The organism is Helicobacter suis, assembly GCF_902196125.1.
In the GTDB taxonomy this organism is placed as follows: Bacteria; Campylobacterota; Campylobacteria; order Campylobacterales; family Helicobacteraceae; genus Helicobacter; species Helicobacter suis_B.
In genome coordinates, this window is record NZ_CABIKG010000001.1 from 115344 (window position 1) to 156509 (window position 41166).

Genomic DNA, 41166 nt, shown 5'->3' on the forward strand with positions numbered 1-41166 from the left:
AAGAGTAGGGGAAGTAGCTATAATGGGTGTGCAGGTTTTGGATAAACCATCCGCCAAATACGAAAGATTGTCGTTTGGTAAATTGCAAACCTATAGTAGGGATAATCCTATTTTTGAAGTTATCCAAACTATTCCACATAGGGTTATTTTTGCCCGCCAAGTTATAAGTAAAGCTCATATACTTGAGGTCCCAGACAAAACTAACCGCGTCTAGCCCCGTGCCAAGGCCAGCAGAACACAGCGCGCCAAAAGCCCCGCATTTTAGCATCTTAAGCATTTGCACAACAAGACTCCTTGATTATTGGTTTTGGACTTTGTTTTGATTAGTTCAGCAACCTAATCGCTTGTCCGAAGCAGCAAGAGTATTCTAGGACTTTAAGATAAAAAAAAACTTAAAAAGTTTAGTTTATAATGTTTTTTATCTATTTTAATATCTATTAATCCTACTTTTTGGTTAGTTTTGGAACAATGAAGGAATTATAAGGAATTATAAGGAATTATAAGGAATTATAAGGAATTATAAGGAATTATTGCGCGCCCGCGCTGTTTTTATGGTTTTGTATAGATTAACTTCTAGTTGGAGAGTGTGTTTTGGGTGATTTTTATTCCAAAATTGTAGAAAACTGCGCAGATATAGGGCTTGAGTTAGAAAAAGTGGCACAAGCCTATAATCTTGATGTGGGCGAGTTGTGGTTTGACTTACTTAAAGTACACACTTTAGTACGCCTAGACCCTAAGGGTGAGTTTAAAATTTTAAGTCCTGAGGTGGCTAAGCGCATTGATGAGGATTCTTTTTATGAAAATAAAAATTTAGAGGTGATTCAGCGCTATGACATCTGTGTTAAAAAGAGGCTCTTTAAATATTTTTTAGATATAGAATTATCCGCTGATGAGGATAAGCTTTATGTGGTACTTGAACACCCCTTTATGATCATTAATGATAAATGGCTGTTTGACGAGTTATGCGATCATATAGAGGCTTGCATGGCTCTTAAACGAATTATCTTGCGCCAAATGCCAGCCCAGCACACTTTATTTAAACAAGAACTTGCCCGTTATGCTACACAAGATACCTACCCGGATCGCTTTTGCATTAAATGCACTAATTATAGACCTAGTAGACATGGCTACTTTGAATTTTCTTTAAAAAAAGCTTGGAAACACAAGAATAACGAGGAAGCCCCCGTTAATGCCGTTTATGGAGCTTGTAAAGGGAGCACTGTTTTAAAGTATATTAAACCTATGCAGGGAGTGAGTGGGCGCAATTTAAAGGGGAAAATGTGCGTGGTTGAAACGCTAGAAAATGTACCCGTTGAGTTAGAATATAGCGCGGAGGCGTTTGAATCTAGTGATTCAATCCATGAAATTAGTTATATTTCTAAAACAATCCAGTATGTGGCCTTTGTGGGCAATGCGCTTAAGAGTTTTACTAAAAGCCAGTACATGGAAATGAAAAGCACTAATATGCCCATGTTTTTAGGGGGGATTGAGGGGGGCATGGTGCTTAAGATTAGCGCTAAAGATGAAATTGAAGATGCCATTGATGATAATTTACGGGTAGAGGCTAAAGAAATTTATATTCAGGGCAATGTAGGTAAGAATGTAAAATTAGTGGCTAAGAAAATTTCTATTGAGGGGCAATTACATGCTGAGAGTAGCGCTATAGCTGATGAAATTGCCATTACTAATAATAAAGGTCTGTGCAAGGGTAAAATTGTGCGCTGTAAATATGCCGATCGCGGGACAATTTTTGCTGAAACTTGCGAGATTGAGGCCTGCACCGGAACTTTAATCCATGCAAAAGAGATCACACTCAAACAAGTTAAGTCTAATAACACCTTTTATTTTTCCTCTAGTTGTATTTTAGATAGAGTAGATGGGAATGAAAACGCCTTTCGCTTTTCTGCCTTTGCCACCCCTGAAAATAAAGAAGTTTTAGAACACATCAGAGTAGCGATGGACACTTATAAAGATAAGGCACAAAGAATTATGGTTGAGTATCAAAAGTTAAATGTTTATATGCAAAAAAACCAACCCGTTATTGATAAAATCCGTAACGCCGATGTTACCACGAGAAAAACTCTCATTGAACAAGATTCAATCAAGCGTATTTATTATGATTTTATGGATTGCTTAAAAAGGGTTAAAATTTTACACATGTATCTTTCTAGGATTCAAGACCTCAACCGCTCTTTTGTAGAACGGTTAACCCAAATTGAATCAGAAATGAAACAGGCTAAAATCCACACAGATGGCCCTTGGACAGCCTTTAACACCGTCACTTATGTAAAAATCTATACAAAAGGCTCTCAAAATATCTTAACAGAAAAGGGCGAAACGGCAGATTATGTTTTAGAGGGCGGAGAGGTGAATAAAGTTGCGCGCTACCAACATGCTACTTAAATGATTGTCGGGTTAAGGGGCATTATTTTACAGGTTTTGCCTACCTTTATTGAATTAGAAACTAATGGGGTGGTTTATGGGGTGCATGTCAAGGCGGGGGAGAGTTTTGAGCTAAAACAAGAAATCTATTTACACACCACCCAGATCATTAAAGAGGATAGCCATAGCCTTTATGGTTTTTTGCAGCGCACAGAAAAAGAGCTTTTTGAAAGATTATTAAAGGTTAATGGAGTGGGCCCGCGCGTGGCTTTGGCTATTTTATCTACCTATAGCTGTGCTGATTTTAGTGTGTGTATTCAAAATAAAGATCTAAAGGCCTTACAAAGAGTACCGGGTGTGGGGGCTAAAATGGCAGGTAAGATTATGCTAGATTTAGCCGGTTTAATCTTACATGAGCAACAAGAAATAAAAGATACAAGTATAGAGCAAGCGCTACTAGGTTTACAAAGTCTAGGGTTTAAAAGAGCAGAGGCGCTTAAAGTTTGTTCTAGCCTACCCAAAGGGCTAGATACACCTACTTTAATTAAACTAGCCCTCCAACAACTCAAATGAGAAATCAAATGCAAAAAACATGGCAAGCTACTAGTTGGCGTACTTTTCCCATTTTGCAACAACCCCACTACAGCGATCCTTTAGCCTTGAAGAGAGCTGAAAAAACCCTAAAAACCTACCCACCCCTTGTTTTTGCTAAAGAAATCAATAGCCTTAAAAGCGCTCTTAAAGAGGCCGCACATGGGCGAGCGTTTTTATTACAGGGGGGGGATTGTGCAGAGAGCTTTGCTAGTTTTAGCGCGGATAGTATCCGCGATCTCTTCAAAGTTATTTTACAAATGAGTGTGGTTTTAGCCTTTAGTGGGGGTTGTCCTGTGATTAAAGTAGGCCGTGTGGCCGGGCAGTTTGCTAAACCCAGAAGTGCAGAGAGTGAAATTGTTAATGGGGTGGAAGTACCCATTTACCGGGGGGATATGATTAATGGGCTAGAAATTACAGAGCGAGAGCCTAATCCAGCTAGGCTACTCCAAGCCTACCACCAAAGCGCGGCGACTTTAAATTTATTGCGCGCCTTTGCTAAGGGAGGATTAGCCGACTTAGCCGAAGTACAGCGCTGGAATTTAGATTTTGTGAAAAATAATAGCTTTGGGCAAAAATACGAGGCTTTAGCCTTGCAGATTACAAAAGCCCTTGAATTCATGCAAGCCTGCGGGGTGGCTAACATGCCAGCTTTGCAAGAAACAGATTTTTATACAAGCCATGAAGCGTTATTGCTTAATTATGAAGAGCCTTTAGTGCGCCAAGATAGTTTAAGCGGGCGTTATTTTGCCTGCTCAGCGCATATGCTTTGGATTGGGGAGCGTACAAGGGGGCTAGATCAAGCCCATGTTGAATTTTTAAGAGGGGTGGGTAATCCTATTGGGGTTAAAATAGGGGCTAAAACAAAATTAGAGGATTTATTAGGTTTATGTGAGGCGCTTAATCCAAATAATGAGCCGGGAAAATTAAGTTTTATTGTGCGCATGGGGGTTAAAGAATTACCCCGTGTTTTTCCTGAGTTATTAAAAGGGGTTTTAGCGCATAAAAAAGAAGTGGTGTGGGTGTGTGATCCTATGCATGGCAACACCACTAAAACCCCTAGCGGGATTAAAACAAGATCTTTTGCCCATATCCTAGAGGAAGTACAACGCTTTTTTGAAATCCACCGCGCTTTTAGTAGCTGTGTAGGTGGGATTCATTTAGAGATGACGGGGCAAAATGTAACCGAATGTGTGGGCGGATCGCAAGGTGTAAGCGAGGAAAGCTTAAAAGAGCATTACCACACGCAGTGTGATCCACGGCTTAATGCCACGCAGTCTTTAGAATTAGCCTTTTTATTAGCCGATAAACTTAAAAGCCGCATCGTGCGTTAAAAATAACTACTTAAGCGCGTTTTTTTGGGTGTGCTTGAGGGCTTCTTTGCGTCTGATCGCGCGTTCGTAGCGTTCTTTTTCTTTCTCTGTGCGGGGAGTAAAAGAAGGCATAGGTACGGTTTTGCCATCTTTAACCGCTACCATTGTAAAATAACAGCTATTAGTGTGTGTAGCGGTTTTGTTTCTAAAATCCTCACAAACCACTTTAATCCCCACCTCACAGCTTTTAGTCCCTACATAATTCACGCAGGCATAACAGGTTACTAAAGTCCCAATAGGGATAGGGTGTTTAAATAACACGCGATCTACACTTAGAGTAACAGTAGGGCAACCACAATAACGCGTAGAGCACACATAGGCCACTTTATCTAAAAGGTTTAACAACTCCCCGCCATGCATCACATCATTAAAATTAACCATTGTAGGGGTTACTAGAAAGGACATGACTAATTGTCTTGAATCCCCGATACTAGACATTGTATCAGCTACTAGATCTGTTGTATTGCTCATAACAGCTCCTTAGAAAAAAATAGCTTTATTTTAGTAAATTTTGGATAATGTCAGTCAAATTTTATCTAAGGTTATTGATGTTACTTTTTACCGGTGCTTGTGGGTATATTGGTTCAAGTGTGGCGCGTTATTTTTTAGAATATACAGATTATCAAATCTGGATTATTGACAATCTAAGTACCGGTTTTTCTATCCATGCAGAGATTTTAAAAAAGCTTTACCCGGATCGTGTGTATTTTGATCAGATAGATTTAAAAGAAAGCGCTAAGCTTGAGCTTGCCTTGCAAGAAAAAAAGGCACAAGGGCATCAGATTATAGGGGTACTACACTTTGCGGCTAAAATTTTAGTTGAAGAATCCACCCATAAGCCTTTAGAGTACTATGAAAACAACACCCTTAACACCCTTAAACTAGCGCAGTTTTGCCTCCAGCATGGGATAAAATATTTTCTATTCTCCTCTAGTGCGGCTATTTATAAGGCTAGTGTAGAACCTGTACAAGAAAGCGCCCCTCTTGATCCGCTTAATCCTTATGGGGCTTCTAAAATGATGAGTGAGCGCATGCTTTTAGATATTAGCCTAACCTCAACGCTTAAGTGTATCATTTTGCGCTATTTTAATGTGGCTGGGGCTTTGCATTTTAATGATTATACAAACTCCCTTGCTTTAGGCCAGCGTACACAAAACGCCACACATTTAATTAAAATTGCCTGCGAGTGTGCGGTGGGTAAACGCCCCTCTATGGCTATTTTTGGCTCAGATTATCCCACTCCAGATGGGACATGTATTCGTGATTATATCCACATAGATGATCTAGCCCTTGCCCATTTGGAAGGCTTTAAAACCTTGCTACATACAAAACAAAGCGAGGTTTATAATGTAGGCTATGGTAGGGGTTATAGTGTGGCTGAGGTCATAAATAAAGTTAAAGAGATTTCAGGGGTCAATTTTTTAGTGCAAAATCAAGGCAGGCGCGCAGGCGATCCGAGTTCTTTAATTGCTAATCCGCGTAAAATCCTCACACAAACCGCCTTTAGACCCCGTTTTTGTAGTTTGGATTTGATCATACAAAGCGCCTATGAATGGGAGAAATATTTAAATAAATGCTAGAGGTGGTACTCACAGGGGCAAGCAGTGGCATAGGTTTAGAAAGCGCGCACCTGCTACTTAACAAAGGTTATAAAGTGTACGCTCTCTCTAGGAAAAGTACCTCTATGCTAGAATTAGATCACCCAAATTGTACCCGTATTAATTGTGATTTGCAAGATCAAGCACAGATAGAGCAGGCCGCCTATCTTATTCTTAAGCAAAGCGATACACTTTTTGCTTTAATCAATAATGCTGGCTATGGCCTCTTTGGCGCACTAGAGCAACAAGAAATACAGCAGGCTAAAGCCCTTTTTCAAACTAATCTTTTTGGGCTAGCTAGACTTAGCGCGCTATTATTGCCTAAACTACGCGCTAATGTTGCCCTTAAACCTAGAATTATCAATGTCACCTCTAGTGCGGGTAGATCAACCACACTTTTTTTAGGCTGGTATCATGCGAGTAAATACGCCTTAGAAGGCTATAGCGATTGTTTGCGCGCTGAACTTTTGCCTTTGGGAGTTTTTGTAATACTCATTGAACCCGGGGCCATTAAAACTAAATGGGATAAGGGTTTAATAGAGCCTACTTTTAAAGGGGCTTATGCTAGAGAATTAGAAAAAACCCATGCTTTTTTTAAGCGCATTTATATAAATGCTAGCCCCGCAAATAAGGTAGCCGCTACTCTTTTAAAAGCTTTAGAATCGCCTAACCCTAAAACGCGCTATCTAGTGGGAAAATACGCGCATTTATTAGTCTATGGCAAGAAATTTTTACCGGATAAAGTTTATGATCGTTTTATGCGTTGGTTTATTTTAAGGTGAGTGGTACGGAAGAGAGGAATCGAACCTCCACGCCTTGCGGCGTCAGATCCTAAGTCTGGTGCGTCTACCAATTTCGCCACTTCCGCTTAAAAAGCGATCATTGTAATTTCTACCCCTTTAAAATACGCTTAAAAGTGTTTTTAAACCTTAAAAAACTTAAATTTATAGAAAAAGTGGGGGTGATTTTGATAAAAGCTTTCCTTTTTCTAGGGAGGGGAATTAAACGCTTTAAAAACGCCCCCACACTTATAAAAACACTAGTAGAAAAAAAGAAAGGTGTGGGCTTAAAAGTTTTCTAGTGAAAAATTTGATTATACTAGATCCTTTTTAGGAGGAAATGATGGATCATCTGAGCCGCAAGAAAATTTATAACCCGCAGAGCCAAGAGCAGGTGAGTGATCGCCAGATTTTTGGGGGTAATCCTACTAGCATGTTTGATTTAAATAAAATTAAGTACCCTTGGGCCTCTAAACTTTGGAAAACCATGCTCACTAATACTTGGTTTCCTGAGGAGGTGAGCATGCATGGGGATAAAAACCACTATTTACACCTTAGCCCCCAAGAAAAAATAGGCTACGATCGCGCCCTAGCCCAGCTTATTTTCATGGATAGTTTGCAAACTAATAATTTAATTGATAATATCAACCCCTTTATCACTAGCCCTGAGATTAATTTATGTTTGGTGCGCCAAGCTTATGAGGAGGCTTTACATAGCCATAGTTATGCGGTGATGGTGGAGAGCATTTCAGCTAATAGCGATAGCATTTATGAGATGTGGCGTACCGATGTGGCTTTAAAGAATAAAAATGATTGCATCGCCCAAATTTATATGGATTTATCTAATAACCCCACCGAATATAACTTACTTAAAGCGCTTTTTGCTAACCAGATTTTAGAGGGGATTTATTTTTATAGCGGCTTTAGCTTTTTTTATGCTTTAGCGCGCAGTGGTAGAATGCTTGGCAGTGCTCAAATGATTCGCTTTATCCAGCGCGATGAGCTCACCCATTTACACCTATTCCAAAACATGATCAACACTTTACGCAAGGAAAGAAGCGATCTTTTTAGCCCGGAACTCATTGCTGAGGTTAATGAGATGTTTAAACAGGCGGTGGATTTAGAAAGCGCTTGGGGGGCTTATATTACACAAGGGCAAATGCTAGATTTAAGCCCACAAATTTTAAGAACCTACACAGAATACCTAGCCGATACCCGTTTAGCTGTTGTAGGATTGCCCAAACTTTATAACAGCGCAAACCCTATTAAATGGGTTGATCAATTCGCTAACTTCAATAGCCACCGCTCTAACTTCTTTGAGGCTAAAGTGAGCAACTACTCTAAGGGTAGCTTAAATTTTGAGGGGTTTTAAGTGCACCACATTAAAAACGCCCACATGTGCGAGGCGATTGCTAAGCATTTTCCACTAGAAGAGTCTATTAAAAAGGCTATGTGTGCTATTGATCGCGAGGAATTTGTCTCCCCTAAACATTTAGCCTATAGCCTTAATGCCTTGCCTATGGGAGGGGATCAATTTGTCAGCTCCCCACTCACTGTAGCTAAAATGACTCAGTATTTAGAACACAATGGGGCTGATAGCGTGCTAGAAATTGGCTGTGGGAGTGGCTATCAGGCAATGGTACTCTCTAAGCTTTTTCGCCGTGTTTTTAGTATAGAACGCATAGAAAAACTCCTTATTCAGGCCAAAGAGCGCTTTAGAAAATTACAAGTTACCAATATCCACACTAAACTTGGCGATGGACAAGAAGGCTGGAAAGAATTTGCCCCCTATGATCGCATTCTCTTTTCAGCCTGCGCCAGACATATCCCACAAACTCTTTTTGATCAGTTATTAGAGGGGGGGATTTTAGTTGCGCCCATGCATACAGAAAAGGGGCAAATTATCACGCGCTTTAAAAAGCACAATAACCGTTTATTCTCAGAGAGCTTAGAAGCTTGTCAGTTTGTACCTATTTTAGATGGAATAGAGCGGGGCACTTAGTTGTTATGGATTTAGCTAAAACCTGCATGTTTAATGCTATCTCTCAGATTTTCTTTTCTTTCTTTTTAGTGCTCTTTTTCATCGCCTCTATGGTAATGCTTATTGGCATTGCTAGCGTTACCCTTGTGGTTAAGCTTAGCTTTTTAGATTTAGCCCAACTCTATATCTATTCTCTACCCGGCACGGTTTTTTTCATCATTCCCATTACCTTTTTTGGGGCATGCGCTATTGGTTTAGCTAGACTCTCCTATGATCATGAATTACTCGTCTTTTTCTCACTAGGCATTGCGCCTAAACAGATTGTTAAGGCCTTTTTACCTCTTTGTGTTTTTGTAAGTCTAGTACTTTTAATCTTTTCTCTTATTTTAATCCCAGCCTCTAAAAGTGCTTATTATTCTTTTTTGCGGGCTAAAAAAGATCGCGTAGATGTGAATATCCAAGCGGGCGAATTTGGCCAAAAACTAGGCGATTGGCTAGTGTATGTGGGGCATAAAAAGAGAGATATTTTTAGTGATTTGGTGCTTTTTTCACATAAAGGTCTTGCCTTTGAAAGCTTTATGATTGCACAATCCGGGCAAATTAAAAATCAAGGGGGAGTTTTTGGGATAGAACTTAAAGAAGGAGATGCTTATTTTGCAGATAAAAACCAGTTGCGCAAAGTCCACTTTGAAACGCTTAATTTACGCAATAAACTCGCTTTTTCTGCTAAAAAAGACGCCGCTTATTTACACTCCCATGACTATATCTCTTACTGGAAAAAAGCCTTTGGCCCCCATCCGGATAAAAACCAACAACGCCGTTTTACACAGGCTATTTTAGTCTCTCTTTTTCCACTTGCTAGCCTCTTTCTTATCCCTCTTTTTGGCATTGCTAACCCGCGCTTTTCTAAAAACCTCTCTTATGTTTATGTACTTTTAGCAGTGGGGCTATACTTCTTAGGCATGCATGTAGCTAGCCAAGATGCCCCCATTAGTGGGACTATCCTTTTGCCCATTGTGTGGATGCTTGGTGCTTATGGGCTTTATAGACGCATTATTGTGCGCTTTTATTGATGCGGCGTTTTAAACTTGTGCTAGCCTATGATGGTAGCGCCTTTTATGGTTTTGCTAAACAAGCAGGTTTGTACACTGTAGAGGGCACACTTATAAGCGCTTTACAAAGCCTACAAATACAAAGCAAGATTTTAGCCGCTGGACGCACCGATAAGGGTGTACATGCCATGTACCAAGTAATCGCCTTTGATGCTTGTGATATTTGGAGTCCCTCTAAACTGCTCAAACACCTAGCCCCTAAACTAGGGTATTTTATTGCCTGTAAGAGTATAGAAGAAGTGCCGCTTTCTTTTCACCCTAGATTTGAAGCCACAAAGAGGCGTTATCGCTATTTTTTAAGCTTAACTAAGCCAAGTCCTTTTTTAAGCCGCTTTGTAGGCTATCACCCTTGCGGGGATAGGGGTATTTTAAAACAGGCTTTAGAGCTTTTTAAAGGCATGCATGATTTTAAATTTTTTAGCAAAAGTGGGAGCGATCCAAATAGCACGATTCGTACAATCTACAAAGCCTTTTGCTACCCCTACACACTTTATAACTTGCCTTGTTTGGTATTAGTCTTTGAGGCTAACTCTTTTTTGCGATCCCAAGTACGGCTGATGTTAGGCGCAGCCCTAGCTTGTTCTTTAAAACAAATCTCTTTAGAGGATTTAAAAAAACAAATTGCACTTGATAAGCGCTTTTTAGTGCGATTAGTATCACCCGCCGGACTTTATTTAAGTTCTGTGTTTTATTAAGCCTAGTAAAACTCTATCCTCTAAAGTGAAAATATAAGTATTTTTTAACACACTCCCCGCGCTTAAAAATTAGAGCACAAAACCCTTAGTCTAGTTTCTTAATCTGCTTGGCTAAAATTGGGGCTGTGAGTGGTAACTTATCCTACTTTAAAGCAGTGTCCACTTAGGTGGGTTTTGCAAAAATTAATTGAAGTTTTTGGCGGACTAGATTATGGGATTAGAAATAAGATTTTGAGTCAAAAGAGGGGAATAAATCTTTTATATTACAGAAGGAAAGGGTTAGCGGGGGTTGGTTGGCTTAAGTTTGTGGCATTAAAAAAGGTAAGGGCTGGTTTGGTAAGATTTATAAAATCTGATTAATAAACCCTTATTCTAAGGTAAGTAAAAAGTTTTTGTAAAAATTAACACACTCCCCGCACTCAATAGCCTAGTAGCTTTCTTTCTAAAAATAAATACCCCCAAACTAACGACCCTTAGCCTAGTTTCCTAATCTGCTAGCTTAAGCTTATAAGTTTTATGAAGTGAATAAACCCATAAAATAGTATTTTTGGAAGCTTTGGTTTTACTTTAATTACTAGAATTTACAGATTTTTAAAGCGATCTAATTACCCTACCACACCAAACCTTTTAACTTCTCTTAACAGATCAAATTTTATAATCCTGCTATGGCATACCTCATTTTTTATAGTGTCTTCATCACTTTTTTGGGTCTAACTAACTTGTATGTGTATAAAAAATTGCTCCAAAAAATGGTTTTACTCCAATGTGTAGGCGGATTAGCCGGGTTTATGATATTAGGGCTTTTTATTGCACAACTAGTGTTTTTATTTGCCAGTACCTCAAGCCGTCTACATTTAAGTACATCTGCTTATAAAATTCTTTCTCTCTCCTACGCGCCTACCTATGTTTTATTTGGTATAACTTTGCTATTTGAGTGTTTAAACATTGCCCTAGCTTTCAAACCCCACAAAAGCCACTCCCCCTATCTCTCTTTTCTTTACACCTATAGCATTGTATGCATCATTATCTTTTTGCTTTTTATAGGCATTTGTAAGGCTACATTCAAGGCTGAGCAATTAAATAACGCTGATATTTCTTTATTTGATTGCTTAAATGTCTTGGCATTTGCTATGCTTGTTAGCATTGCTTTAATAAATCAACGAGAAATTAAAAACCAATTTTATCCCCTCTTTGATCTAATCTTTTTGGTTTTAGTGATCTATTTTAGTGCTATCATTGCCCATAACGCCCTTGAAATCCCCGCCATTAAAAAAGTCCAAGTTGAAATACCCGGGCTAAAACAAGACCTTAAAATTGCCATGCTAACAGATGTACATTTAGGCCCTAATTTGCATGAAAAATTTCTCAATGGGATTATAAAAAAGGTCAATGATCAAAAAGTAGATATGGTTGTGATTGTGGGGGATTTGGTAGATACTAACCCTAAAAACTTAGAAGGCTATATCTCTAAACTAGATGATTTAAAATCCACTTACGGGACATTTTATGCTGTGGGTAACCATGAATACTACCACGGCCTTTTCTCTGTGTTAACTCTTTTAAAAACCCATACCCATATGAAAATTCTATTTAATAGCAGTGTAGATATAGGGCCTCTTAATATTGCCGGATTAGCCGATCTAGCAGGGCTTACATGGGGAGCTGAGTACGCCCCCTCTTTACCTAAAACTATTAAGCATTTAAATACAAATAAACCTAGTATCTTACTCACCCATGAGCCAAGAGCCGCTCTTATTTATGATTTAAAAGATTTTAATTTAGTTTTAAGCGGGCATACTCACGGGGGGCAGGTTTTCCCTTTTATGTTTTTAACAAAATGGCGTCAGGGATTTACCCACGGGCTTTATTCTTTAGGCCCAAAAACAAAACTCTATGTAAGCAGTGGAGTAGGCTTTTGGGGACCGGCGATGCGTGCCTTTGCTAAAAGTGAAATTGTGATTTTAAATCTTAAAAGAGATTAAAGATACCACCCGGGGCATAAAGCCCCGGGCGCTCAACTAGAAATTGATTACATAGTTCATGTAAACAGAAAAATTGCGTTTGAACATGACTGAATTGACGCTGTGATCTACAACCGCTTTATAGTAGTAATTTGTAACAAGAGGGATACGCAAGCCAAGTTCAAGACCCTGATGTTTGGTTAAATTAGTTCTAAACCCAAGATTGATAGGGAGTTGAAAATAGCTAGTATTCATTTGAGCACTTGTGCCTAGTTGGCGATTTAGAGTCATATATCCGCTTTGTCCAGCAGCTAGCCAACTAGTTCCTTCTAAGGCTACCCCAGCAAAGAGACCGGCGGTTTTAACCCCATTTTTACCCTCAAAGAAGTTATACAGAAAATCCATTCCTGCGCCGTAGTTAAAGTTGGCTAGGTCTGTGCGCCCATTATAAAAAGTTCCATGTTGCCAAGCAAAGGTAGCGTAGTAACGCAAACCAAATCGTTTAGATTTGCCAAAGAATTGTTTATACCCTACTTGGGTGTCTAAACCATACATTTCCCCATACATAGACTGGGCATTAGCATAGCCACCTAAAGGGCTGGCACTACCGCCATTGTGAGATCCACGCATCATAGTAGAATATTGGAAACCACCTTCCATATAAGCCCCGCTTTTTTCAGCACTAAGCGGGGTTAGACTCGCAAATGTTGAAAAGGCCATTGGAATTGCTAGAAAACGAAAACGCATGAAAACTCCTTAAAATAATTTACAGGGCGATACTATAACAAAAAAAATAATGCTCAGAAATAACGAAAGGTTAATTTAGCGTTAATTCATCATTAATCTAGCTAAAAACAAGCCAAAATATTTTAAATTTTAGCTTTTGCTTAATTGTTATGTATAATGCAGATAAAAGCGAGTTGATGATGTTTAAAAGTATTAAGGCTAACTTGGCTATTTATATTTCTTTTGCTTCTTTACTTGTGGTGGGCGTTGTTTACTTTTCCTTGCATGCAAGTTATGAAAGACTTACCACCAGACAAAGCATAGCCTTTATTAAGGTGATTAACCAAGCCCTTGTTACTATGGTTAAAGAAGCGGCTTTAACAGGCGATGCTAACCAATTAACGCGCGTTGTCCATGATAGTCAAACCCTACAAGGCGCGCATGTTAGTTTTGTGCCTTCTAAAGAGGTGATTAAATTATTTGGTTTGAGTGCGCAGTTTACTAGAGATGTAGAGATGTTGCGTATCTTTAAGGATAAAACAAGTACTCCTAAAATCCACTTTCTTGAGGAAAATAAAAAGCACATTATTTTATTGCGCCAACCTTTCATCGCTGAAAAACTGTGTTTAAGTTGCCATGTTAACTCTAAACTAGGCGATGTACTAGCTATTTTAAATGTCAAATTTGATCTAAGCAATATCCACGATCAAATACTAACCCACACCCTTAGAACCTTAGGTTTTATTTTAGCAATTCTTGCATTCATTGGCTTTATTTTATTATTTATCTTTGAGAAAAATCTATTTGGACCCCTAGCGCGTTTAAAAAGAATGGCAAGTACCCTCACCCAGTCTAAAAAGGCAGATTTAACCCAAAGATTAGAAAGCAAACGATTAGATGAGGTGGGCAGTACAGCGCATTTTTTTAATCTCTTTATCCAAAAACTCCAAGATATTATTAAAGTCTCTAAGATGATTCTAAACTCTAATATGGCCACTAGTGGCGCGATAGAAGAGGCCGCAAAAACCCTTAAATCCACAGAATCTAATGAAGATCAAATTATTAAAACCATGCGTAGCTTAAGCCATGATGTAGATTCAAACGCCACAACAACTTTGCAAGTTCTCCAACTAGCCACAGATACGCTAAAAAAAGCCGATGCTTCTATGCTCACCTTTAGCCAAAGCATTAGCCAGCATGTCCAACTAGCTTTAGACGCGGCAAAAAACCAAGATAGCATTGCTAAAGAAGCCCAAAGTCTCACACATAGCGCGGCTGAAATTAAAAATGTACTCTCTATTATTGAAGAAATTGCTAATCAAACTAATTTATTAGCCCTGAATGCCGCTATTGAGGCCGCACGGGCGGGTGAACATGGGCGCGGGTTTGCGGTGGTGGCTGATGAAGTGCGCAATCTAGCCAGTAAAACGCAAAAATCTCTTGCAGAAATTACAAGTATGGTTAATGTGATCACCCAAAGCATTGGAGATATTGGGCTTAAAATCCAAAACATGGCCTTAGAATCTGAAGATCTTTCTAAACAGACTTCTGAGTTAAACACCCATATTAAAGCCGTTCAAGATGATTTGTCTATTTCTAATAAAACCGCTGGGGAGGCCATTAGTAGCAATGAGCAAATCGGACGCCAGATTAAAGAAATGGCCACAGCCACCCAAAACTTAGTTGACATGTTTTCTCAGATCAAACAACAACGGCTCAATTTAGAAAAGAATATCCAAGAAATGCTAGAACACAATAGCCACCTTAATCAAGAATTCTCTAAGTTTGAGGTGTAAATGCTTTTTCACATTTTAGAACGCTTACGACAAAGCGCTTGGTTTGCTTTATTAGAGCCTCTTAGCCAAAGCCCTTCTTTTTACACTCTTAATCAAAATTACATGCAAAGCTTAAAAGAGGCGCATAAAAAAAACACGCGGGTTTTCCCCCTATTTACCCAAATTTTTAGGGCTTTTGAAGACACCCCTTTGGAAAAATTACACACCATTCTTTTAGGCCAAGACCCCTACCATGGCACTTTTATGTACCAAAACCAAGAATACCCCCTAGCTTGCGGGCTAAGTTTTAGTGTGCCTAAAAATGCCCCCATTCCTCAGAGTTTGCAAAATATCTACAAAGAATTGAGCGCTAATTTGCAGATCAAACCTAGTTGTGGCGATCTAGCTCCGTGGGCAAAACAAGGTGTGTTGTTACTCAATGCCATTTTAAGCGTAGAAAAAAATAGGGCTAAATCCCATGCGGGTTTGGGCTGGGAATGCTTTACTGATGGGGTTTTAAACCAAATTTCTCAACTAGAGCGCCCTTTAGTCTTTATTTTCTTAGGCAAGGTCGCACAGGAAAAAATCAAACTTTTAACGCCTAACCCTAAACATTTAATTATCACAGCCCCCCACCCAAGCCCCTTAGCCCAAATGAGAGATTCTACTTTTCTAGGGAGTCGTATTTTTAATCAAGCAGAGGATTTTTTAAAAGAACAAGGGGTGTTGATGGATTGGTCTTTACCATGCAACTGATTTATTGCTACCTAGCTTGGTGATAGGAAATTCATGACTCCAAACCTCTAGCCCATTGTGGACACTAGTGATACTAAGGATAAACACATAATCAATGCGTTGTTTGGTAGAGCTCACTCTAGCATTTCTTTGGATAATTTTACCACTCAAGGATAGATCAGGGGCGCGTATTGTACCTTTTTCTTGTGTAGTTTCTTGGTTAACTTCCTCATTATCCCGGAGCTTACGCGCTTTAGCAATCATCTGATCAGTTGCGCCCCCACTACCGGCAACAAACCTAGTTACATAGTATTTATCCTTAACTTGCGCTTGCAAGGTTTGAATCACCATTTGGGTAAGTTGTTGTGGATCAAAATGTTGTTCGGTATCATTAATCACATCAGAAACTGCAATCACCTTTTTACCTTGTAACCCTTGCATTTCTGGGCTAGCTAGCATGGATTGTACCGCCGTTTTAGCCGCGTATTCAATGTCTTGATAATCTAATCCTGCTGTAACATACTTTTTAGATTCTTGATCGCGTTTGGAGACATAACTCACCTGCTGACCACAACCGGTAAGTAGTAGCGATCCAAGTACACAAGAAACCCATATTTTAGGATTTCCTATCCCTTTAAAAATCCACTCTTTCATGGTGTTATCCTTTCATTTTGCTTATTGAGATTTGAGTAGGTTGCTCTTTTAAGAAGCCTTATTTGCTTTAGTTTTTAGGCGCACTCTCCTTTTGTAAGGGAGGTTGTGTAGCATTTTTAGCGGGTGGGTTTGTTTTTTCTACTGGGCTTTGTTTTTGATTGCTAGGCGGAGTTATCACCTTAGAGGGTTTTTTTTGCACAATAACCTTAACTTCTTTACTACTCTTAGAATCCATACCAAGCAAAACATAAACCCTATTAGAGTCTACCCACTTGGCTTTTAACATGCTTTGTAGCTGCACAGAGACTTCTTTCTTAGGATCAACCTTTTGATCCTTTAGTATAAAGTCTGCTAACTTATCTCTAGCCATAGTGCTAGCCATGCTCATGGCATAATCCACATCTCCATCTAAAATATCTGCAGACCCACAGGCTAGAATATTTCCCTTACTAAGCTTTGCTATAGAAGAGCATTGCTTAACCCACTTGGGCGCACCCGCTAAAAAACTGCTTGCTAATAACAGGCCAAAAACTACCCATCTCATGCCTATTTAGTAGAGCTTAACCCCAATTCTGATCGTACTTGGGAGATAACCCCTTTATCTAAGCCCACCAAAACCCACACGCGATCTTTACCAACCCATCGAGCTAACACCTTGCTAGCTGTGAGTACGCGATCCACTTTTTCACTAACGGTACGGCTACTGGTCTCACTCAAGGCGTTATTACCCCTAGAAACCTGTTCTTGGACATCTTTCATGAGTTCTGCTTTAAGATTTTCGGCTAGATTAGCCCTAGCTTTAGTAGAAGCCATGTCGGTAGCATAATCTACATTGTTACCCACAATATCCTCTTCACCACGCCCTTTAAATATGGCGCTATCCTCTTTGCTCTCCATTTTTAGCTTACTTAAGTCCCCGGTAACCCATTTAGGAGCGTCTTTAGTTTCAGCGCGATACGCTTTATTCTTTCTACTCACCCCTGATTTAGGTTGGCCACACCCCACAATTGCCAACACACCTACCAAACTTCCTAGTAACACCCACTTCTTAAAAACCATAAATGCTCCTTCAAAACAAATTCAGATTATTATACAACAAAAACAAAAATACACACTAAGACAGCCTAAAAGGATTGTCTACAACTTTTTTACGATCCACGATATAGGGGATAAGTGCCATGTGCCTTGCGCGCTTAATCGCCACCTCCACCCTTTCTTGCCACTTTTTGCTATTGCCTGTTAGCCGTCTTGGCATGATTTTATAGCGCTCAGAAAGCGAATGCTTGAGCAATTCTAAATCCTTGTAGTCAATAAATTCAATCTTGGCTTCTGTGTATTTGCAGTAGCGCTTAGAATACTTTTTTCTTTCCATTCATTCTCCTTATAGTGTTAAAAAGGCATGTCATCATCAACATTGATTTCAGGGATTTTCTCCTCCTGTCTTGGTTTAGAACTTGGCACAGGTTTAGAGTACGCCTCATCTCTTTGTTGGCGGTATTCTGTATTGGGTTGTGCCGCATTTTTAGAATCTAACATCACAAGACTTTCAGCAGAAACGCTATGTTTACTGCGCCTATTGCCGTATTGATCATTCCAGCTTTCAAGCTTTAATCGCCCTTCAATTAAGACCTTTGATCCCTTGTGTAGGTATTGGTTTGCCACCTCAGCCGTGCGCCCAAATAAATCTATATCTATAAAACAAGTTTCCTCTGTTTTACTTCCATCTTGGCGTTTGTAAACATGGTTAGTCGCAATGCCTACCTTGCCCACAACTCCCCCATTTTGCAAATGCCGTATTTCTACATCGCGGGTAAAATGCCCAACAAGGACGATTTTATTATACATTTAAGACTCCACAGGGGGGACCTGTTGGGGTGGGGTTTCTTTATGGGGTTTTTCAAAACCAGAGTGTAGTAGGTTTTTAGAAGCGCGTTGTACTAAGGTTTGCCATGCCTTTTGTTCTTTCTTGCTCTCATATTTTAAAATCATGAAGCGCAAAATATCCTCATTAATACGATACAGCCTTTCTAGTTCTAACACCACGCCTGCATGGGCTGTAAAATAGATGACAAAATAGTACCCTCGTTTGTGTTTTTGGATTTCATAGGCTAAGTTTCTATGCCCCATATCCAAAGTATTAACCACCTCTCCCCCGCTCTTTGTGATCACCTCTTGGTAAAATGCCAATTTATCTTTGATCTCCTCTTCTACTAAAGTGGGTTTGAGAATAAACATTGTCTCATAATGTTTCAAAAAATCTCCTTCTGGATAAAGCCCTTTTTTACATTCAAAAAGAGCAAGGTTTTTAATCCTCCATTCTAGCAAATATTATCTTGTATTTTGATTAAAAAATGCCAGTTTGTATTCCCCCCCTGCATACTAGCCACATACCACGCATTTAAATACACAAAAATCTGTTGGTAATTAATCACTTGTTTACACCGCTCTTTTAAAGTTTGTGTGATCGCTTGAGGGGGGTTATAGCCTAAAATTTCCTTAGCATTGCTAGTTTCTTTTTTTAGATAGGCATAAAAACCAAAGAGTTGGTAAAAATAGCGTTGTAAACCGCGTATAAGTTCAATCTCTTCAAACTCCTCTGCTAGCAAGCGCATAAATGTTTCTAGCACTTTGGAGGATCGTTTAAATAAAACCGCTAAAAGCTCCTCTAGTTGTATCCCACCCACCCCATAAACATGTGTGTGTATATCGCTAAGCCCAATGGGTTTATCTAATAAGGCTAATTTTTCTAAATCCTGATAGATTATCCCTACATCATTATTTTGCACCTCTAATAGTAAAGTAAGCGCCTCAATATCTACTACTAAATTTAAAGCCCGCGCTTTTTCTTGCAATAGAGCTAATCGTACATGCAGATCTGGCATAAAAAAGCGCACTTCTAGGGCTTCTAGTTTGGGGTGTTTAAACTGGGCGGCAAATTGTTTGAAATCTTGGGCGTATTCGCTTTGGCTTTTGGCTTTGTAAAATTCTATGATCAAAGCATTTTGTGGGTGTATGCTTAATCTATCTAAAAGCATGCGCACTTCTTTAGCGGCTAGTTTTTTATCTAGCTTAAGCCACACCAAATTACCCTGATTAAATAAAGAGTCTTGGCTGATGTACTCTAACACTTCTTCAAAGCAATAATCTTTAAAATAAATCCGGTAAATCTGAACCTGTGGGGTGAGCTTAGCAATTTTATTGGCATAATATTCTATATAAAACTCCCATTCCCCATAAAGCAAGATAGCCCGGGGGATTTTGCGTTGCAAATAAGCCTCTAATTCTTTTTGATACATGTAATCGCTTTTAAAATTTCTAACACATCGTGCTTGTGGCTGGCACTCAAGATACCAAAAAGCCACATGAGTTCAAACAAAAGTGTTTGATACCCATCTGCTAAGAGTAAGTAAGCGTACTCTTTAGGCTGGGCTGTTCTTCCTAAAAGTGAAGGCGTAAGGGGTGCGGATTGTAACTTTTTAAGAGGTAAGCAGAAATAGAGCATGGGCTGCACACCCACCGCCCGCTGCTTTTCTTTCACCACAATCTCTACTAAAATACCCGAAGAATCAAAGGGATAGACTAAAAGAGGGTACCTCACTTCAGAGTAGTAAAACCTCTCTGAAATTTTTATAGACTGGATAATGTAGTAGCTAAAGTTCTGTTCTATAAAAGATCTCTCCTGTTCTAGGGTTGTAAATAGTTCTTTAATTTTCTCTTTTGTAATGAGTCCCCACTGAACAAAATAATAAAGATATTCGCTCAACTCGTAAAGAGCTTTGTACTTGCCATTTGCCCCTCTAAACTCTGTATAGGGGAGTGTACTAAGGGCTAATTTTTCTGGATTACTTTTATCCACATCATAACCAATTTGCCATTCTACATAGTGTTTTAAAGAGAAAGGGATTTGTCTTGTGGGCGTGGGTAACCCATATCCACCAAAACGAAGCTTAACTCTCATCTTGCCAGTTTGTTCTGTGAGAGGGATTGGTACTTTAATAACTTTGTTTATTTCATCTACTTCAATTCTCATAATGCACTCCTAATAAATCTTTAAAGTACCACTCAATTTCAGGGCTTATTTTCTTAGTTTGGCTAGCTATAATAAAATGATCTTCTAAATTCTTAAACTTAGCATAGTCTAAAAACACATCACAATTACGCAAATAATAGGGGATATGGGAGATCTGGGTTTTAAAGACATCAATGTAGCAATATAAGCTGTACTTCTCTTGAGTGATATAGATAGCATGCGGACTCTCTTTTTCTAAAAAAGTTTTGGAGCGCAAAAGGGCGTTAATGTCTCTAAGTGTATAAAACATGGAAACTCTTAAATCTTTGGAGACTTTCTTTTGATTAGGGTATTTGTCTACATAGGCACTAATAAAATCCCAACCTTGCAATCTAAAGCTTTTACCCTCTAGAGTTAAAAAATCAAAGCCTGCAAGAAAACCCTCATCTAAACCTTTAATATCCCTTTTATAAAGGGCTAGAATAATAGGAAAATAGCCAAGCGATTTAGGGCAAAAGATTTGCGAACTCAGCACCAAACCCTCTAATAAGCGGTAATTTTTAGCAAAATCTTTAAGGGATTTTAAATTAGTTCTTTTAATGAGATAGGAAAGAGGGTGGAGTACACAAACATAATCTGCTTTAAGTAAATCAAAGGAGCGTAAAAAACTAATGCCTAAATCCCTAGCTTTAAGGGGGGTATCCATCTTAAGCGCCTCTTTATCTTTAAGAGAAGAGCGCACCCTAGAGGTTCTATCATTATAAGGCGGGTTGCCTACAATTACAAGCTTACTAGTACCAGGGATATGGAAGTTTTCTCGCATAACAGCATGTAGGGCGTTTTTGTGCAAGAGGGTAGCGTGTTTGCAGGTTTTTCTAGCCTCTTTTAAGGCCAAGTTATCCTTATCCACACCCACATACGCACTAAAGCCCGGCCAGTGTAAAAAACTCCCATAACCACATGCACTATCTAGCAAAATATAATCTTGAGGGTTGATATGTTTAGTAAGCATTTCAAAAGCTTTTTGTACTAAAAAGGGAGGGGTGTAAAAACTGCCTAAATTGATTTGATCGGAGTAATGCAAATGCGAGGGTTTTATTTCAACACCTCTTGCATAGTCTGTAAAATCACTCCAAAGGGGAGTTTGTGATCACAAAAATATAAAAAACTTAGCGCTGCTTGGGCAATAAGCATGGTCTTGCCATCTAAAGTGATGAGTCCTTTTTGTTTAGCCAGATTTAAAAAGGGCGTGTGCTGATAAATCAAATCATAAGCAAGAGTGGCACGCTCAAAGAGAGCTTTTAAAATTTCTACATTGCAAGGTAAACTAGGTTCTTTAAGGCCTGCGGTAGTGGTGTTTACAAGAAGATCATAGGGCTTGATCTTAAAATCTTGAGGGGTAAAACAGTTTAAACCCAAAGCTTTAAAATAGTCTAATTTGGGGGTACTTCGGTTGAGAATTTCTACCTGGACATGGCAAGAGAGAAGGGCATGAACTATAGCTCTTGCACTCCCCCCTGCACCTAAAATAAGCGCGTTTTGTAATGTTTGATTCTTTAGTGGGTATAAAAAGCCCTCTACATCGGTGTTATAGCCCACAATCTGCCCACCCTCAAGTACCCATGTATTCACCGCCCCTATTTCTTGAGCAACGCCTTTTACAACATCGCTACAAATAAAGGCTTTTTCTTTAAAAGGGGTGGTGATATTAGCCCCGCTTAAACCAAGTTCTAAAAATTTTTCTTTAAGATTAGCGTTTTTATCTAGTAAAAGGGGGTGGTAGCTGCCTTTAAACTTAAGTTCTTTTTCAAAGCGCAAAAACACCGCATTATGCAACAAAGGCGATTTAGAATGCGCAATGGGGTTACCAAAAACACCAAAGAGGCGCATTATTTTTCTTTGAGTAGATGTAAAAATACCCAGCCACTTTTAACCCGTCCCCAGCCATGCTTAATTTCTAATACATGCACTTCCTGACCGCGCAAAATTTTAGCCACCACTTTAGAATGCGTGCTAGGTTGCAAGCGTACATTAACCACACTATAAACTACATAGTAAGTTTTATAGGAGGGTTCAATATTTTCTGGAGGTGGGGTTGGAGTTAGAGGTGGGTTTGGAGCTGGGGTTGGGGCTTGGACTGGAGTTGGATTTGGATTTGGAGTTGGGGTTGGGTTTGGATTTGGAGCTGGAGGCGAGGCGACTTGATTTTGTGGGGAGGCTTGTGGTTGGTTTGTGGTTGGCTTAGGATTTGGCACTTCTGTATCTTGGTTTTGTGGTGTTTCTTGGGAGTTTTGTGGGGGGTTTTCTTGGGTTTTAGCTGGTTTTAAATTGGGTGTGGTGGTTTCTGTAGTCTTTGTAGTTTTAGTAGTCTTAATAGAGGAGGACTCTATAGGGGTTTGTTTATTTTGCTGTAGGTGGTGTAGACCTATAAAGGTTGCTACATAAAAAGCTAATAATAGTAGCAAAACCCCACAAGCAAACCCATATAGTTTTAAATAAACTTTGAGTGCCATGATCACCTCATATAAATTTAATTCTTTCTGATGCTAAAACCACTTCCCCTAAATAAAACCCCCCCACCGCGCACAGGGCTTTAAAATGCATAGGCGCAACCACCCCAACCATTCCAACCCCCATATTAAACACCCGCAAACATTCCTCTAAAGGCACTAGAGACTTTAACCAGTTAAAAATGGGCATCTGTGGGAGATTTTTAAGCTCTATCACAGCCCCAAGAGAGGGAGGCAAAATACGGGGTAAATTATACACCAATCCCCCGCCAGTAATATGGGCAAGGGCGCGGATTTTAGATCGCAATTTGAGTAAATGCCCATAAAGCCGTGTGGGGGTTAAAAGAATCTCTAATAAGCTTTGATTATCTAAATGTGTGGGGGGTTTTTGTGTCTTTAGCAAATGGCGCACTAAAGAAAAACCGTTACTGTGTAGCCCACTGCTTGCAAAGCCTACCAAAATATCCCCCGCCTTTATCTGATCTATTTGGGGTAAATTGCGCTTTTCTACCACCCCCACACAAAAACCAGCCAAATCAAAAGCCCCCCTTGTATAAAAACCCTTCATCTGCGCACTCTCTCCGCCTAAAAGCGCACATTCTGCTAATTTACAGCCCCTTACAATGCCCTCTAAAATTTCTAAGGCTTGGTTTTGGTTGAGTTTAGGGGTGGCGTAATAATCTAAAAAGAAAAGAGGTTTAGCAAAGCTACAGAGTAAATCATTAGTATTCATCGCCACTAAATCTAACCCAATCTGGCTTAGTTTTTTAGCTTGAGAAGCTAGAAGTAATTTAGAACCCACCCCATCGCTGCAGGCAATGAGTACCGGCTCTTTTAAATCTGTAGGCAAAGCATAGGCCCCAAAAAATCCCCCCACTCCCTGTAAAACCTGCGGGTTATAGGTTTGCTCCGCTAAGGGTTTAAGAGATTGTACAAAATCCTGTGCCCCCTTTAAATCCACCCCGCTTTGTTGATAAAGCATTTAGCGCCTTTCAAAATCAATACGCGGATCAACTAAAGTATAGGTTAAATCGCTAATTAGATTGATCAAAAGCCCTAAAAGTGTAAAAATATAAAGCGAGCCAAAGACCACAGGATAATCACGACTCATCAAACTATCAAAACTAAGTAGCCCTAGCCCATCTAAACTAAAAATAATTTCAATAAGCAAACTCCCGCTAAAAAACATGCCCAAAAACGCCCCCGGGAAACTAGAAATCACTAAAAGCATTGCGTTTCTAAAAACATGCCCATAAAAAATACGGCCTTCACTTGCGCCTTTAGCCCGCGCGCTGATAAGATACAGTTTACCCATTTCATCTAAAAAGGAATTTTTCACTAAAAGCGTGAGGCTAGCAAACCCGCCAATGCTCATGCAAAGCACCGGTAAACTAATGTGCCATAAATAATCCTTGATTTTTCCTAAAGTGCTTAGAGTCTCAAAATTATCGCTCACTAAGCCCTTGAGTGGAAAGATTTGCCAGTAAGTCCCTGAGGCAAAAAGCACAATTAAAATTAAGGCAAATAAAAAGGCGGGGATAGCATTAGCTATGACAATAGCAATACTACTCATGGCATCTATTTGTGAATTATTATGCCTTGCTTTGTAAATGCCAAGCGGGATAGAAAGCAGGTAGATTAGTAGAGTACTAAAAAAACCTAGCGAGATAGAGACGGGTAATTTTTCTTTGATTAGATCAACCACGCTAATTTGGCGATAAAAGCTCTGTCCAAAGTCAAAGCACACATATTTTTTAAGCATAATAAGATAGCGCTCCCATAAGGGTTTATCAAAACCATAAAGTTTAGTGAGCTCTAAATAAAGCGCGCTATCCATGCCCAAACCCCCTTTATAAGCGCTCTCTTTGAGTTGTTGATCGCGCAAAGAAATATTGCTGCTCTCTTGGTTAGAGGCATTGCTTAATTTAGCCATCATTTGTTCTACAGGACCACCTGGTGCACTTTGGATAATAAAAAAATTAATTGTAATGATCCCCCATAAAGTAGGGATAATCAACAAAAGCCGTTTAAGAATATAAGAGAGCATTTAAGGTTTCTTTTCTAAATTTTTATCCCACCACAAATAAGGCGAAAAGCCATAGGGGGGATTTTTAAGCATGCCAATTTTATCCCAGTAAGCAATGCGCCAAAAAGAAGCGTGGTAGTGAGGGATCACATAAAACCCCCAGAGTAAAACCCGATCAAGGGCGCGTACAGTGGCAATTTGGCTAGTTCGATCCTTAGCGCTAATAATAGAGTTAATTAAAGAATCAATTACCGGACTAGCAATACCGGCATAATTATAACTCCCCTCTTGTTTGGCGCTAGCACTCCCCCAAAAATAGCGTTGTTCATTGCCCGGAAAAAGTGATTGTCCAATAGCCCCCACCACCATATCAAAATCAAATTTCTTTAAACGGCCCATGTACTGGCTTAAATCTACTTTTTGAATCAGTAGATGGATACCTAGTACTTTTAAATTTTTAGCATAGGCTAGAGCTAGGCGCTCAAAGGCTTGGTTATTAAGTAAAAGTGTGAAAATAAAGGGCTTTTTAGTTTTTGCATTGATGAGTTGATTATTGCGCACTACATAACCTGCCTGTTTTAAAAGTGCTTGGGCGTATTTGAGATTTTCACGCCGATTCTCCCCTAATTTTTGCGCCCCATCGCTACGAGGGATCAAATAGGGGCTTGTAAAAATACGCGGGTTATACTCATTGAGGGCTTTTTTATAGCGCTCTAAGATTTGTAGCTCCTCACCTTGAGGCAAACCCCTAGAGGCAAAGATAGAATTACTAAAATAGCTCTTGGTACGGGTGTACTGTGAAAAAAAGAGATTACGGTTAGCCCATTCAAAATCAAAGGCATAAAAGAGAGCTTCTCTAACGCGCAAATCCTTAAAAAGCTCCCTGCGGGTGTTCATAAAAAACCCTTGCATGCCTGCCGGTAAAGCGTGTTCTAAGCGCTTTTTAATGATCTTGCCCTCTTTAATGCCCTTGCCTACATAGCTGCGCGCCCAAACTTTAGCCGCGCTCTCCATGCGCCAATCATACGCCCCGCTTAAAAAAGCCTGCAAGGCCACCGAATCGTCTTTGTAATAATCAAAGCGGATTGTATCAAAGTTGTATAACCCCCTTTGGGTGGGCAGATTTTGAGCCCAGTAGTGTTTATTGCGTGTGTAGGTGATTTGCTTGCCAATGCTAAAGGATTGGATTGTATAAGGCCCACTAGAAACAGGGACTAAAAGCGGATTTTTATCAAAGCCATATTTTGTAAAAAAGTGTTTGGGTAGAATTTGGAGTTGCCCTAAAATTAGGGGTAATTCTCTATTATGGCTATCTTTAAAGATAAATTTAACATGGTGATCATCTAGCACTAGCGCTTCTTTAACATCGCCATAATATTGCCTAAAAACCGGACTCCCCTTTTGTATCAAAATATCAAAGCTGTATTTGACATCTGTAGCCAAAATAGGCACTCCATCGCTAAAACGCGCGCGATCATCAATGGTAAAAATCACAAAGCTATGATCAGGGGCTACTTGAATGTCTTTAGCAATGAGGGCATACTCGGCGTAAGGTTCATCTAGGCTTTGAGCTAGCAGGGTATCATAAAGTAAATCCAGCCCGCTAGCCTTGCTACCCTTAAGTACAAAAGGATTAAGGCTATCAAAAGTACCCAGCGCATAACTTCTTAAAATCCCGCCTTTGGGGGCGTTAGCATTGGCATAGTCAAAGTGCGTAAAATTTTTGCTATATTTAGCAGGCTCACTTAGAGAAATAAAGGGCGCAGCGTTTAAGGGCAAAAGCAAAAATAAAACAATTGAGTATTTCATAATAAACCCATTAATTGCTTAGCTCTCTGGTAGGTTTGTTTAGCTAGTGGGGCAATATTTTCTTTACCCTTTTTTAAAATATCTAAAACATAGGCTGAATCTTTTTGCAATCTTTCATAATTTTGCTGGATAGGGCGCAGGGTATCAATTACAACCTCAGTTAAGGCCTTTTTAAAATCGCCATAACCCTTGCCCTCAAATTCAATCTCTATTTCTGATTGGGATTTTGCACTCAAAAGGCTATAGATGTTAAGAAGGTTATAAATCCCCGGACGCGATTGATCAAAAACTAGCGTACCTACTGAATCTGTAGTCGCCTTTTTGATCTTTTTAATAATACTCTGCTCACTATCTAACAAAAATAAAGCATGGAAAGTCCCCTTGTTAGATTTACTCATTTTTACACTTGGATCATCTAGCCCCATTACACGCGCGCCTTGAGTAGCAATTAAGGGCTCAGGCACTTTAAAACATGGCCCAAAATCGCGGTTAAACTTAATGGCTAAATTTCTAGCTAATTCTAAATGTTGTTTTTGATCCGCGCCTACAGGTACAGCATCTGTTTGGTAAAGCAAAATATCAGCAGCCATAAGCACCGGATAATTAAACAACCCCACCCCGATATTTTCCTCTTTGGCGCTTTTATCTTTAAATTGAGTCATGCGGCTTAATTCGCCCATGCTAGCAATGCAATCTAAAAGCCAAGTGAGCGCCCCATGCTCTTCTATTTGGCTTTGGATAAAAAGGGTGGATTTATCCGGATCAATCCCGCAAGCTAAAAGCATGCTAGCCATCTCTAAAGTTTGTTTGTACAAATTCTTAGGGTCTTGGGGCAAAGTGATAGCATGGGAGTTGACAATACAAAAAATGGCCTCGTAACTATCTTGCATACTCACCCAGTGCTTGATCGCGCCTAAATAATTGCCCAAATGCATGCCCCCAGTAGGCTGGATACCTGAAAAAACCCGCTTTCTTATCTCTGTGCTATGCAAAACACTACCTCGTAATCTAAAGTTTTAAGGGGGATTTGTTTTAACGCCTTTTTTTGTGCATAAGACAAACCCCCGCCTCCAAGTAACCCTCCAAATTTAAGCTGCTCAAGTAACTCTTGTCTGTTTTGAAAATGCTGGGCGAAATGTTGAGTCCACATTTTGTACTTAAACTGATTAAAACTACGCTCTAAAATGGCTTTTGTTTGCTCTTGTGATCGCAAAGGTGATTGTGTGCCTAAAAAGGCATGCAGGGCGTGTAAACTTCTATTTGTGTGCACAGCTAAAGCGATATTTGTACTCTGCAAACAAAGGCGTATGCATAAAGATTCGAGTTGCTTAGCCCACTGCAAAGAGGAGCTAGCAATGATTAAATCACAGGGGCTTAAAAGAATGTTCTCAAAATCTGCACAGATAAGAGAGACTTTTTGTACGCCCTCTATACTTTGCGGGTGCTCGGTGAGCATTTCTAGGCAAATATCTATGCCTATAAATTCGTGGGCAGAAAGATTAAAGCGGGAAAATTGTTTGATCACATTGCCACTCCCACAGCCTAAATCAAGCACGCGTGCATAAGAACGGCCGGCTAAATGGCTTAATAATTGGCTGATGATTCGATCTTGCACATGGCAATAGTGCGCATAACTTTTTGCAACCCGGTTAAAAGAGTGGCACACCACTTCACCCAACTCACACCCCTTAAAAGTATCAAACTCTAATTTTAATAAATTTTTGCTAAGATCGCCTTTTAACCCTAGTAGATTTTGGAGCACGCGTTTGAGTAGTCTGCTTTTGATTTTACAGATTGTTTTGGCTGTACTGATTGTGATCGTCGTGTTATTACAAAAAAGCTCTAGTATCGGTTTAGGGGCTTATAGCGGGAGTAATGAATCGCTTTTTGGGGCAAAAGGTCCAGCTAGCTTTTTGGCTAAACTAACCATGTTTTTAGGTTTTCTCTTTCTCTCTAACACCATTGCGCTAGGTTATTTTTACAACAAGGAATATAATATTAGCATTTTAGATAGAGCGCCTAAAAACTCTTTAAGCCCGGCTCCCTTAGTACCCCAAAACCCTAACTCTAACCCTTTAAATAACCCCTTATTAACCCCGCCCCCTGCTGGTCCTCTTGTGCCTAAGAAATCAGAAGGTTTAATACCTACACCAAAGCAAACTCCCCAAAAACCCCCTCAAAGTAAAGGACTTTAATGTTAGATGCCATTTATCAGCATAGCCAAGAGCAAATGCAAAAGAGTTTGCAATCTCTTTTAAAAGATTTTACAACCCTGCGCAGTGGCAAGGTTTCTATTAATCTGCTTGAACATGTACGCGTTGATTATTATAACTCCCCAACCCCGCTTAATCAAGTGGCCTCTATTCTCTCAACAGATGCCTCTACCCTTACAATCACGCCTTGGGAAAAGGGTTTGCTTAAAGAAATTGAGCGGGCTTTGCAAGAGGCTAATTTGGGGGTTAATCCTAATAATGATGGGGAAACTATTAAGCTTTTTTTCCCCCCTATGACAAGCGAGCAACGCAAAGAAATTGCTAAAGAAGCTAAGGCTATGGGTGAAAAGGCTAAGGTAGCGGTGCGCAATATCCGCCAAGATGCCAATAACCAGATTAAAAAACTAGAAAAAGAGAAAAGCATTAGTGCAGATGAGAATAAAAAGGCTTTAGCTGAGGTACAAAAACACACCGACGCCTTTATTAATAAGATCGAGCAGGCGGTTAAGGCTAAAGAAGAAGAGGTACTTAAACTTTAATGGATATCCGGCAAATTTATAAAGATTGTGGGGCGCTTTTGGAGGGGCATTTTTTACTTAGTAGTGGCAACCACTCTAATTTTTATCTCCAATCAGCAAAGGTCCTAGAATACCCAAGACTAGCTGAGAAACTTGCCAAAGCTCTAGCGCAAAAAATCATACACGCCCATTTAAAAGTAGAAAGCATTTGTTCGCCAGCATTAGGGGGGATTTTAGCGGGTTATGAATTAGCTAGGGCTCTTGGTGTGCGCTTTATTTTTACCGAACGGGTAAAAGGAGAGATGACACTTAGACGGGGTTTTTCTGTCAAAGAAGGCGAAAAGTTTTTAATCTGTGAGGATATTATCACAACGGGCGGATCGGCTTTGGAGTCTAGTCTTTGTTTGCAAAATCTAGGGGCGCGGGTAGTGGGTTTTGCTAGTTTAGCTAATAGAGGCATCTGTACCCCTGATTCTAATTTGCATAATAATCCTGCTTGTAAACTCCCCTCTTTGCCTTTCTTCACCCTAGAAAATTTTGATTTTCCCATGTATTCTCCTGATGTTTGCCCGCTGTGTGCTCATTCCTCTCCAGTTAAACCGGGTAGCCGTGGGCTTTAAACAGACAATCCAGTCTTTACATGTAGGCTTGCGGCTTAAGGCCTTTATCACCGATGTTTTTATGATCTACACCCCCCTTTTATATATCACCACCTACTTTATTCTAGGCTCAGCACAGGCCTTTAGAGAAAACCAAATAGCTATTTTTGCCTGTGTATGCATATACGGGCTCATTTCTGCGCTTTTTTTAAGTTTGAGCGCTCAAACCCCGGGACTGCGCTATGTGGGCTTAGAACTTGTTAGAAAAGATCACTCCCGCGTGGGGTTTATGCAGGCTTTATTGCGCTTTTTTCTCTGGCTTTTGGGGGTGGCTTTGCTTGTGGGTTTGATCTTTCCCTTTATTAGTTCGCAAAAGCGGTTTTTACACGATATTTTATGCGGTACGGATATGATCACTAAAATAAGAGATTAAGTATTGCTTTGATGAGATTAATTGTTATTTTATACCAGAGAGGGTAATATAAAACAGCAGATTTGTATCTGGATATTAATACAATCAAGGAAAAATGATGCGTGTTATTCTGATTTTACTAGGTGTACTTTTGGGGGCGTGTGTTTCTACTCATAAAAAGCAAGCTTTTTTATCTGGCATGCCAAATTGGATGGTACAAGATCAAAGCATGTATGTAACTAGGGGGGTGGATAGTTCCCATGTCATTAATGGAGAGGTGAAAAAATCAGAGGCCATTGCTAGAGAGCGCGCTAGATTCCGCGTAGCAATCCATATTGCCGGCAAAATTAAAGATGTTTTTAAAACTACACAAAATGCCAAGCAAAAACCCTATGATGATGCTATCTTTAAAGAGATCACACAAGCAATTGCTAATAGTTTAGATAAAGAGGAACAATTAGGCGAATACATCAACCCTAATAATCAAGAAGTGTTTATGTTAGTGCGGGTAAATAGCTACAGTGTTACGCGTTTGGGGAGGGGTTTAAGCGAGATTAAAACACTAGATTCTGAAACGATTAAACAAATCATGTTAGGCGTACAAAAGGTCTTTAATGAGGCGGTATTAGAAAAAGACGCAAAATCTAACCACGATTTCACCCAAGATCGCGGTGGGCATTAGAATTTGACCTTTTAAGACTAATGCCACCCCAACCTAAAGAGATTCATGGTTTCTGCTATTATGCATTAAAAAATCTAGGCTTTGTTGGAGTAGTTGCGCGCCTTTTAGCGTCATGATGCTTTCTGGGTGGAATTGGTAAGCTAGGGCTCTATCTTGGGGGTGATAAATCCCCATTATTATATCTTTATAATGTGCAATCACTTGTAAACAACTTGGCAAATTGCTCACCATTAAAGAATGATAGCGCCCCACCTGCAAAGAATAGCCTAGTCCTTTAAAGGGTTCAAAGGGCTCAAGGGTGATAGTTGAGCCCATGCCATGTGCGATCTCTATGCTCCGCACAATTTTTGCCCCATAACTCTCTGCTAAAGCCTGTAAACCTAAACAAATGCCTAAAATCGGGAAATTTCCGCGTACCCGTTTTAAAATAGGCAAGAGCTCTCCAGAATGTTGGGGATCACCTGGACCGGGTGAAATAAAAAGCAAGGGTGTTTCTTTTTCACTCTCCATCATTTTTAAAAGGGTGTCAGCAGGTGTGGTGTTTCTAAAAACTAAAACAGAGTGGCCTAATCCTTCTAAATCATAAACAAGATTATAGGTAAAAGAATCAAAATTATCTAAAAAATAGATTTTCATGCATGCGTCTTTAAAATAGCATCAATTACAGCTCTAGCTTTAGCTTTAGTCTCTGCAATTTCAGCCTCTATTAGACTGCCCAGTACAATACCCGCACCTGCTTGGATAATGGCGCGCTGATCTTGCATGAAGGCGCAGCGAATCACAATGCATGTATCCATCGAGCCATCAGCGCATAAATACCCCACCGATCCGCCATAAGAACCCCGCCGTTTACCCTCAAGTTCTGCAATGAGTTTAAGCGCGGCAATCTTAGGCGCGCCGCTTAAAGTGCCGGCATTCATAAAACTTCTATAGGCATGCAGAGCATCTAATCCTTCTTTAAGTTCGCCTTGCACGCATGAACATAAATGCATGACATGGGCGTATTTTTCTACCTTTAAAAGTTTATTAACAAGTCTGGTATGTGGCTTAGCCACCCTAGCAATATCATTTCTAGCTAAATCTAAAAGCATAATATGCTCCGCGCGCTCTTTAGCATCGCTAAGTAAATCAAGCTCTAAACGGTTATCTAAATCAAAATCAATGCTTCCATCGGGGTTTTTAGCACGGCTACGCGTACCAGCAATGGGATAAATTTGGACTAAATTTGTACAAGCATCGTATTTTAACGCGCTCTCAGGACTAGCCCCAAAAAGGGTAAAATCCTGTGTTTGCATGTAAAACATGTAAGGGCTAGGATTTGTAACTTTGAGGTGGTAATAAGCGCTAAGCGGGTCTTTACACTCTAAATAAAAACTTCTGGAGGGTACGGCTTGGAAGATCTCACCGGCCTTAATTTGCTCTTGAAGTGTGCTAATTATGCGCGCAAAAGCTTCATCGTTACAGTTGGTGCTTAAAGTGGAGTTTTGAGGATAGGTTTTAGGGCTAAATTCTTTAAGAGTTAAAGCCTTTTGCTTGAGTTCTTGGATTTGATTCTCAATAGTAGCTTGGTGTGCTAAATCAAAGCAAGTCCCTAGAATTTGTGTACTTTGCTTTTCATGATCGATAATAACTAAAGTCTCAGCCACATAAAAGAGAAAATCCGGCGCGCTATTATCCTGTACTTTTAAAGTGGGCAAATCTTCAAAAGCGCTAATGAGTTCAAAACCAAAAAGCCCCGCACAAAATAACCCAAAAGGATGGTGGGGTTTGTTAACACATTGAAAAATTTGGCGCAAAACATCTAAGGGACTTGGCATCTTAAGTTTTAAAAACTCATCGTAAAGGGCCGTATTTTTAGGATAATGCAAGCGTAATTGCCCTTCTTGTAAGGGGGTTTTAAAAAGATTAGATAGCTGTTTTAAAAACACCGCTCCATTAGCACTTAGCGCCTCTACTAACACGCATAAATCTAAACAGCTTAGTTTTAAGCAGGCATGAGAGAGGATTAAAGATTTAGTGTGGCGCTTGTTATCCGTCTGAGCACTCTCTAATAAAAGCGTATCAGGGCGCTTTAAAGAGGCATAAAGAGCTAGTGGGTGTTTAATATAGGAAATATGCTCTTCTAAATTAATCAAAACACCCACTCTAAGTTAACCTAAAGTTTGTTGGTAATTTGCAAGCGCTTGGTTAAAAATTTCTTCAGCCTGTGCCTTATTGCCAAAATCCTTAACTTTTACCCATTTTTGGGGTTCTAGGTCTTTATAGGTTTCAAAAAAGTGTTTGATCTTTTGTAGCACAATGGGGGCTAAATCCTCCAAACTTTTAACATGCGCATAACGAGGGTCAATTTTACTAAGCGGCACAGCTAAGAGTTTTTCATCTCCAAGCCCTCCATCTTCCATAATTAACACCCCAATTAAACGGCATTTAATCACACTACCTGCCTGTAAAGGGTCTTCATTGAGTACTAAAATATCTGCTGGATCGCCATCATCACTAAGTGTATGGGGTATAAAGCCATAATTAGCTGGATAGACCATAGATGTAAACATGACTCGATCCACCACCACTGCCCCGCTTTCTTTATCCACTTCGTATTTGATTCGCGATCCATAGGGGATTTCAATAACAGCATTTAACACATCAGCACTACTAACTGGAATTTTTGAGATGTCCATAAATATCCTTAAAGTTGATTTTTAATATAAGTTTCAATATCATTTACAATTTCTGCAACACTGCGTTCCCCATTGATTTCTTGGTGTACCTCTAAAACCTTGTAAAACTCTACAATGCTCTCAATGGGTTTTAAATACACCTGCATGCGGTTATTAAAAACCTCTAGGCTATCATCTCCTCTGGAGCGCCCTAGTACTCTCTCTCTAGCCACAGCCTCGCTAACTTTAACCTCAACCACGCCCTTAAGTTTGACTTCCTCTTGTGCTTTAAGTACGCGATCTAAAGCATGCATTTGTTCTACACTGCGAGGATAACCATCAATAATGATGATCTCTTTAGGGGCATTTTTGATCGCGTGGATAATGGTATCAATCACAATTTCTAAGGGTACTAACTCGCCCTTGCTTGTAAATTGCGCTATGTGCATGCCCCTCTCACTTTGGCTAGCAATTTCTGCGCGTAATAAATCTCCGGTAGAATAATGTACCATAGTATCGCTATTGCGCTCTGCAATGAGTTGTGCGTCTGTGGTCTTGCCACTGCCGGGTGCACCAATGATTAAAAATAATGCTTTCATAGTTATCCTTTAGATTTTTGGGGGTTTAGGGTTTCTTAAACGGATATGTAATTCTCTTAACTGCTCCTCTGAAGCACTACTAGGGGCTTTGCTTAATAAACAAGTGGCTTTTTGGGTCTTAGGAAAAGCAATCACATCACGGATACTAGGCACTTTGGCTAAAAGCATAATGAGTCGATCAAAGCCTATAGCAAAGCCTCCATGGGGAGGCGCGCCATACTGGAGTGCCTCTAATAAAAAGCCAAATTTTTCTTGGGCTTCTTGATTGCTAATGCCTAAAATCTTAAAAACTTCCTTTTGAATAGCCTCTTTATGGATGCGTATACTCCCCCCTCCTAATTCCACTCCATTAAGCACAATATCATAAGCAATAGATTGTATTTGGGTTGGCTCAGCTTCTAAATTTTTAGGCATGGTAAAAGGGTGGTGGGCGGCGCTAAGTTTGCCCTCTATCTCCTCAAACATAGGAAAATCCACAACCCATAGAAAATTAAAAGCCTGAGAATCAATAAGGTTTAAATCCTGCCCTAATTTAAGACGCAAACGCCCCATGTAATCTAAAATGACTCTCTTTTCCCCTGCACCAAAGAATAAAATATCGCCCACTTTAGCCTGAGTGCGTTTAAGAAGTGTCTTTAAAGCAGATTCAGAGATAAATTTCACTAAAGGCCCCTTAGCCCCCTCTTCTTTCACTTGGATATAGGCCAACCCCTTAGCACCAAATTGGCGTACAAATTCCTCAGCCTCACTTAGATACTTACGGCTTAAAAGGCGATCGCCTCCCTCTACTCTTAAAGCCTTAAAGCGGTTGTTGTAAGAATCACTAGCGATCTTTTTAAAAATCTCATTGCTTGAATCTACAAACAAATCCCCCACTTCTACAAGGGGCATTTCAAAGCGCAAATCCGGTTTATCACTCCCATAAGACTCGGTGGCTTCTTGATAGCTCAAGCGTTTAAAGGGAGGGGCAATTTCTACACCCACACAGCTAAAGATCGCTTTTAAAAGTGTTTCAGCCACCTCTATAACATCTTCTTGCGTACAAAAACTCATCTCTACATCAATTTGGGTAAATTCCGGCTGTCTATCTGATCGCAAATCCTCATCTCTAAAACATTTGACAATCTGGTAATAGCGATCCATTCCAGCAACCATTAAGATTTGTTTGAAAAGTTGGGGGCTTTGAGGGAGTGCAAAAAATTGCCCATCGTGTACACGGCTTGGGATTAAAAAGTCTCGCGCGCCCTCAGGGGTTGTTTTAGAAAGCATGGGGGTTTCAATCTCTAAAAAATCTAATGAGTCTAAACAATCGCGCACCGCTTTAGCAACTTTACTGCGCATTTTAAAAATCTCATAAGCCTTAGCAGAGCGCAAATCCAAATAACGATACTGCAAACGCAAATCCTCATTGACACTATTATCACCAATGCTAATAGGGGGGGTTAGGCTCTTATTTTCAATGCATAGATGGCTTAGCACCACTTCAATTTGGCCAGTCTTAAGTTTAGAATTTTGCAAACCCTCTTCTCTAGCGCGCACCACACCCTCAACAATGAGTACATCTTCATGCCTAACTAAACTAGCTTGTTTGTAAGCTTGAGAGTTTGGATCACACACTAGCTGCACCACCCCGCTTTTATCCCTTAGATCAATAAAGATCACCCCCCCATGATCGCGATAATTATGGCACCAACCACAGAGTTTAATATTCTTTTTAATATCACTCAGACCCACCTCTGCACATAACTGCGTCCTTAACATGATTAACCCTTCGCTTTTATTTGAGATATTCTTGTAAGAGTTCTTGGATTTCATCAGGGTGGGATTTGATCACAAACCCATCAGCGTGCAAAGAATCGGCTAATTGTTTATTAGATTCGCTACTCATAGAGGAATTGATGATAACAGGTAAATGTTTAGTTCTAGCATCGGCTTTAATACGCCTAAGCACTTCAAAACCAGAAACCACCGGCATTTCTAAATCTGTTACAACCGCCCCAACTTGATCGATCATGTTTTCAGAAAATAAGCGCTTAAGCAGTACATCGCCATTAGGGAAAGCCTCGTATTTTAAATGCAAACTAGAAATAATTCTTTCCAGACGATGCATAGCCACTTGAGAATCCTCAGCGATAAAAATGAGTTTATCGCTTTTAATGGCATCTACAAACTGGGTTTTAAGTTGATCTAGCTCTTGCATGGCTGGGAAGGTCTCTACTAGCATTTTTTCTACATCTAAGATTTGAATCACGCGATCTTGCTCAAAACGGGTGATCGCACTCACTTTACCACCCGTATTAAACCCCTGTTTATCCCCCACACTCACCTCAGCCCAATTTTTATGCACAATATACTTAATCGCAAAGATTTTAAGCCCCACCACACAGCCTGAAAACTCACACACAACCACTAAATTTTTATCACTCTGTATAGAGGCTTGGCTTAAATCTTGGTTGGGGTATTTAGAATCAAAATATAACCACCGCCTCACATCAATAAAAGGTACAGATTCGCCACGAATGGTTAGAAAACCTAACATCATGCTATCATTCCCCCCCACCGTTTGAGTAACATCTCCATCATAATGGATAATTTCACGGATTTTAAAAATATTAATCGCATACAATTCAGCGTCATTATTAACATCGCTATCTAGGGTAAAACATAAAAACTGGGCTTCATTATTCAGGTGGAGAGAAATGATGCTATCAATGTCGCTAACCAAAGTATTCCTTCTTAAGCTAATCTGACCTAGAATATTAAAATCCTGATTATAGCAAAGACCAGCAAATGATCCAAACTTTTGAGGATTACAAACACTTAGTAGACAAGCTTTGCCAGTACGCCTATCATTACTATGTACTAGCTAGCCCGTTAATTAGCGATGAGATTTACGATCAGCTTTATCGCCAAGTACTAGATTATGAAACCAAATACCCCCAAAATATTTTACCCTATTCACCCACCCAGCGCGTAGGCGGAGCAGTATTACAAACTCTACCCAAACACACCCACAAAGTGCGCATGTGGAGTTTAGAGAATGTTTTTAATTTGCAAGAGTTGCAAGTATGGATTAACCGCATTGTAGAATCTGAGCATACACTTAAATCTAAGGGGCGTATTTCTCAAACATACCCTAGCGCCTCTTTTAGCCGCTTTACTTGTTCGCCTAAACTTGATGGGGCTTCGCTGAATTTATATTATGAAAACGGGCAATTACAAAGTGCGAGCATGCGAGGCAACGGTTTAGAGGGCGAATTAGTAACCCACAATGCTAAGACGATTCACTCAATCCCTTTAATTATTCCCTATACTAAGCCTATTGAGATTCGCGGGGAGGTGGTGTTACAAAGAGAGGATTTTAAAGCCCTTAATGCAGAGCGCCTTAAGCAAAATCTCCCCCTATTTGCTAATGCTAGAAACGCCACTGTAGGAAGTTTGCGCCAACTAGATTCTAAAATTGCAGCCCAAAGAAAACTCACCTTTTACCCTTGGGGTTTAGGATTAGCAGAGGAAAAATACACCAGTTTAAAACAAAGCATGCAAATAATGAAAGATTGGGGGTTTTTGTCTCTGGATTTTGTGCTTTGTGAGAGTGTACAGGCTATTGAAGAGAGCTTTAAACTCTTTCATGCAAGGCGTTATCAATCTATCTTTGATGCTGATGGCATGGTGGTGATGTTAGATGATTTGTATTTACAAAGTATTTTAGGCTTTACAATCAAATCCCCGCGCTTTGGCTTTGCTTATAAATTCCCAGCTACAGAAAAACACACCAAACTTTTAGGCGTTATTAATCAAGTGGGGCGCAGTGGGGCGATCACGCCTGTAGCGCATTTAGAGCCCATTACACTAGAGGGGGCACGCATTTCTAAGGCCACTTTAGATAATTACATTCAAATCCAACAACAAGATTTGATGATCAATGATACAGTGGTGATTGTGCGCAGTGGTGATGTGATTCCTAAAATCATTAAACCCTTAAAACATCTCAGAAATGGCACCCAAAAACCAATTTCGCCCCCCACCCATTGCCCGGTGTGCCAAAGTGTATTGCAAAAACAGCCCTTAAATATATGCCCTCAGTGTAATTTGCCTTTACTCTTAAAAAGCAAGCCTAACTTTTGCCCCACATGCCAAATCTTTTTTAAAAAATACACCCATTGCCCGGTGTGCCAAACTCTTTTAAACAAACAGCATAAAAAATGCCCGCAATGTAAAACTGATCTAACATTTCCTAAACGCTGTTTAAAGTGTGGCAGGGATTTAGAGTTAAGAGAATATTGTTATCGCTGTGATTTAGATTTAAGCCATAAAGATCGCTACCTCTTTTGCCCTAATAAAAATTGCACCGCTAGACTTAAAGAGTCTATCACCTATTTTGCCTCTAAAAATGGGCTAGAAATTAAAGGTTTAGGGGATAAAGTGGTGGCACAATTACTACAAGCAGGGTTAATTAAAGGGGTTGTTGATCTTTATAGCCTAGAGGAAAAAGCCTTGCTTAATTTAGAGGGTTGGCAACAAAAAAAGGCACAAAATTTATTGCAAGCCATTATTCAAAGTAAGCATGCGCCCTTATGGCGTTTTATTAGCGCTCTTGGGATTGAACACATTGGTAAGGGGGCGAGTAAAACTCTAGCGCAGCATTTTGGGTTAGAGGTGTTTGATAAAACTTATGAGGAAATTGCTAGCTTAGAGGGGTTTGGTGGCAAAGGGCTAAAAGAGGAGGAGAAAAAAATAGCCGCTTCTTTTGTGCGCTTTGTAAAAGAAAATAAGGGTTTCATTGAACAACTTTTAACTCTTATAAACCCCATAGCCTCAGAGAAAAAAGCAACCCCCTCTTTTTTTAAAGATAAAAAGATCGTGATTACAGGTAGTTTAAAAAGTTCGCGTGCAGAAATTACTACCTTGCTTGAAAATCTAGGCGCACATGTACAAACTGGGGTGAGTTCTAAGACAGATTTACTTATCTGTGGGGAAAACCCCGGGAGTAAATTACAAAAGGCTAAAAAGCTAGGGGTGGAGGTAATGGAGGAAATAGCCTTTTTAGAACGGCTTAAAAGTGAGGGGCGGGTTTAAAATTAAACCCTAACAAACACAACCCTAACACCCTCGATTATAGCCTCTCCAACTATAGCCTTTTAAACTAACCTGTCAAGTTGCTAAGGCCTTTGAGTTCTTAACTATGTTTTTGGGGGGTTATTTAGTGGTTTTGTGTGGCTCTATGTGGCTTTATTAATATAGTATGGCTATATTTTTAAGTGTGCTAGCGCTCCTATCTAACCCCCTAAACCCCCTTAAACTTAAACCACTTAAGCTTAGCGCCTTTGTATTTTTTTGTATTTCACTTTATAATTTCTAGTTCTGTGCTAACTCTCGCTAGGTGTGCCAACTTTAACCCTTTGCTTAAAACTTTTAAAAGATAATCGCCCATAACTTCTGCCCCGATATAGCCAATCCCACCGGATACAGCGGTACACAAGCCTAGTGGCAAAGAAGTGTAAGGTGTACCGGGCAGTCATTAGCAAAGATAACGCAATTAATGATCCTAACTATATCCCAAGTTGGCTACAATGAGGGTGGCGCTAGATTTTGAAACCTTTAAAACTTTAAGTTTTGAGGAGTTGCGTACCATTTATGGGGGAAAGCGTGTGCGCTTGATTTATCATAAACGCCTTAAAGGCCGCCGCCATAGCCATAACCTCAAGGGCTAAAGATCGCGCTTAAAGTTGCTATGTATTAACAATGGCTAGGCTTGCTAAAAATTAAGCCTTAGCCTTTGAGCGCCATACTTGCTAAAGCTAGGGCTTTATGGCGCAATTGGTAAAAATCAAAGAGATCATTAGCCAAAATTAGTTTTAAGTGTTTAAGCCTTTGGGGGTGATCTAAAAAGCGGAAGCTATTCCCGTTTTCTAGTTTTTCAATGCCTAATCAATGGTTTTTAATCCCATTCAATGCCTAATCAATGGCATTTAATGGTTATTCAATGCTTTTTATTGATTATTCAACGCTAAGTATTGAATAATTCAACGCCCATTGAATAGCTATTAAATGGGCATTAAATAGAAAGCAATCGCGCCTTTTGGTGGTTTTTAGCACTTTCTACAATGTATACGGGCGCTGATCACAAAAGCGGGGTACTCACTCTACCCGCTACAAGTGGGGGTTTCTGCCAAAGGTTTAAATAGGAGGCAATCGCGCCTTTTAAGCTACGCCCATCAATTTGGGATAATCGGTTGCTCATTTTGAAAATCTTACAGGCGCGTCTAAGATTATACATAACGCTAGAAATGAGTTTCGCATAATCCCCAAAAAGTAGGCTCAAATCTTACGCGCTCGTGAAACTCATACTTTAAACTAATACGGCTATAAAGCTGGAGTAATTCCCCTTTTTGCCCTTTAAATTAGTCAGTAGCTGGGGAGTGCCGGTTAAAATCATCAAAACTTTTATAAAGTCTACAATGTGCCCTAATGGGCTAGCGCTCCCCCGCTACTGCTACTAAAGATGTACGCCTATCAACATCAATCTAGCAAATCCAAAACCCCTTAATACACTTCACTAACTAGGCCAATTTCCTAGCTTTGATCGCACACTACCAGCAAAGGCGCGTACCTTTGTGTAGGGCTTTTAGAATATCTCTTTTTTTCAAGTACTGGCATAACAACACGCTTTGTAACTGCCTATCCTTCTTAATTAACTTATCACACCACAACATGAAATTATTAAAGCTATGTTGGAAGTCAGGCCGTTTTTCTCTTTCAAGCTCCAT

The 41166-nt window shown here is 39.8% G+C and carries 44 protein-coding genes, 1 tRNA gene and 1 pseudogene (1 of these 46 cut by a window edge); 20 read left to right on the forward strand and 26 right to left on the reverse strand.

Translation table 11 applies throughout. From position 1 onward, the window contains the following. Positions 1–268 carry the start of a hypothetical protein gene (locus G6Q00_RS00540; RefSeq protein ID WP_163531588.1) on the reverse strand. Its footprint begins 1040 nt before the window's first position, so the window shows 268 of its 1308 coding nt (coding positions 1–268); the start codon lies at positions 266–268; its stop codon lies off the left edge, out of view. A 323-nt stretch (positions 269–591) separates the two neighbouring features. On the opposite strand from G6Q00_RS00540, the gene G6Q00_RS00545 reads away from it, so the two are divergent. From G6Q00_RS00545 to G6Q00_RS00555, 3 genes are read left to right on the forward strand one after another with little or no spacing between them, the layout of a single operon-like run. Then, complete coding sequence (locus G6Q00_RS00545) at positions 592–2403, forward strand: DUF342 domain-containing protein (RefSeq protein ID WP_163531544.1); 1812 nt, start codon at positions 592–594, stop codon at positions 2401–2403. Then, complete coding sequence (ruvA, locus tag G6Q00_RS00550) at positions 2404–2955, forward strand: Holliday junction branch migration protein RuvA (protein ID WP_163531545.1); 552 nt, start codon at positions 2404–2406, stop codon at positions 2953–2955. Further along, positions 2952–4307 carry a class II 3-deoxy-7-phosphoheptulonate synthase gene (locus G6Q00_RS00555; protein ID WP_163531546.1) on the forward strand — a complete coding sequence of 452 codons (1356 nt, stop codon included), beginning with the start codon at positions 2952–2954 and terminating at the stop codon, positions 4305–4307. The genes ruvA and G6Q00_RS00555 overlap by 4 nt, the downstream gene beginning before the upstream one ends. Before the next feature lie 6 nt (positions 4308–4313). Here G6Q00_RS00555 and G6Q00_RS00560 read toward each other — a convergent pair whose 3' ends face one another. Beyond that, positions 4314–4817: an acyl-CoA thioesterase gene (locus G6Q00_RS00560; protein WP_163498432.1), complete on the reverse strand. Its 504-nt coding sequence runs from the start codon at positions 4815–4817 to the stop codon at positions 4314–4316. A 74-nt stretch (positions 4818–4891) separates the two neighbouring features. On the opposite strand from G6Q00_RS00560, the gene galE reads away from it, so the two are divergent. Together galE and G6Q00_RS00570 are read left to right on the forward strand one after the other, a co-directional pair. Beyond that, entirely contained in the window at positions 4892–5926 is a 1035-nt protein-coding gene (gene galE, locus G6Q00_RS00565; RefSeq protein ID WP_163531547.1) for a UDP-glucose 4-epimerase GalE, read from the forward strand. Then, positions 5920–6726: an SDR family NAD(P)-dependent oxidoreductase gene (locus tag G6Q00_RS00570; RefSeq protein WP_205426420.1), complete on the forward strand. Its 807-nt coding sequence runs from the start codon at positions 5920–5922 to the stop codon at positions 6724–6726. The genes galE and G6Q00_RS00570 overlap by 7 nt, the downstream gene beginning before the upstream one ends. Position 6727: 1 nt before the next feature. Here G6Q00_RS00570 and G6Q00_RS00575 read toward each other — a convergent pair. After that, a tRNA-Leu gene (locus G6Q00_RS00575) sits at positions 6728–6812 on the reverse strand. Positions 6813–7066: 254 nt separating this feature from the next. Here G6Q00_RS00575 and G6Q00_RS00580 point away from each other — a divergent pair. The 6 genes from G6Q00_RS00580 (at position 7067) to G6Q00_RS00605 (ending at position 12493) form a co-directional block, all read left to right on the forward strand. After that, complete coding sequence (locus tag G6Q00_RS00580; protein WP_163531548.1) at positions 7067–8095, forward strand: ribonucleotide-diphosphate reductase subunit beta; 1029 nt, start codon at positions 7067–7069, stop codon at positions 8093–8095. Beyond that, complete coding sequence (locus G6Q00_RS00585; protein WP_163531549.1) at positions 8096–8725, forward strand: protein-L-isoaspartate(D-aspartate) O-methyltransferase; 630 nt, start codon at positions 8096–8098, stop codon at positions 8723–8725. A gap of 5 nt (positions 8726–8730) precedes the next feature. After that, positions 8731–9777, forward strand: coding sequence for an LptF/LptG family permease (locus G6Q00_RS00590; RefSeq protein WP_163498428.1), 1047 nt, complete (start codon positions 8731–8733; stop codon positions 9775–9777). Continuing rightward, positions 9777–10511, forward strand: coding sequence for a tRNA pseudouridine(38-40) synthase TruA (gene truA / locus G6Q00_RS00595; protein ID WP_163531550.1), 735 nt, complete (start codon positions 9777–9779; stop codon positions 10509–10511). The genes G6Q00_RS00590 and truA overlap by 1 nt, the downstream gene beginning before the upstream one ends. 174 nt (positions 10512–10685) lie before the next feature. Continuing rightward, the gene (locus G6Q00_RS00600) at positions 10686–10871 is read left to right on the forward strand and encodes a hypothetical protein (RefSeq protein ID WP_163531551.1); all 186 of its coding nucleotides are present in this window, start codon (positions 10686–10688) and stop codon (positions 10869–10871) included. A 284-nt stretch (positions 10872–11155) separates the two neighbouring features. Further along, positions 11156–12493, forward strand: a complete 1338-nt coding sequence (locus G6Q00_RS00605; RefSeq protein ID WP_163531590.1) for a metallophosphoesterase — start codon at positions 11156–11158, stop codon at positions 12491–12493. A gap of 36 nt (positions 12494–12529) precedes the next feature. Here G6Q00_RS00605 and G6Q00_RS00610 read toward each other — a convergent pair whose 3' ends face one another. Next, positions 12530–13219, reverse strand: a complete 690-nt coding sequence (locus G6Q00_RS00610) for an outer membrane protein (protein WP_163498426.1) — start codon at positions 13217–13219, stop codon at positions 12530–12532. A 176-nt stretch (positions 13220–13395) separates the two neighbouring features. Here G6Q00_RS00610 and G6Q00_RS00615 point away from each other — a divergent pair, with 176 nt between their 5' ends. Together G6Q00_RS00615 and ung are read left to right on the forward strand one after the other, a co-directional pair. Further along, complete coding sequence (locus tag G6Q00_RS00615) at positions 13396–14994, forward strand: methyl-accepting chemotaxis protein (RefSeq protein WP_240330898.1); 1599 nt, start codon at positions 13396–13398, stop codon at positions 14992–14994. Next, complete coding sequence (ung, locus tag G6Q00_RS00620) at positions 14995–15729, forward strand: uracil-DNA glycosylase (RefSeq protein ID WP_163531552.1); 735 nt, start codon at positions 14995–14997, stop codon at positions 15727–15729. Here ung and lpoB read toward each other — a convergent pair. The 16 genes from lpoB to G6Q00_RS00700 all read right to left on the reverse strand — a co-directional run bounded on the left by lpoB (position 15715) and on the right by G6Q00_RS00700 (position 28478). Continuing rightward, positions 15715–16362 carry a penicillin-binding protein activator LpoB gene (lpoB, locus tag G6Q00_RS00625; RefSeq protein ID WP_163498424.1) on the reverse strand — a complete coding sequence of 216 codons (648 nt, stop codon included), beginning with the start codon at positions 16360–16362 and terminating at the stop codon, positions 15715–15717. The two genes, ung and lpoB, sit on opposite strands and share 15 nt — an antisense overlap. Positions 16363–16429: 67 nt before the next feature. Beyond that, positions 16430–16906 (reverse strand): hypothetical protein, encoded by a 477-nt coding sequence (locus G6Q00_RS00630; RefSeq protein WP_240330899.1) that lies wholly within the window; start codon positions 16904–16906, stop codon positions 16430–16432. 2 nt (positions 16907–16908) lie between these two features. Continuing rightward, positions 16909–17421, reverse strand: a complete 513-nt coding sequence (locus G6Q00_RS00635; protein ID WP_163498423.1) for an LPP20 family lipoprotein — start codon at positions 17419–17421, stop codon at positions 16909–16911. A gap of 55 nt (positions 17422–17476) precedes the next feature. Further along, the gene (gene rpsR / locus G6Q00_RS00640) at positions 17477–17734 is read right to left on the reverse strand and encodes a 30S ribosomal protein S18 (RefSeq protein ID WP_006564600.1); all 258 of its coding nucleotides are present in this window, start codon (positions 17732–17734) and stop codon (positions 17477–17479) included. 17 nt (positions 17735–17751) lie between these two features. Continuing rightward, the gene (gene ssb, locus G6Q00_RS00645) at positions 17752–18207 is read right to left on the reverse strand and encodes a single-stranded DNA-binding protein (protein WP_163531553.1); all 456 of its coding nucleotides are present in this window, start codon (positions 18205–18207) and stop codon (positions 17752–17754) included. Continuing rightward, positions 18208–18615 (reverse strand): 30S ribosomal protein S6, encoded by a 408-nt coding sequence (rpsF, locus tag G6Q00_RS00650; protein ID WP_163498421.1) that lies wholly within the window; start codon positions 18613–18615, stop codon positions 18208–18210. Between the two features lie 65 nt (positions 18616–18680). Next, complete coding sequence (holA, locus tag G6Q00_RS00655; RefSeq protein ID WP_163531554.1) at positions 18681–19658, reverse strand: DNA polymerase III subunit delta; 978 nt, start codon at positions 19656–19658, stop codon at positions 18681–18683. Continuing rightward, positions 19640–20392 (reverse strand): R.Pab1 family restriction endonuclease, encoded by a 753-nt coding sequence (locus tag G6Q00_RS00660; protein ID WP_163531555.1) that lies wholly within the window; start codon positions 20390–20392, stop codon positions 19640–19642. The genes holA and G6Q00_RS00660 overlap by 19 nt, the downstream gene beginning before the upstream one ends. Continuing rightward, positions 20382–21455 (reverse strand): SAM-dependent methyltransferase, encoded by a 1074-nt coding sequence (locus G6Q00_RS00665; protein ID WP_240330900.1) that lies wholly within the window; start codon positions 21453–21455, stop codon positions 20382–20384. Before G6Q00_RS00665 ends, G6Q00_RS00660 begins: the two co-directional genes overlap by 11 nt. 11 nt (positions 21456–21466) lie before the next feature. Then, complete coding sequence (locus tag G6Q00_RS00670; protein WP_163531556.1) at positions 21467–22261, reverse strand: shikimate dehydrogenase; 795 nt, start codon at positions 22259–22261, stop codon at positions 21467–21469. Next, positions 22261–22884, reverse strand: a complete 624-nt coding sequence (locus G6Q00_RS00675; protein ID WP_163531557.1) for an SH3 domain-containing protein — start codon at positions 22882–22884, stop codon at positions 22261–22263. Before G6Q00_RS00675 ends, G6Q00_RS00670 begins: the two co-directional genes overlap by 1 nt. Positions 22885–22891: 7 nt before the next feature. Further along, positions 22892–23863 (reverse strand): phosphoribosylformylglycinamidine cyclo-ligase, encoded by a 972-nt coding sequence (gene purM, locus G6Q00_RS00680; RefSeq protein ID WP_163531558.1) that lies wholly within the window; start codon positions 23861–23863, stop codon positions 22892–22894. Then, on the reverse strand, positions 23864–24928 hold the full coding sequence (locus G6Q00_RS00685; protein WP_163531559.1) for a microcin C ABC transporter permease YejB: 1065 nt from the start codon (positions 24926–24928) through the stop codon (positions 23864–23866). Further along, positions 24929–26716 carry an extracellular solute-binding protein gene (locus tag G6Q00_RS00690; RefSeq protein WP_205426421.1) on the reverse strand — a complete coding sequence of 596 codons (1788 nt, stop codon included), beginning with the start codon at positions 26714–26716 and terminating at the stop codon, positions 24929–24931. Continuing rightward, positions 26713–27651, reverse strand: a complete 939-nt coding sequence (gene trpS / locus G6Q00_RS00695; RefSeq protein ID WP_240330905.1) for a tryptophan--tRNA ligase — start codon at positions 27649–27651, stop codon at positions 26713–26715. Before trpS ends, G6Q00_RS00690 begins: the two co-directional genes overlap by 4 nt. Before the next feature lie 38 nt (positions 27652–27689). After that, complete coding sequence (locus tag G6Q00_RS00700) at positions 27690–28478, reverse strand: methyltransferase domain-containing protein (RefSeq protein WP_240330901.1); 789 nt, start codon at positions 28476–28478, stop codon at positions 27690–27692. Between the two features lie 4 nt (positions 28479–28482). Here G6Q00_RS00700 and secG point away from each other — a divergent pair. The 5 genes and pseudogenes from secG to G6Q00_RS00725 all read left to right on the forward strand — a co-directional run. After that, positions 28483–28899: pseudogene (gene secG, locus G6Q00_RS00705) on the forward strand (preprotein translocase subunit SecG); the annotation flags it as partial. An 11-nt stretch (positions 28900–28910) separates the two neighbouring features. Next, positions 28911–29468 carry a ribosome recycling factor gene (gene frr / locus G6Q00_RS00710; protein ID WP_163531561.1) on the forward strand — a complete coding sequence of 186 codons (558 nt, stop codon included), beginning with the start codon at positions 28911–28913 and terminating at the stop codon, positions 29466–29468. Continuing rightward, positions 29468–30067: an orotate phosphoribosyltransferase gene (gene pyrE, locus G6Q00_RS00715; protein ID WP_163531562.1), complete on the forward strand. Its 600-nt coding sequence runs from the start codon at positions 29468–29470 to the stop codon at positions 30065–30067. Before frr ends, pyrE begins: the two co-directional genes overlap by 1 nt. Beyond that, positions 30057–30479, forward strand: a complete 423-nt coding sequence (locus G6Q00_RS00720) for an RDD family protein (protein WP_163531563.1) — start codon at positions 30057–30059, stop codon at positions 30477–30479. Before pyrE ends, G6Q00_RS00720 begins: the two co-directional genes overlap by 11 nt. Before the next feature lie 97 nt (positions 30480–30576). Beyond that, positions 30577–31140, forward strand: coding sequence for a hypothetical protein (locus G6Q00_RS00725; protein ID WP_240330902.1), 564 nt, complete (start codon positions 30577–30579; stop codon positions 31138–31140). Between the two features lie 33 nt (positions 31141–31173). On the opposite strand, the gene G6Q00_RS00730 is transcribed toward G6Q00_RS00725, so the two are convergent. The 6 genes from G6Q00_RS00730 to G6Q00_RS00755 are packed head-to-tail and all read right to left on the reverse strand — an operon-like array spanning position 31174 to position 37121. Then, positions 31174–31776 (reverse strand): glutamine amidotransferase-related protein, encoded by a 603-nt coding sequence (locus G6Q00_RS00730; RefSeq protein WP_163531564.1) that lies wholly within the window; start codon positions 31774–31776, stop codon positions 31174–31176. Then, positions 31773–33275: an anthranilate synthase component I gene (trpE, locus tag G6Q00_RS00735; RefSeq protein WP_163531565.1), complete on the reverse strand. Its 1503-nt coding sequence runs from the start codon at positions 33273–33275 to the stop codon at positions 31773–31775. Before trpE ends, G6Q00_RS00730 begins: the two co-directional genes overlap by 4 nt. A 15-nt stretch (positions 33276–33290) precedes the next feature. After that, complete coding sequence (gene ppa, locus G6Q00_RS00740; protein ID WP_163531566.1) at positions 33291–33818, reverse strand: inorganic diphosphatase; 528 nt, start codon at positions 33816–33818, stop codon at positions 33291–33293. 8 nt (positions 33819–33826) lie between these two features. Further along, positions 33827–34396 carry an adenylate kinase gene (locus G6Q00_RS00745; protein ID WP_163531567.1) on the reverse strand — a complete coding sequence of 190 codons (570 nt, stop codon included), beginning with the start codon at positions 34394–34396 and terminating at the stop codon, positions 33827–33829. 9 nt (positions 34397–34405) lie between these two features. Further along, the gene (gene aspS, locus G6Q00_RS00750) at positions 34406–36157 is read right to left on the reverse strand and encodes an aspartate--tRNA ligase (protein WP_205426422.1); all 1752 of its coding nucleotides are present in this window, start codon (positions 36155–36157) and stop codon (positions 34406–34408) included. Positions 36158–36173: 16 nt separating this feature from the next. Further along, positions 36174–37121 (reverse strand): chemotaxis protein, encoded by a 948-nt coding sequence (locus tag G6Q00_RS00755; RefSeq protein ID WP_163498404.1) that lies wholly within the window; start codon positions 37119–37121, stop codon positions 36174–36176. 65 nt (positions 37122–37186) lie between these two features. On the opposite strand from G6Q00_RS00755, the gene ligA reads away from it, so the two are divergent. Together ligA and G6Q00_RS00765 are read left to right on the forward strand one after the other, a co-directional pair. Continuing rightward, complete coding sequence (gene ligA, locus G6Q00_RS00760) at positions 37187–39475, forward strand: NAD-dependent DNA ligase LigA (RefSeq protein WP_163531568.1); 2289 nt, start codon at positions 37187–37189, stop codon at positions 39473–39475. A 494-nt stretch (positions 39476–39969) separates the two neighbouring features. Then, positions 39970–40110, forward strand: a complete 141-nt coding sequence (locus G6Q00_RS00765; RefSeq protein WP_163531569.1) for a bacteriocin — start codon at positions 39970–39972, stop codon at positions 40108–40110. The last annotated feature ends 1056 nt before the right edge of the window (positions 40111–41166 follow it).

Excerpts from the sequence above, each read along its gene's own strand:
- ruvA (WP_163531545.1), top strand. The coding sequence starts at position 2,404 with ATGATTGTCGGGTTAAGGGGCATTATTTTACAGGTTTTGCCTACCTTT.
- G6Q00_RS00555 (WP_163531546.1), top strand. The coding sequence starts at position 2,952 with ATGAGAAATCAAATGCAAAAAACATGGCAAGCTACTAGTTGGCGTACT.
- G6Q00_RS00560 (WP_163498432.1), bottom strand. The coding sequence starts at position 4,817 with ATGAGCAATACAACAGATCTAGTAGCTGATACAATGTCTAGTATCGGG.
- G6Q00_RS00570 (WP_205426420.1), top strand. The coding sequence starts at position 5,920 with ATGCTAGAGGTGGTACTCACAGGGGCAAGCAGTGGCATAGGTTTAGAA.
- G6Q00_RS00580 (WP_163531548.1), top strand. The coding sequence starts at position 7,067 with ATGGATCATCTGAGCCGCAAGAAAATTTATAACCCGCAGAGCCAAGAG.
- G6Q00_RS00590 (WP_163498428.1), top strand. The coding sequence starts at position 8,731 with ATGGATTTAGCTAAAACCTGCATGTTTAATGCTATCTCTCAGATTTTC.
- truA (WP_163531550.1), top strand. The coding sequence starts at position 9,777 with ATGCGGCGTTTTAAACTTGTGCTAGCCTATGATGGTAGCGCCTTTTAT.
- G6Q00_RS00610 (WP_163498426.1), bottom strand. The coding sequence starts at position 13,219 with ATGCGTTTTCGTTTTCTAGCAATTCCAATGGCCTTTTCAACATTTGCG.
- G6Q00_RS00615 (WP_240330898.1), top strand. The coding sequence starts at position 13,396 with ATGATGTTTAAAAGTATTAAGGCTAACTTGGCTATTTATATTTCTTTT.
- ung (WP_163531552.1), top strand. The coding sequence starts at position 14,995 with ATGCTTTTTCACATTTTAGAACGCTTACGACAAAGCGCTTGGTTTGCT.
- lpoB (WP_163498424.1), bottom strand. The coding sequence starts at position 16,362 with ATGAAAGAGTGGATTTTTAAAGGGATAGGAAATCCTAAAATATGGGTT.
- G6Q00_RS00630 (WP_240330899.1), bottom strand. The coding sequence starts at position 16,906 with ATGAGATGGGTAGTTTTTGGCCTGTTATTAGCAAGCAGTTTTTTAGCG.
- G6Q00_RS00635 (WP_163498423.1), bottom strand. The coding sequence starts at position 17,421 with ATGGTTTTTAAGAAGTGGGTGTTACTAGGAAGTTTGGTAGGTGTGTTG.
- rpsR (WP_006564600.1), bottom strand. The coding sequence starts at position 17,734 with ATGGAAAGAAAAAAGTATTCTAAGCGCTACTGCAAATACACAGAAGCC.
- ssb (WP_163531553.1), bottom strand. The coding sequence starts at position 18,207 with ATGTATAATAAAATCGTCCTTGTTGGGCATTTTACCCGCGATGTAGAA.
- holA (WP_163531554.1), bottom strand. The coding sequence starts at position 19,658 with ATGTATCAAAAAGAATTAGAGGCTTATTTGCAACGCAAAATCCCCCGG.
- G6Q00_RS00660 (WP_163531555.1), bottom strand. The coding sequence starts at position 20,392 with ATGAGAATTGAAGTAGATGAAATAAACAAAGTTATTAAAGTACCAATC.
- G6Q00_RS00670 (WP_163531556.1), bottom strand. The coding sequence starts at position 22,261 with ATGCGCCTCTTTGGTGTTTTTGGTAACCCCATTGCGCATTCTAAATCG.
- G6Q00_RS00675 (WP_163531557.1), bottom strand. The coding sequence starts at position 22,884 with ATGGCACTCAAAGTTTATTTAAAACTATATGGGTTTGCTTGTGGGGTT.
- purM (WP_163531558.1), bottom strand. The coding sequence starts at position 23,863 with ATGCTTTATCAACAAAGCGGGGTGGATTTAAAGGGGGCACAGGATTTT.
- G6Q00_RS00685 (WP_163531559.1), bottom strand. The coding sequence starts at position 24,928 with ATGCTCTCTTATATTCTTAAACGGCTTTTGTTGATTATCCCTACTTTA.
- G6Q00_RS00690 (WP_205426421.1), bottom strand. The coding sequence starts at position 26,716 with ATGAAATACTCAATTGTTTTATTTTTGCTTTTGCCCTTAAACGCTGCG.
- trpS (WP_240330905.1), bottom strand. The coding sequence starts at position 27,651 with ATGCATTTGGGCAATTATTTAGGCGCGATCAAGCACTGGGTGAGTATG.
- frr (WP_163531561.1), top strand. The coding sequence starts at position 28,911 with ATGTTAGATGCCATTTATCAGCATAGCCAAGAGCAAATGCAAAAGAGT.
- pyrE (WP_163531562.1), top strand. The coding sequence starts at position 29,468 with ATGGATATCCGGCAAATTTATAAAGATTGTGGGGCGCTTTTGGAGGGG.
- G6Q00_RS00725 (WP_240330902.1), top strand. The coding sequence starts at position 30,577 with ATGCGTGTTATTCTGATTTTACTAGGTGTACTTTTGGGGGCGTGTGTT.
- G6Q00_RS00730 (WP_163531564.1), bottom strand. The coding sequence starts at position 31,776 with ATGAAAATCTATTTTTTAGATAATTTTGATTCTTTTACCTATAATCTT.
- ppa (WP_163531566.1), bottom strand. The coding sequence starts at position 33,818 with ATGGACATCTCAAAAATTCCAGTTAGTAGTGCTGATGTGTTAAATGCT.
- G6Q00_RS00745 (WP_163531567.1), bottom strand. The coding sequence starts at position 34,396 with ATGAAAGCATTATTTTTAATCATTGGTGCACCCGGCAGTGGCAAGACC.
- aspS (WP_205426422.1), bottom strand. The coding sequence starts at position 36,157 with ATGTTAAGGACGCAGTTATGTGCAGAGGTGGGTCTGAGTGATATTAAA.
- ligA (WP_163531568.1), top strand. The coding sequence starts at position 37,187 with ATGATCCAAACTTTTGAGGATTACAAACACTTAGTAGACAAGCTTTGC.
- G6Q00_RS00765 (WP_163531569.1), top strand. The coding sequence starts at position 39,970 with ATGAGGGTGGCGCTAGATTTTGAAACCTTTAAAACTTTAAGTTTTGAG.